Consider the following 49558-nt stretch of genomic DNA (forward strand, 5'->3'; position numbering starts at 1 on the left):
GCCGTTGGACACCGTCAAGGTGTCGCCAGCAACAGTGCCTGCAGGCAAGCCCACACGCACATCGACCACGCCGTTCAACTCGGCACGGCTGATGAAGCCGTTGTTGTTGGCGTCTTCGGAAATGGTGACGGTCGGAGCACCCGTGGCGGCCGTGTCCACCGAGTAAGCACGAGTAGCCGGGATGTCGGCCTGGTTGCCAGCGGGGTCGGTGATGCGGATGGAGACATCCAGCGTCTTGTCGCCATCGGCCACCAAGTCGGCGCCGGGCACGGCCACGGTGAAGGAACCATCAGCGCCCAGCGTGCCGGTGTAGGGCTTGCCATTGGCGGTGATGGTGACCACGTCACCGGGGGTGAATTCGCCCGTGGCGCGGCCTGTCACATTGACGGGGCCTGCGGCTTCAGCGGCATTGACGATGTTGTCCGCCGAGACCGGGTTGACGGTGATGCCGGTGGTGGCAGAGGACGGACCAGTGGTGTCGATACGCGCGGCATCCGTGCCTTGCGGCGATGCATTGCCTGCGATGTCGGTGAGGATGGCGGTGATGTCGACGGTCTGGCCATCTGCCGGAGCGGCAAAGCTGGTGTCCACAAAGCCTGCAGCCAAGTGCGCCGCAGTCACCGTGATCGGTGTGGTGGCCGTACCGTTGGACACCGTCAAGGTGTCGCCTGCCACCGTGCCTGCAGGCAAGCCCACACGCACATCGACCACGCCGTTCAACTCGGCGCGGCTGATGAAGCCATTGTTGTTGGCGTCTTCAGCAATGGTGACGGTCGGCGCACCCGTGGCGGCCGTGTCCACCGAATAAGCACGGGTGGCAGGGATGTCGGCTTGGTTGCCTGCGGGGTCGGTGATGCGGATGGAGACATCCAGCGTCTTGTCGCCATCGGCCACCAAGTCGGCGCCGGGCACGGCCACGGTGAAGGAACCATCAGCGCCCAGCGTGCCGGTGAACGGCTTGCCGTTGGCGGTGATGGTGACCACGTCACCCGGGGTGAACTCACCCGTGGCGCGGCCGGTCACATTGACGGGGCCTGCGGCTTCAGCGGCATTGACGATGTTGTCCGCCGAGACCGGGTTGACGGTGATGCCGGTGGTGGCGCTGCTCGGGCCGGTCGTGTCAATGCGCGCGGCATCGGTGCCTTGCGGCGAGGCATTGCCTGCGATGTCGGTGAGGATGGCGGTGACGTTGACCATCTGGCCGTCGGCCGGAGCGGCAAAGCTGGTGTCGATGTGGCCGGCGGCTAGTTGGGCGGCCGTCACCACAAAGCTGGCGGTGCTGCTGCCGTTGGAGACCGTCAGCGTGTCCCCCGCCACGGTGCCTGCGGGCAGGCCCACACGCACATCGACCACGCCATTCAACTCCGCACGGCTGATGAAGCCGTTGTTATTGGCGTCTTCGGCAATGGCCACGGTGGGCGCGCCGGTGGCGCTGATGTCCACGCCATAGGCACGGCTGGCCGGGATGTCGGTTTGGTTGCCAGTGGCGTCGGTCGCGCGCAGCGAGGCCTGCACGGTCTTGTCCGGGTCTACGGCCAGTTCGGCGCCGGGCACGGGGATGCTGAAGCTGCCATCGGCAGCGACTTGGCCGCTGAAGCTCTGGCCATTGATGTCCAGGGTGACGGTGTCGCCCGCCGTGAACTCGCCCGTGGCATGGCCGGTAACACGCACCGAGCCACCGGCTTCCGCCGCGTTGATCACGTTGTCGGCGCTCAGGCTGTCCAAGACCAAGCCGGTGGTGCCGCCAGGGCCGCCACTGGGGCCGGTGGTGTCAATGCGTGCTGCGTCAGAGCCTTGCGGCGAGGCGTTGCCTGCGATGTCGGTCAGGATGGCCGTGACCTGCACCAACTGCCCTTCTGCGGGGGCCGCAAAGCTGGTGTTGATGAAGCCTGCTGCTGCCTGCTCAGCGGTGATGGTGAAGGTCGAGGTGGTGCTGCCGTTGGAGACACTTAAGGTGTCGCCCGCGACGGTGCCTGCAGGCAGGTCCACGCGCACATCGATGACGCCATTCAACTCGGCGCGGCTGATGAAGCCGTTGTCGTTGGCGTCCTCGGCAATCGTCACCGTGGGGGTGCCGGTGGCCGTGGTGTCCACGCCATAGGGGCGGGTGGCGGTGATGTTGGCCTGGTTGCCTGCGGGGTCGGTGATGCGGATGGAGACATCCAGCGTCTTGTCGCCATCAGCGGCCAAATCCGCGCCGGGCACGGCCACGGTAAAGCTGCCGTCAGCGCCCAGTGTGCCGGTGAAGGTCTTGCCATTGGCGCTCAGGGTCACCACATCGCCGGGCTTGAACTCGCCCGTGGCTTGGCCGGTCACGTTGACGGTGCTACCGGCCTCTGCCGCGTTGATCACGTTGTCGGCGGTGAGCGGGTTGATGCTGATGCCGGTGGTGGCACTGCTAGGCCCGCTGGTGTCCACGCGCGCACTGTCGCTGCCCTGCGGCGAGGTGTTGCCCGCCACGTCGGTGAGCGTGGCCGTGATGGCCACGATACTGCCGGTCGGCGGCGCCACAAAGCCGGTCAACACATGGCCGGCGCTCAGGTCTTGGGCCGTCAGCACGATGCTGTTGGTGACCTCGCCGTTAGAGACATCAACGCGGTCACCCACGGCCGCGCCTTGCGGCAGATCGACCCGGGTAATGACCAAGCCATTCAACTCGGCACGGTTGATGAAGCCGTCGTTGTTGGCGTCTTCCACCAGGGTCACGGTGGGCGCGCCAGTGGCAGCGGTGTCCACGCTGAACACGCGCATCGCGCCGATGTCGGCTTGGTTGCCTGCTGGGTCGGTGGCGCGCAGCGAGCCCGCCACGCTGTGGTCGGGGTCAGCGGCCAGGTCGGCACCGGGCACGGCAATGCTGAAGCTGCCATCTTGGGCGACGATGCCCGAGAAGCTCTTGCCGTTGATGCTCAAGGTGACGGTGTCGCCGGTGCTGAACTCACCCAGGGCTTGACCGGTGACCTGCAAGGTCTGACCGGCCTCGGCGGCGTTGACGATGTTGTCTGCCGTGATGGGGTTGATCACCAAGGCGGTGGTGCTGGCGTCTGGGGTTTCGTAATCGAACTCGGCGGCATCGCCGGCCGATGCCGAGGTGTTGCCGGCTTCATCGGTCAGCGTGACGCGGGCGATCAAGGCCTCGCCCGAGGCTGGGGCGTCCACTTGGGCCAGCACCCGACCTGCGGCCAGTTGCTCGGCGCTGATGGTCAAGGTCTGGTTGCCGGTGGTGGTGCTGAGGTTCAGCACGTCGCCCACGCGGGCGCCTGCGGGCAGGCCGATGGTGATGTCCACCTTGCCTGAGAGCTCGGCCAGATTGACCACGCCGTTGTCGTTGGCGTCTTCGGCAATGGTGAGGGTGGGGGCGGCGGTGGCCGTCAGATCCACCACCAAGGACTGCACAGGGCTGGCTGGGCCAGTGTTGCCGGCTGGGTCTGTGGCGGTGGCGGTGAAGGTGTGCGGGCCTTCCGTCAGCGGGGTGGCTGGGGTCAGGGTCCAGCGGCCATCGGGATCGACCGTAGCGGTGCCAATCAGCTCTGCGCCGTCATACACCTTGATGGTCGAGCCGGGCTCACCGGTGCCGCTTAGGGTGGGCGTGGTGTCGTCGGTGCGGGCGCCGTCTGTCAGCGCGCCTTGCACGGTGCCCACGTCGTCGCCCAAGCCGGTGATGGCGGGCGCAGCGGGGCCTTGGGTGTCCACGGTCACCGCGTAGGGCGCGGTGGCCGGGCTCACCACGCCAGCCGCATTGGTGGCGGTGGCACTGAAGGCGTGCGGGCCGTCGGCCAGCGGTGTGCTGGGCGTGAAGCTCCAGCGCCCAGCGCTGTCGGCGGGCACGGTGCCCAGCAGGGTCGTGCCGTCATAGACATTGACGGTGGTGCCCGCAGGCGCCGTGCCTTGCAGGGTGGGGCGGGTGTCGTCGGTCACACCATCGGGCTGCACCGCGCCTTGCACCGTGCCCACGTCATCGCGCAGGGCGGTGATGGTGGGGGTGGTGACGTCCTTGGTGTCCAGGGTGAAGTTGGTCGGCGCCGAGGCTGGGCCAGTGTTGCCTGCCACATCGGTTTGCGTGGTGCTCAGGCTGTGCTCGCCATCCAGCAGCGGCGTGGTGGGGGTGAACTGCCAGGTGCCGTCAGGCTTGACCACGGTGGTGCCGATGGGCTCCTCATGGTCGTAAATGGTGACGGTGGCGCCGGGCTCGCCCGTGCCGCTGAGGCCGGGCGTGGCGTCGTCAGTGGTCTGGCCATTGCTGATGGCACCGACCACGGGGCCGACGTTGTCCAGCGCGATGACGGAGTTGGGCGCGTCGGGGTTTTGGGTGTCCACCACGAAGTCATAGATGCCGGTCGGCGCGCTGACATTGCCAGCGGCGTTGGTGGCGGTCACGGTGATGGCATGCGGACCATCGGCCAGCGGCGTGGCGGGCGTGAAGGCCCAGCGGCCGCTGCTGTCGGTGGTGGCCGTGCCCAGCACGTTGCTGCCGTCGCGCACGGTGATCACGGCGCCGGGCTCGGCCGTGCCGCGAATGCTGGGCTGGGTGTCGTCGGTGATGCCGGTGCTCTTGGCGACGTTGCCCTGCACCGTGCCCTGGTCGTCGATGACGTTGACGATGGCCGGTGCCGAGGGCGGTGCGTCGTCCATCAGGTTGAAGTCGCGCGGCGCACTGGGGGCACTGGTGTTGCCGGCCTCGTCCACGGCGCGGGCGCTGATCTCGTGCTCGCCCAGCAGCAGGGGCAGGGTGGGGGTGAAGGTCCAGTAGCCGTCCGGCCCGGTGGTGGCGCGGCCCAGCAGGGTGTCGCCGTCAAACACTTCGACCGTGGAGCCAGGTTCGGCCGAGCCCCAGATGGTGGGCTTGGCGTCGTCGGTGGTGGCACCGGGCGCGATCTCGCCGACGACGGCGCCGGTGTTGTCAAAGATGCCGCCAATTGTGGGCGCATCGGGCGGGGCAATGTCGATGGTCAGCGCGAAGGGCGCGCTGGGGGCCGAGGTGTTGCCCGCTGGGTCGGTGGCGGTGAGCGTGAACTCGTGCGCGCCGGGTGTCAGCGGCGTCAGCGGCGTCAGGCTCCAGGTGCCGTTGGGTTTGACCACGGCGGTGCCCACGGGCTGGCCGCCATCCAACACGGTGATGGTGTCGCCGGGGTTGGCGCCGCTGCCGCTGAAGGTGGGTGTGTTGTCGTCGGTGCTGTCGCCGCTCTGCAGGCTGCCTTGCACGCGGCCCACGTCATCGCTGATGAGCAAGCTGGGTGGCGCGTCGGGGGCCACCGTGTCGACCACGACTCGGAAAGTATTGGAGGGCTCGCTGGGCACACCGGCTGCGTTCAGGCTGACGGCCACAAAGTCATGCGGGCCATCGGGCAGCGGGGTGCTGGGGGTGAAGCTCCATTGGCCGCTGGCATTGGCTTGTGTTTCACCCAACAGGGTTTCGCCGTCATAGACCTGCACCACTTGGTTGGGCTTGCTGCTGCCGCTGAGCGTGGGCGTGGTGTCCTTGCTGGCCTGGTTGAAGGCCATGGGGACTTCGCCGGTGGCACCGGCCTCGGTGACGCTGTCGATGGTGGGACTCGACACTTGGCTGGTGTCGATGCTGAAGTTCAGCGGAGGCGTGGCCGGGCTGACATTGCCCACCGCATCGGTGGCGGTGATGGTCAGGCTGTGCGGGCCGTCGGGCAGGGCCACGGGCGGGGTGAAGCGCCAAGTGCCGTCTGGGCCTACGGTGGTGCTGCCCAGGGCCACGCCCTTGTCGTAGACGGTGATGGTGCTGCCGGGCTCGGCGCCTTGGCCTTGCCAGGTGGGCGTGGCGTCGTCGGTGGTGCTGCCTTCGGTGATCTCGCCGCGCACCGGGCCTGCGTTGTCGGTGACGGTGTCCACGGCCACTTGGCGCGGCGCTTGGGTGTCAATGGTCAGCGGCCACGCGCCGGTGACGGGGCTCTGCACGCCGTGGATGTTCACCGCCTCAGCCGTGAAGTTCCAGGTCTTGTCAGCCAAGGCGCCGGGCGTGATGCTCCATTCGCCCTTGGCATTGACCACCACGCTGCCGACGGCCTGGCCATCGGCAAACAGGGTCACGGTCTCGCCGGGGCGGCCGTAGCCGTTGAGGGTGGGTGTGTTGTCGTTGGTGCCGCTGCCCTTGGTCAGCAGGCCTTCGACGGGCGTGACGTTGTCGGTCGCGCTGATGATGCTGGGCACCTGGGGTGCGCCGACATCGACGGTGAGCGCGAAGGGTTGGCTGCTGGGGCCGGTGTTGCCGGCCGGGTCGGTGGCGGTGGTGGTGATGCTGTTGGGGCCTGCGGGCAGCGGCACTTCGGGCGTGAAGCTCCAGGTGCCATTGGGCGCCACCGGGGCGGTGCCAATGGGCACGCCGTTGGTGTAGATGGTGACGGTGCTGCCGGGCTCGGCCGTGCCGTTGAAAGTGGGGCGGCTGTCGTCGGTGGCACCACCGGGGTTCAACTTGCCTTGGATGGGGCCATGGTCATCGAGCACGCTGCCAATGCTGGGCGACAGCGGGGCAGTGCTGTCGACGGTGCCGGTGCTGGTGCTGGTGCTGGGGTTGCCTGCCGCATCGCGGCCGGTGACCTCCACCTTGAAGGGGCCGTCGGGCAGTGGGCTGCTCGGCTTCAGGCTGAAGCCGCCATCCGGACGCACGGTGGCTTGGGCGGTCTGGGTCTGGCCATTGGCGTCAGTGATCTTGACCTCAATGGGCGTGCCGCTGGGCAGGTCGGTGCGGCCCGAGACCGTAGGCTGGGTGCTGTTGGAGAGGTCGGGCGCGTCCACGCTCACGGCGGGCGCCTTGGTGTCCACCACCCCGGTGGTGGTGTTGGTTTGGGCATTGCCTGCAGCATCGGTGGCCACCACTTGTACGGTGTAGCGGCCATCGCTCAGGTTTTGGCCGGGGCTGACGCTGAAGCGGCCGTCGCTGCCAATGGTGGCGGTCAGCTCCTGGCTCTTGCCGGCGGCGTCCACCACCGTCACTTTGACGGTGCTGCCCGAGGGCAGATTGCTCTGGCCGCTGATGGCGGGCGTGTTGTCGCCGGTGATGGCGACCGGGTCCAGGCGCAGGGTGGGCGGTGTGGTGTCCACGGTGCCGCCGGTGGTGACGGTGGTGTTCTCGGCTTGCACATTGACAGAGAAGTTGCCGTCCGGCAGCGGGGCGGTGTCCACCGCAAAGCGGCCATCGCTGCCCACGGTGGCGGTGATGACTTGCACTTGCCCATTGGTATCGGTGACGGTGACTGTCACCAAAGACCCAGGCGCGAGGTCGGTGCTGCCAGAGATGCGCGGCGTGGCGTCGCCCGTCAGGCCGGGGTTGTCCAGCACGATGTTGGGTGGCGTGGTGGGGGTGGTGCCGTCGGGCGTGCCACCGGCCGTGCCTGCGGTGGGGAACTCGGCGCCCGTGCTGCCGGTGCCGCTGCCATTGGTGCCCAAACCGGCAGTGGTCGTGGCTTCGCTGATGCGGTCCACCCGCAGGCCGCCTTCGGCCGTGGTCTCGTCGCCGCCAGCCACACCGGCTGCGGTGGCGGTGTCGCCCACGCCCTTGTCAAAGTCCGCAATCAGTTTGTCGAGCCCGCCTTTGGCCGCTGCCTTGGCACCCACGCTCTGTGGGCGGCTCAGGCGCACCACGGCGTCCGCAGCGGCCAGCATCACGGCGCCGGGGGGCACGGCGGCCCCTGCACTCAAGGGCTGAGGCGCTTGCCCGGGCACTTGCAACCAGGCGGAGCCTTCCACCGCTAGAACCTGCCCACCTGGCAACACGGCGGCCGCCAATCCCGTCTGGCCCGCGACGGTGACGGCCGGGTTGGCGCTGGCGGCGGCTTCAGCAGCGGCGGCGGCGACTTGGGGCAATACACGCTGTGCGTTGGCTGGGGCTGCGGTCGTGGCGGGGGTGTTTTGAGCGCTCATGGTGTGACTTCAGGGCTGAGGTGGCAGGAATTAGTCGTCCAAGGGGCATGCATGTCCCCTTCGACGTCTCGACTTCAGCGTCATCGGCCGATCAACTAGGCTCTGAAGCGCAAGCAACCCAAAGTGTTCACATTGGCCTTGAGCGGCCAAGAAAGTCACATAAAAAGTCCTCCAGGGCGGCTCTTTGACACCGTGCTAACCGTCTCCAGTGGCGCACCGGGTTGGGCCTGATTGCCAAAAATTTGGCGTTCTTCCCTAATCTCTAGTTAACATGCAGGCGTTTGCATAGCGCTACGCAGGGCCAAACTGAAAAGGGACCCCACGATGAACGAATCCAAGAAGACGTCGACACTTTCCCGCCGTACGGTGTTCGGCGGGGTCGGAGCGGCCGGTGCATTGGCCGTGGTGGCGGCTGTGTTGCCCAAGGCTGAGTCCACCCCCGAGGTGGCTACGGCGCCTGTGGTGCCCGCCCAAGAGGCCGAGGGTTATCGCCTGACAGCCCATATCCAGCGCTACTACCAGACTGCCCGCGTCTGATGCTGCACGGGGCCTGTGAGGCTCCGTCTGTGGGTGAGCCGCCCAGTGCGGCGCCCTCCCGATCTCTTCGCTTGAATGACAGCGCAGCGCCTGCCTGCTGCGGCTCGACCCCCAAGGAGTAACTATGCTGCTGACCCGCAGATCCACGACGCCTCAAGCCACGGCTTCATCCTCGTTGGTGAACAGTTTGGCCCGAGGCATCACGCGTGCCATCCCGACCATGGATCGTCGATCCTTTCTGCGTCGCTCAGGGCTGGGGGTGGGCGCCGGTATCGCGGCGGGCCAGTTGACCCTGGTGAAAAAGGCGGAGGCCGCCAGCTCGGCCCGCGCGGCGGCAGACGGCTCCGGCAAGGTCGAAGTCAAGCGCACGGTGTGCGGCCACTGCTCGGTGGGCTGTGCCATTGACGCCGTGGTGGAAAACGGCGTCTGGGTGCGCCAAGAGCCGGTGTTTGACTCTCCCATCAACCTGGGTGCGCACTGCGCCAAGGGCGCGGCCGTGCGCGAGCATGGCCACGGTGAGTACCGCCTGCGCACGCCCATGAAGCTGGTGGACGGCAAGTACCAGCGCATCTCCTGGGACCAGGCTTACGAGGAAATCTCGGCCAAGATGCTGGAGCTGCGCAAAGAGAGCGGCCCCGACAGCCTGTTCTTTGTGGGCTCGTCTAAGCACAACAACGAGCAGGCCTACTTGATGCGCAAGTGGGTCAGCTTCTGGGGCACCAACAACACCGACCACCAGGCGCGGATTTGCCACTCCACCACCGTGGCGGGTGTGGCGAACACCTGGGGCTATGGTGCGATGACCAACTCGTACAACGACATGCAGAACGCCCGTGCGGCGCTCTACATCGGCTCGAATGCGGCCGAGGCCCACCCGGTGTCGATGCTGCACATGCTGCACGCCAAAGAAAACGGCTGCAAGATGATCGTGGTCGACCCACGCTTCACCCGCACGGCGGCTCGGGCTGATGACTATGTGCGCATTCGGTCCGGCTCCGACATTCCCTTCTTGTTTGGGGTGATGCACCACATCTTCAAGAACGGCTGGGAAGACAAAAAGTACCTTGAGGACCGTGTCTATGGCATGGACAAGGTGCGCGAAGAAGCCCTGAACTTCTGGACGCCTGAGAAGGTGCAAGAGGCCTGTGGCGTCGACGAAGCCACTTGCTACAAAGTAGCCAAGACCATGGCGGAGAACCGCCCCAGCACCATCGTGTGGTGCATGGGTCAAACCCAGCACACCATCGGTAACGCCATCGTGCGCGCGTCCTGCTTGCTGCAGTTGGCTTTGGGCAATGTGGGCAAGAGCGGTGGCGGCACCAACATCTTCCGCGGCCACGACAACGTGCAAGGCGCCACCGACGTCGGCCCCAACCCCGACTCCCTGCCCGGCTACTACGGCCTGGCTGAAGGCTCCTGGAAGCACTTTGCCAAAGCTTGGGGCGTGGACTACGAGTGGATCAAGAAACAGTACGCCTCGCCGGCCATGATGACCAAGTCCGGCATGACCGTCTCGCGCTGGATCGACGGTGTGCTCGAAAAGAATGAACTGATCGACCAAGACAGCAATCTGCGCGGCATGTTCTTCTGGGGCCATGCGCCCAACTCCCAGACCCGGGGTCTGGAAATGAAGAAGGCCATGGACAAGCTGGACTTGCTGGTGGTGATCGACCCCTTCCCCAGCGCCACGGCCGCCATGGCTGCCATGCCGGGCAAGGCCGAAGACCTCAACCCCAAGCGGGCGGTCTACCTGCTGCCCACCACCACGCAGTTCGAAACCAGCGGCTCATGCACCGCGTCCAATCGCTCCATCCAATGGCGCGAGAAGGTCATCGAGCCGCTGTGGGAGAGCCGCACCGACCACATGATCATGTATCAGTTGGGCGAAAAGCTGGGCTTTGGCAAAGAGCTGGTCAAGAACTACAAGATGGTGCAAGGCAAGGGCGGTATGGAGCCCGAGACCGAGTCCATCCTGCGTGAGATCAACACCTGCGTGTGGACCATTGGCTACACCGGCCAGAGCCCCGAGCGCCTCAAGGCCCACATGCGCAATATGAACGTCTTCGACGTGAAGACGCTCAAGGCCAAGGGTGGTATCGACAAAGAAACCGGTTACAGCTTTGACGGTGATTACTTCGGCCTGCCTTGGCCTTGCTATGGCACGCCTGGGCTCAAGCACCCGGGCAGCCCCAACCTCTACGACACCTCCAAGCATGTGATGGATGGCGGCGGTAACTTCCGCGCCAATTTCGGCGTGGAGCGTGAAGGCGTCTCGCTGTTGGCGGAAGATGGCTCGCACTCTGTGGGCGCAGACATCACCACTGGCTACCCCGAGTTCGACCACATCTTGCTCAAGAGGCTGGGTTGGTGGGGCGAGCTGACCGAGGCCGAGCAAAAGGCGGCTGAAGGCAAGAACTGGAAGACCGACAGCTCCGGCGGCATCATCCGCGTGGCCATGAAGAACCATGGCTGCCACCCCTTCGGCAATGCCAAGGCCCGCGCGATTGTCTGGAACTTCCCCGACCCGATCCCCAAGCATCGCGAGCCGCTGTACAGCACCCGGCCCGACATGGTTGCCAAGTACCCGACGCACGACGACCGCAAGGCCTTCTGGCGCCTGCCCACCCTCTACAAGACGGTGCAGGAGAAAAACAAGGACATTGGCAAGACCTTCCCGCTGATCATGACCAGCGGCCGTTTGGTCGAGTACGAGGGCGGCGGCGAGGAAACCCGCTCCAACCCGTGGCTGGCCGAGTTGCAGCAAGACATGTTTGTCGAGATCAACCCCAAGGCCGCCAACGACCGGGGCATTCGCAACGGTGAATATGTGTGGGTCAAGACCCCGCCCATGGCTGCGGTGCCTGAGTTCAAGGGCCTGCGCGTCAAGGCGCTGGTCACCGAGCGGGTCGGCGCGGACACCGTTTTCCTGCCCTTCCACTTCTCGGGTCGCTGGGGCGGCATGGACATGGCGCCCTTCTACCCGGCTGGCGCCCTGCCTATCGTGCGCGGTGAAGCTGTCAACACGGCCACGACTTATGGCTATGACAGTGTGACCATGATGCAAGAAACCAAAACCACGCTCTGCCAGATCGAGCGCGACGTTGCCTAATCCAGGAGATATTTCAATGGCCAGAATGAAATTCATCTGCGACTCGGAGCGCTGCATCGAGTGCAACGGTTGCGTCACTGCCTGCAAGGCCGAACATGACGTGCCTTGGGGTGTGAACCGCCGCCGTGTGGTCACGCTGAACGACGGTGTACCCGGCGAGAAGAGCATCTCGGTGGCCTGCATGCACTGCAGCGACGCGCCTTGCATGGCGGTCTGCCCGGTCGACTGCTTCTACCGCACCGACGAAGGGGTGGTGCTGCACGACAAAGATGTGTGCATCGGCTGCGGCTACTGCTCGTATGCCTGCCCCTTTGGCGCACCGCAGTTCCCCACCAATGGCACCTTCGGCTTGCGCGGCAAGATGGACAAGTGCACCTTCTGCGCCGGTGGCCCAGAAGCCAATGGCTCCACCGCTGAGAACGAAAAGTACGGCCGCAACCGCTTGGCTGAAGGCAAGCTGCCGGCTTGCGCTGAAATGTGCTCGACCAAAGCCTTGTTGGGTGGCGACGGCGACGTGGTGGCAGACATCTTCCGCACTCGCGTGCTGACCCGCGGCAAGGGCAGCGAAGTCTGGGGTTGGGGCACGGCTTACGGCAAGCCCACCTCTGGCGCCAAGACCGAGGAGGCCAAGTCATGAGCATGCGCACCGTCACCCTCTGCGCCGCCCTGTCGCTGTTTGCGCTGACGGCCTGCAGCGAAAAGGCTCAGACCGCGGGTACCGCCCGCAAGACCGATGCCGCCGCCCACACCGGTGCCAGCGCCGCCTACACGGCAGCGGGCTTCAAAGCGGGCGACAAGGCGGCCTGGGAAAACCAGATTCGCCAGCGCAACCAGGGCCAAAACGAGTATTCGCGGGCGCCTGCGGCGTCCTTGAAGCCCTGAGCCCCGGAGGTGCCTGTATGCATCCCATGATCACCCGAGGCCTGACGACACTGACACTGGCTTGGGCCGTGTCGCTGTCGGCCCAGGCTCAAACCGCGGCCCCTGCAGACCCTGCGGCAGCGGCGTCTGCGGCGCGCACTGGCCCACCTGCGGGCTTTGTCGCCCCGGCCGAGCCCAAGCCTGACGAGTCCCAGGCCCAGCGCGCCAAGAGCCAGCCCGGCAATAACGCGCCCACTTGGCGTGCCGTGCGCGAGAGCGGCACCACGCCCGGCTACAGCTCTCTGCCCGGGGCTGAGCAAGGTGTCTTGATTCAACCCTTTGTGCAGTACCCCGGCTCGGCCAAAACCACGGCCGGTGAAGCCTGGCGGCAGGTGCGCAACCAATGGATCATTCCCTACGGTGGCGCACTGGTGTTCTTGGCGGTATTGGCCTTGGCCATCTTCTACTGGAAGCGCGGCCCCTTGGGGCATGACCACCCAGAGACTGGGCGCAAGATCGAGCGCTTCACGCCTTTTGAGCGCGCAGCGCACTGGACCAATGCCTCGGCATTTGTGGTGCTGGCGGTGTCGGGTTTGGTGATGGCCTTTGGCAAGTTCATCTTGTTGCCCGTGATGGGCAGCACTTTGTTTGGTTGGCTCACCTATGCCTTAAAGACGGCCCACAACTTCGTCGGTCCGCTGTTTGCGGTGTCGCTGATCGTGGTGGTGGTGACCTTCATCAAGGACAACTTTGCCAACGCATCCGATTGGGTGTGGCTCAGCAAACTGGGCGGCATGTTCAGCGACAAAGAAGTACCCTCGCACCGCTTCAATGCCGGTGAAAAAGGCATGTTCTGGTGGGGCGTGCTGATCCCCGGCTTGGTGGTGATCGGCTCGGGCCTGGTGCTCGACAAGCTGATTCCCGGCTTGGCCTACTTGCGGGGTGATATGCAAGTGGCCCACATGATCCATGCCGTGGCGGCCTTGATCATGACCACCATGCTCATTGGCCACATCTACATGGGCACCATTGGTGTGAAGGGCGCGCTGGGCGCCATGAAGACCGGCTATGTGGACGAAGCCTGGGCCAAGGAACACCACGAGCTTTGGTACAACGATGTCAAGGCGGGCAAGATCCCTGCCCAGCGCAGCACACCGCCGGCTCCTAACCCCACACTGCAGCCTGGCGCCTGACTGAGGAAACCGTATGAAGCACATTCTGATGACCCTGGCACTGGCCCTGTCTGCTGTCGCTGTTCAGGCCAAATTGCCCCCGCTCAGCGACGAGGCCAAAGCCAAAGCCGCTGAAGCGGCTGCCAAGACGGCGCACGGCAACAAAGTGGCCGCCTATCAGCTTTGCAAGTCCAATGAGCGCGTGGCTGATCACTATCGGGCCAGTGCGAAGAAGGCGGGCAAAGAGCCAGGAGCCCAGGTCGAGACACCAGCCTGTGCCGACCCTGGCCCTTATGTCCCAGCGCCTGTAGTCGCTGGCGCTGTACCTGCTGCACCTGCTGCCCCCGCTGCGCCTGCACCAGCCACCGCCACAGCGGCCAAGAAGCCTTAAGCGAACGAAACTCGCGAAGGCTTGCCACTCATTCGGCGCTATGACCGCACCTGCACCCCTTGCTGCGCCTGAGAAGTTGTCTGACGTCGCTGCCCCTCCTGCGACCGTCGACAACGGCCCGACGCTGACTCAAGCTCAGGTCGGAATGCTGCGCGAGATCGAGGTGCAAGACGAGTACGGCCAGCGCCGCAACATCCATATCCCCGCCGAGCGCCCGCTCACGGTCTTTGTCGACAAGCGCGAGCTGGTCACCCTGATGACCTTGGGCGCTGCGCCTGAGCTGCTGGTGCTGGGCTATCTGCGCAACCAGCGTTTGATTGCGGATGTGACCGAGGTCGCCTCCATCACCGTTGATTGGGAGGTCAACGCGGCCGCCGTGCGCACCCACCACGGCATTGCAGACCTGGAGTCGCTCACCGCGCAACGCGTGGTCACCACCGGCTGCGGCCAGGGCACGGTGTATGGCAGCGTGATGAGCCAGGTCGGCGCGGTGAAGCTGCCCACCGCCGCCGAAGCACGCATCCGCCAAAGCACCTTGCAGACCTTGCTGGAGACCATGCGCCAGCAAGACAGCATCCACCGCAAAGCGGGCTCGGTGCATGGCTGCGCCCTGTTCCAAGGCGGCGAGATGCTCTACTTTGTCGAAGACGTGGGCCGCCACAACGCCATCGACACCATTGCCGGCTGGATGGGCCTGCACGGCGTGCAGGGCGGCGACAAGATCTTCTACACCACGGGCCGACTCACCAGCGAGATGGTGATGAAGGCCGCCTTGATGGGCGTGCCCATCATCGTCTCGCGCAACGGTGTCACCCACATGGGCCACGAGCTGGCGTCTCAACTCGGCCTGACGCTGTTTGGCCGCGCCGCCAACAAGCACTTCCTCTGCTACTGCGGCTTTGAGCGCTTCGACGCCGAACCCCTGCCGCCGTCACCCACCATGCGGGTGGTGGCCGGATAGAGCGTGGCTCCAACCAGACCCTAGTGAGGCCGGGCTGGCGGATAGGCGCCACAGCAAGACCTTTTTGGCATCGCCGCTGGAAGTGAGCTGCGCATAGGCTATGGTGCTGGCCTTCCGAAGCTTGATGCCCACCATGCTCACTGATCTGATCGTGGCGTCCCTGGACGACGCCCCTGCCATCCTCACCGCCCAAGGCCATGCCAATATTTGGCCCACCCTTGAATCTCGCGGCCTGACTCCTGCTCTCTTGGCCAGCCTGCGCCGGCTGATGCGCGGCGAGCCCGCCACGCTGGCCCAGGCCCAAGCCGATGTGGAGCAGTTTGAGGTGCTGTCGCAGGGGGAAGACGGCGACCCCTGGCTGGCCGCGCTGCCACCAGACTTGGTGCAGCACCTGGCGCTGATGGCCGAGGCCCAGTGCGAGCCCGTGGCCGCCGCCTGGGCCCTCAGCGATGTAGCCCGCCGAGACCGCTGGCAAGCCACAGAGTTGACGCCGTTGCTGGCCGAGATGTCGGCCTTGGCGGCTGGCGCGGTGGCGCAGGGCAAGGGCATGCTGTTGTGGATGTGCCCCTGACCAAGCCTGAGGGCGGTGAACCCGCTGTCGCCCATGCGGCTAAGTCTGATCACGCGGCCCACGGTGCCTGAACACCCAACCCTCGCCCCCGCGAAACGGAATCGTGGCCTCCAGACTAGCGCCCAAGCGCCGCGCCACCGCCGCTGAAGCCTCATTGCCCACCGCCACCACGCTGACGGCGGTGCGCCAGCCAAAGTGCTCATAGGCGGCCTGCAAGGCCCGCTGAGCGCCTTCGGTGGCATAGCCGTGGCCGTGGTGGCCGGGCAGCAAGGCCCAGGTGATCTCCGGCTCCACCCAGCCCTCCGGGAACCACAGGCCACTCAAGCCCACCAGCTCGCCGGTGGCCTTCAACTCCAAGGCCCACGGCCCGTAGCCGCGCAAAGCCCAGTGGCCTGAAAACACAGCGAACTTGCGCCAAGCCTCGTCGCGCCCGCAAGGGCCGCCATAGGTGGCCGATACCGCGCTGGCGTAAAAACCCACCCAGGGCTCGAAGTCGGCAGGCGTAAAGCCTCGCAGCCGCAAGCGCGGCGTCTCCAACACAGGAATGTCCAAGGGCATGGGTGTCACAGCGTTTGGCGATAGCGCGCCAGCATCTCGGCCTGGGTCTCGGCGGTCACTGCTTCGCCCCGGTACTGGGCGATCTGGTCGCGCAGCATCTCGCCCATGCTGGGCAGGCGGCTACGCTCGATGTGGCGGCTGGCGTCCCACAGGGCCGAGCGCATCAGCGCTTTGGCGCAATGCAGATAGGCACCTTGCACACTGAGCCGGATCACCAGCTTGGGCACGCGGCGCTCATCCTCGCAGGCGGCCAACTCAGCGGGCGCCGTGCTGAGCACGGCCAGGCCATGGACGCGCAGGGTCTCGTCCACGCCGGGCACCAAGAACAGCAGGCCGACCTCGGCTTGGCCGGCCACGCCCTGGGCCTGCCCCGAAGCGATGTTCTCCAGCGTGTCCAGCCGGTTGTTGCCCGGCGCATCAGGGATGAGCAGGGTCTGGGCGTCCCACACTTTGACAAAGCCAGGGGCGCCGCCGCGCGGAGAGGCGTCGGCCCCTGGGCTGCTGGCCTGCGCCGAATGCGTGCTGACCACCACTAAGGGCGACAGCGCGATGAACTGCTGGCAGTGGGCGTCCAGCTCAGGCAACTCTTTCTTGGCCGAACGCTCGCGGGTGGGCTCATAGAAGCGCCTCAGCGCCTCCACCGAGGTGATGTGATGGCTGCTCATGGGTGCCAGTGTGCCTTGCGCCGCGCTTCCACCTGAGGGCAAGGCTGAAAAAGTCCCTCGCAGCGTTTGTGCGCCTAGCTTCTTCAACCTTGCCTTAGGGATGGGGTGTTGCAAATCGGCATCGCCGCGCTGGGCTACCATGCTGACTCTATGAAGGGGTCGAATAAAGGCCCCGGTACATCAACAAGGCGGAGGATCGACGATGAACAAGACCTTGTGGGTCGTGGGCTGGTGTGGGTGCTTGTCGGGCCGTGGAGCCTGTCCATGAGCGCGCGCCACCTGATGTTGCAGTCCGACAGCCGGGGCAGCGCCTGGGGCTTGGCGTCGGTGCTCGTGACGCTGGCGGCGTTTCCGCTGGCCTATCACTTTTTGCCGGCCGCCGCATTGCCGCTGCTGGCTTTTGCGCTGGGCTACCAGGCCTATCGCCTGTACAGACGCCAATTGCGCCGTCCGGACGATGCCACCGCCTGGGCGCCCCTGATGCCCATGCTCTTGGCCGTGGTGGCCGAGGTGGCCTTGCTGGTCTTGGTGTCTAAATTCTGGGCCTGAGCCCCCGCGCCTACCAAGCCTGGAGCTCGCCCGCCTCATCGGCTTGATAGCCGGGCAGGGCATTGAGCTGCGCGCGCAGCGTGGTGTCTTGGAGCGCTTGCCGCAGGGCTTGCAGGGTCGGGTGCGGCAGGGTGGAGGGGCGGCACACCAAAAAGTAGCGCTCGCGAGCCAAAGGGATGAAGTCCAGCTTGAACTGCCGTGCGGCAGTTTCCAAGCCAAAGCCCGCATCGGCCATGCCGCTGGCCACAAAGGCCGCCACCGCTGCATGGGTGAACTCACTTTGCTCAAAGCCCTTGATCTGGGCGCCGCTGAGGCCTTGTTGGGCCAGCAGGCCTTCGAGCAGCAGCCGTGTGCCGGAGTCGGCCTGACGGTTGATGAAGCGCAGTTCGGGTCGCGCCAAATCGCTCAGTTGAGACAGCCCCTGTGAGTTGCCCGGCGGCAGCATCAAGCCCTGACGCCGGTGAGCGATGTGGATCATCAGCCAGCCAGGCTGCGCTGCTTGAGACGCGCCCAACCACGGGGCGTAACGCGCGCGAGCCATGGCTTCTAAGGGGCCTTCGGGCAGATGCAGGCCGGCGATGTCGGCATGCCCCTCTTGCAGCGCGGCTGCAGCGGCCACGGTGCTCGCATAGCGGTGCTCCAAGGCCACGCCTTGTGCACTGAGGCTGGCCAGCAAGGCCTCGATGGCGAAACCATGGCTGGCATCCAGCCGCAGTGCGGGGGCGGGCAGGTGCAGGCTGGGGGCTAACTCTGCACTCAGCTCTGCACTCAATTCGTTGGCCAGGGTCTCCAGCAGCGGGCCTAGGCGTGCGTCAATGCGGCGCTGGGCCCACACCAGCTTGGCGCCCAGCGGGGTCAGCGTCGAGCCCTTGCCGCGCGCCATGCTCAGCAGCGGGCCGCCCAGCAGGCTCTCGCCCTGGCGCAATAAATCCCAAGCATGGCGGTATGAGAGGCCCAGCGCGGTGCTGGCCGCTTGCAAGCTGCCGCAGGCCTGCACCTGGACCAACAGCTCTAGCAGCCGCGCAGGCAGCGGGCTGCCGCTGGCCGTGTTGATGGCCCAGACCGGGCGAATGCGGATGGCGTTGCTCACTGGAGATCGGCCTCATATTGCGGCCCACCGCTGCAGCGGCGAACATGCAGGCTGTGACTCATCCGCGCCCACCATCACCCTCAACGCGCGTTAGGCGGCCGACCTGCGGCCTTGCTTTGGGTTTCGGCGGCCAGGGCTTCACGCAGTTTGTCTTTTTTGCTTTTGCGATGGCCCTTGATGCCGCCATTCGGGTCCAGCCCCGTGCCGCGCGCCGTGCTGGTGTCAGGCGCGTCTGGCGCCTCGCCGGGTGCGGCAAGCGGTTCACGCGGCTCAAAGCCCGCCACGGTCTCGCGCGGCACGCGCTGACCTTGGCGCTTTTCAATCAGGCGGAAATGGGTTTCTGCGGCCGGGGGCACAAAGCTGATGGCCTCGCCCTGGCCGCCCGCACGGCCGGTGCGGCCAATGCGGTGGATGTAGTCCTCGGGCGAGCGCGGCAGGTCCATGTTCACCACAATGGGCAAGGCCTCGATGTGCAGGCCGCGCGCCGCCATGTCGGTGGCCACCAGCACCTGCACCTGTCCGCGCTTGAAGGCCAGCAGCGCATCCGTGCGCGCGCCTTGGCTCATATCGCCATGAAAGGGCGCGGCGCGGATGCCATCGCGCCCCAGCTTGGCGGCCACATGCTCGGTGCGGTAGCGGCTGGCCACAAACACCAGGGCCCGGTCTTGCGGTGCTTGGGCCAGCAAGTGGCGCAACAGCGGGCCGCGGCGCTCTTCCTCGACCACGATGGCGCGCTGCAAGATGTCCGGACGCGCGGCCACGGCACTGGCCAAATCCACTTCCACGGGATCGCGCAGCAGGGCATCGGCCAGGGCTTTGACGCCCGTCGCAAAGGTGGCCGAGCACAGCACGCATTGGCGCTGGCTAGGCAACAAGGCCAGCACCTCGTTCAGCTCATCGGCAAAGCCCAGGTCCAGCAGGCGGTCGGCTTCGTCCAGCACCAGCGTGGCTACTTGGTCCAGGTGCAGGGCGTTATGCCGCACCAGGTCCAGCAAGCGGCCCGGCGTGGCCACCATGATGTCGGCCCCGCCACGCAAGCCCATCATCTGCGGGTTGATGGAGACGCCGCCAAAGGCCACGTTGATCTTGATGAGCCCGGGCAGCTCATGCGCCAGGTCGCGCAGGGTCTCAGCCACTTGCAGGGCCAGCTCGCGCGTGGGCACCAGCACCAGGCCGCGCACGGGCCGGGGGCTTTGGGGCTTGCCGGTCAGCCATTGCTGCAAGAGCGGCAAGGCAAAGGCGGCGGTCTTGCCCGAGCCGGTGCGCGCCTGCACCCGCACGTCGCGCCCAGCCAGCAGGGCCGGAATGGCCGAGGCCTGCACCGGCGTGGGTTGCAGAAAATGCGCGCGTGCGCAGGCTTGGGCCAAGGCGGGCAGCAAGCCCAGTTCAGAAAAAGACATCAGCAACCTATTCAGCGAAGCCTGCATGTTCGCACGGTATAACAAAGACATGACTCAAGCCAACGATCCAGCCGCTGCGGTGCACACCGTGGCCATTCCCGTCGAGGCCATCGGCAAAGGCGGCCGAGGTGGCCGAACCGGCCGCAAAAGCGGCCAACTCAAAGGCCGTCAGGTCAACGATGCCGCGCTGGCGCTGGTGCGAAACCTCATCGGCGAGGGGCCGCATGCGCGGGACGAACTGATCGAGCACCTGCACCGGCTCAATGACAGCCAAGGCGCGTTGGTCAAAGCCCATCTGGCGGCCCTGGCCGCCGAGATGCGGCTCTCCATGGCCGAGGTCATCGAGGTCGCGAGTTTCTATCACCACTTCCAAGTGCGCGAAGACGATGAAACCGCCCCGGCGCTGACAGTGCGGGTGTGCGACAGCCTGGGCTGTGCCATGGCTGGCGGTGCGGAGCTGCTGGCGCGTTTGGGCGCGGCGCTGTCGCCGCAAGTGCAGGTGCTGGCCAGCCCTTGCGTGGGCCGCTGCGAACACGCCCCGGTGGCCGTGGTGGGCCAGCGCCCGCTGCTGCGCGCCACACTGCCCACTGTGTTGCAGCATGTGGCCCAAGGCGATGGCACCCAGCACCCGCCCGCCGAGCAGGCCCAGCAGGCCTATGACCCCGCCGCTCACGCCCCTTGTGCCTTGACGCATGGTGATGAGCCCGTGTCACCGCCCTGGACGGGCTTGGCGGCCTATCAAGCGCAAGGCGGCTATGCGCTGTGGCAGGCCTTGGTGGAGGGCCGCCACAGCGCCGACGCGGTGCTGGCCGAGATGGAGGCCTCGGGCCTGCGGGGCTTGGGCGGCGCGGGCTTTCCGGCGGGGCGCAAATGGCGCATCGTGCGCGAGCAACCCGCGCCCCGGCTGATGGCCGTCAACATCGACGAGGGCGAGCCCGGCACTTTTAAAGACCGCACCTATCTGGAGCGCGACCCGCATCGCTTTTTGGAAGGCGCACTGGTGGCCGCCCAGGTGGTGGGCATCAGCGCCATCTACATCTATCTGCGCGACGAGTACCACGGCGCTCGCGCCGTGCTGCAGCAGGCGGTGGCTGAGCTGCAGGCCTTTGCCGACAAGCACGCACCCGGCGCGCTGCCGCCCATCACCTTGCGCCGAGGCGCCGGGGCTTATGTGTGCGGCGAAGAGTCCGCGATGATCGAAAGCATTGAGGGCAAGCGTGGTGAGCCCCGCCTGCGCCCGCCCTACATCGCCCAGCGCGGCCTGTTTGGCCGGCCCACGCTAGAGCACAACTTTGAGACGCTGTACTGGGTGCGCGACATTGCCCAGCGCGGTGCTGCTTGGTTCACCGGCTTTGGCCGCCACGGCCGGGTGGGCTTGCGCTCTTTCTCGGTCAGCGGGCGGGTGCGGCAGCCGGGCGTCAAGCTGGCGCCCGCCGGCATCACCTTGCGCGAGTTGGTCGATGAATACTGCGGCGGCATGGCCGAGGGCCATGAGCTTTACGGCTATTTCCCAGGCGGTGCTTCGGGCGGCATGCTGCCGGCCCGCCTGGCCGATGTGCCGCTGGACTTTGACACCTTGCAGCCCCATGGCTGCTTCATTGGCTCGGCCGCCGTGGTCGTCTTCAGCCAGGCCGACAGCGCGCGCGCCCTGGCTCATAACGCCATGCAGTTCTTTGCGCATGAGAGCTGCGGCCAGTGCACCCCCTGCCGCGTGGGCACCGACAAAGCGGCGCACCTGATGGGCCTGCCCGGCACTTGGGACCACCCCACCTTGAATGACCTGAGCACCGTGATGATCGACGCTTCGATCTGCGGCCTGGGGCAAGCCGCCCCGAATGTGATCCGCTGCGTGCAGCGCTACTTCCCCGAGGAAGTTGGGGCCCAAGGAGACGCGTCATGAGCACCACGCTGTTGTTGAACGACCAGGCGCACACGCCGCATCCTGGCGAAAGCATTTTGCAAATGGCCCAGCGCGTGGGCGTGAGCATTCCGCATCTCTGCGCCAAAGAGGGTTTGCGCCCCGATGGCAACTGCCGCGCCTGCGTGGTGGAGATTGACGGCGAGCGCACCCTGGCGGCGTCTTGCTGCCGCGCCGCTGAGCCCGGCCTGGTGGTGCGCAGCGCGAGCCCCCGTGCGCTGGCCTCTCAGCGCATGGTGCTGGAGTTGCTCTTGGCCGACAGGCCCGCCCAAGGCCACGCCTGGGTGGCGGGTCAGGCCGAGCAGCCGCATGGTGAGCTGAGCCAGTGGAGTGATGCATTGGGCGTGCGCGTGCGCCCCGCCTTAGCCTCTCTGGTCCATGCAGGCCCTGCAGCAGACTTGAGCCACCCTGCCATGGCCGTCAACCTGGACGCCTGCATTCAATGCACCCGCTGCGTGCGCGCCTGCCGTGAAGAGCAGGTCAATGACGTGATTGCCGTCACCGGACGGGGCGCCCACACCCGCATCAGCTTCGACCTGGGCGTGGACATGGGCGAGAGCACCTGCGTGGCCTGTGGCGAGTGCGTGCAAGCCTGCCCCACCGGCGCGCTCTCGCTCAAGAGCTTGAGCGGTGACCTGCGCGTGGACCGCGAGGTGCACTCGGTGTGCCCCTACTGCGGCGTGGGCTGCCAGATGACCTACCAGATCAAGGACGAGCGCATCGTGGCCGTGCAAGGCCGCGACGGCCCTGCCAACCAAAGCCGCTTGTGCGTGAAGGGCCGCTTTGGCTTTGACTATGTGCACCATGCGGGGCGCCTGACCACACCGCTGGTCCGCAAGACCGGCGTACCCAAGCAAGCCAGCGATGCCCAGCGCCAAGGCGACTGGCGCGAGGTCTTCCGCGAAGCCACTTGGGAAGAGGCGCTGGACCTTGCTGCAGGTGGCCTGAAGCGCCTGCGGGACCAGCATGGCCTGAAAGCGCTGGCGGGTTTTGGCTCGGCCAAGGGCAGCAATGAAGAGGCTTATCTGTTCCAAAAGCTGGTGCGCACCGGCTTTGGCAGCAATAACGTGGACCACTGCACCCGGCTCTGCCATGCCTCCAGCGTGGCGGCTTTGCTGGAAGGCGTGGGCTCGGGCGCGGTGAGCAACCCGGCGCTGGATGTGACCCAGGCCGAGCTGATCTTGGTGATCGGCTCCAACCCCACGTCCAATCACCCGGTGGCTGCCACCTGGATGAAGAACGCGGCGCAGCGTGGCGCCAAGATTGTGCTGGCCGACCCGCGCCGCACCGACATCGCCCGACACGCTTGGCGCACCTTGCAGTTCCGCCCCGACACCGATGTGGCCATGGTCAATGCCCTGCTGCACACCATCATCGAAGAAGGCTTGGTCGATCAGGCGTTTGTGAGGGAGCGCACCACCCACTTTGAGGAGCTGAAGGCCACCGTGGCCGCCTACTCGCCCGAGCGCATGGCGCCGATCTGCGGGATCCCGGCCGAGACCCTGCGCGAGGTGGCGCGGGCCTTTGCCACCGCCAAGAGCGCCATGGTGCTGTGGGGCATGGGCGTGAGCCAGCATGTGCACGGCACCGACAACGCCCGCTGCCTGATCGCCCTGGTGGCCATCACCGGCCAGATCGGCAAGCCGGGCTCTGGTTTGCACCCGTTGCGCGGCCAAAACAATGTGCAGGGCGCCAGCGACGCGGGGCTGATCCCGATGATGTTCCCCAACTACCAGCGGGTGAGCACGCCCGAGGCCCACGCTTGGTTTGAGCAGTTTTGGGGCCAGCCGCTGGATGCCACACCGGGCTACACGGTGACTGAGATTTTGAAAAAGGCCTTGGCCCCCGCGAGCGACCCGCACAAGGTGTGGGGCATGTATGTGGAGGGCGAAAACCCAGCCATGAGCGACCCCGACCTGAACCACGCCCGCGCGGCCTTGGCCGCGCTGGAACACCTGGTGGTGCAGGACATTTTCATGACGGAAACCGCTTGGCTGGCCGACGTCATCCTGCCCGCCTCGGCCTGGCCCGAGAAGACCGGCACGGTGACCAACACCGACCGCACGGTGCAAATGGGCCGCCGGGCGCTGAGCGCGCCGGGCCAAGCCCGGCAAGACTTGTGGATCATCCAGCAGATCGCCCAGCGCATGGGCCTGAATTGGCACTATCCCGGCCCTGAGAGTGGGGTGGCGGCGGTCTATGAAGAAATGCGCCAAGCCATGCACGGCGTGATTGCCGGGGTGAGCTGGCAGCGCCTAGAGCGCGACAGCGCCGTGACCTACCCTTGCCTGAGCGAGGACGACCCGGGCCACCCCATCGTCTTCATCGACCACTTCCCCACCCCTGACGGCAAGCTGCGCTTGGTGCCTGCCGACATCATCCCCGCGGCTGAGAAGCCCGACGATGAGTACCCCTTTGTGCTGATCACCGGCCGCCAGTTGGAGCACTGGCACACCGGCAGCATGAGCCGCCGCACCGAGGTGCTGGACGCCATCGAGCCCCAGCCCACGGCCAGCTTGAATGGGGCCGACTTGCAGCGTTTGGGCGTGCAGCCAGGCCAAGCCTTGACCGTGGCCTCTCGGCGCGGCCAGATCACCCTGACGGCGCGTCGCGACGACGGCACGCCCCCCGGCGCGGTCTTCATCCCTTTTGCCTACACCGAGGCCGCAGCCAACCTGCTGACCCACGCCGCGCTGGACCCATTCGGAAAGATCCCGGAGTTCAAGTACTGCGCGGTCAAGGTGCTTGCTGCCCAGGCCGCACCGGTGCCTGCATCTTGGGCGGGGCGGGCGCAGGCGGTGTGATTGCTTGGCAAGCCTCACCGCATGGAAATGGAAGCTTAGGTCGGTAGGCCCGCGGGCGTCGCGCTTGCCTTGAGGGACGGGGGGACTGCCGCCGCTCATGTCCTCCGCCGTCGGCCGCGCCGCCGTCTCCCCCTTTACTTCGCTTTGGCAATCCCCCCATCCCTCACGGCCGGTCACCGTGGTTGGCTGATGGGAGCAAGCACCCCGACTCTGAGGTTGATGGTGAAGGGCTCGCTCAGCAAGCGGCACCGCATGGAAATGGCAGCCTAGGCCGGGAGGCCAGGGGGACTGCCAGAGCGAAGTAAAGAAGGAGGCCGAAGGCCGGGTGACATGAGCGGCGGCAGTCCCCCTGGCCTCCTGGTCGACCGTGACCCAGCGGCCGACCGTGACCCAGCAGACGAGGAAAGTCAACGACCCCTACTCAGCCACACGCACACGCCGCCAAAAACCTCGACCATCACATCGACGGTCGCGTCGAAATCTCAGCCACACGCACACGCCGCCAAAAACTCCCGCCATCGGTGCCTGTGTAGCCCCAGCAGTTTGATCGGGCTCAAGGTCGGGGTCAGCCAGGACGACTAAGGTTTAACCCTTAACAGGGTGCGCGAGCCTGCGGCTTGCGCGCAGCGCCGGGTGATGTTGATCAATGCCATCCATCATATCCACACTTCAGATCAGCATTCAAAAGGTGCTTCTGAAGAGTGTGCGCTAACACCCTCACCATATTCCTGGCCTTTTAGATCGACCTGACATGTATCAACCTCAACCGGCTGGCTTGCCCTCCGGCACCATTGGTGGCCGCAGGCAGCGTTCTTCTGTGTTTTTTGCGCCACTTTGGCGGGCGTCTGCGGCGCAGGCCGCTTGGGCCTTTGCGGCCTGGGCGGTGGCGCTTTTGGTGCCCTGGTGGGCGGCTACCACCCTGGCCCAAGCTTATGGGGTGGAGTTGCGCTGGGCCGTGTCCCCAGGCCTGAGTTGGGCGCTGATGGCGGTGTTCGGTTTGCTGCCCTTGGTGGTGTCTGCGGTGGCCCTGGCCGTGCTGCCGCGCTGGCTGCAGCCCTCGGTGGACTTGGTGCGCACCACCGGCCTGCCGGCACGTGCGCTGGCCACGCCGCTTTACCTGATGTTCGCGGGCTTGCCGCTGGCGCTGGTGGGCTTGCATCTGCACACGGCCTTGGCTGCTTTGGGCTTGGCCTTGGGTGCGGCTGGGTTGGCCTTGGTGGCGGGGCGCAGCATGGTCTTGATGCTGGAGAGCTCCGGCCGCGACCGTGACCATGCCCGCCTGGCGGTTCTGGGCTTGGCCGTGCTGGCCGCGGCCCAGTGGGTGGCTGCGTTGGCCTTGGTGCTGCATGTGCCGCTGGTGGCGCAAGCCGCGGCGGCCCTGGCCTTGTGGGGCGGTGCGGCGCTGGTGTTGACTACGGTTGCCCTGCGCCAAATGCCCCGGTTTGCGGCCGACGTGCTGCCCGCACAAGCGGCTTGGCACTCGCGCGCTTTGCTGGCTGCGCTGAGCCTGGTGCTGATGTTGGAGGCGGTGTTGAGCGCCGCGCAAACTTTGTCCGGCGGCACGCTGGGTGCTGCCCCAGCCATGGTGGCTGCGGCTGTTGAGGGTGCGGCCAGTTTGATGCTCTGCTGGCTGGCGCTGCGCTGGGGCCTGCGGGCCTCTTTGGCACGCCGTACCGAAGCCCGCAACGACGCCGGTGAGCCCGTCTGGGCCCGCGCCGGTAGCCAGCGCCTGCTGGCCATGGGCCACGCTGGTTTTGCCTGGGCCGCTGCGGCCTTGGGCCTGCAGGCCGTTTCTCACCTGACCCTGGCCCTGAGCGAAGGCCAACTCTCCTTGGGCGCCGCCCCGGCCCTGGCACTGGGCCTGGGCACCGTGGCCAGCTTGAGCTTGGCCCTGTGCACCCGCGAAGCCGCTCGTAGCGCGGGCCAGCCGCTGTGCTCATCCCGCTGGGACGGCCTCTTGGCCTGCGTGTTGCAAGCCGGTGCCTTGTTTGGGGTGCTGGCGGCCTTGTTCCCCGCTCAGGCCACGGCCTTGGGCTTGCTGGCCCTGCAGTTCTGCGGCTTGGCCGCGTTGACTTGGGCGCTGCGCCAGCGTCGTCGCTGAAGTAGTCTGCTTTCTTTTCGGTGGGCGTGCATGGCAGACTCAGCCATGCGCGCCCATTTGCTTTTTGACCTCGACGGCACCTTGTCCGACCCCAGTGTTGGTATTGCCCGCTGCATCAACCACGGCTTGCAAGCGCTGGGCTATGAGCCCCGGCCCGAGCCCAGCCTGCACCGCTACATCGGCCCGCCGCTGGACGAAACCTTTCGTGCACTGACAGGTCGCGACGAGGTGACGCATTTGGCTGACTTGGTGGCCGCTTACCGCGTGCGTTACGCCGAGAGCGGCTATGCCGAAAACACGCTCTATGCGGGCGTGCCCGAGGCGCTGCAGGCGCTGCGCCAAGCAGGTGCCGTGCTGGGCGTGGTGACCAGCAAGCGGGTGGACTTCGCCGAGCAGATTCTTGAGCTTTTTGGCCTGCGCCAGCACTTTGCCTGGGTCAGCGGCGGCGAGATCGGCACGCCCAAGTGGCAGCAGTTGCGCCAATTGTGTGAGCAAGGGCAGGTGGCCTCCAGCGCAGTGATGATCGGCGACCGCGATGTCGATCTGCAAGCGGCCCACCGCAACAGCCTGCGCAGCGCGGCGGTCTATTGGGGCTTTGGCAGCGCCGAAGAACTGCAGGCCGAGCAGCCCCACCACCATTGCCATGCGCCCGCCGATTGGCTGAGGCTTTGGCCCGCGTCAGCGTCAGGTCTGTGATCGAGTGGAAGTGGGCTGCTGCCTGGCCCGCGCCCCAAGGCGCCAAGGCTTTGCCGCCGAAACTGCTCGCTAAGCCTTGCTGCACATTGGCTTTGACGAGCAACGCTGACTTTCGCTGTAGAGCTTGCGTCCTATTGAGCAGGGGCCGCACGACCCACGCCACACACCTCAGTCGCAAATGCAGACCGATTCACGCTAGCTGATCTGCTGCCGCATGCAGCTTCGCAGTAGCGCTCAAAGGCGTCCGTGCTGAAACCCGGCGCTTCGGATGCAGCAGCTACATCAGCCCTCGCTGCCGATGGCAGAAACATGGACATCTCAGAGCTGCAATTGCTTTCGTAGGCGCAAGAACTGAGAGCAGCTACCGCACGCTCACATGCAGGCGTCAGACCGACGGTAGGCGATGGTGTCTGGCCTGCGGCGGAGGCTGATGTGGCACTGGCGTGTTCGAGCGGCGCAGGCGAGGCCGTGGTCTGGCTGGATGGGGCGCAGGCTGATAAGAGGGCGCAGGACATGGTGAACAGCGAAACCCTCGACACCGTTTGGGCCAGGATAAAGGTCAAACGCAAAGACAATGGATTCATGGGGTGGTCTGCTGGCATGGTCTCGATAGGCATTGACTACACTCTCAGTGACTCGAAAGAAAACGAAAGACCTGCGAATGCCATTTCTCGACTGGGTGAACAAGAACCAGGCCAAGGAGGCCACCCGGGAGGTGCCTTATCACCTGCTCAAGCACGAGGCCAGCTTTGGTGAGCCTTCAGATAACCTGCTGATTCAGGGTGACAACCTGCTGGCGCTGAAGGCTTTGGTGCCTTTTTATGCCGGGCGGGTGAAGTGTATTTTCATTGACCCGCCGTACAACACGCAGAGCGCCTTTGAGCACTACGACGACAAGCTGGAGCACAGCCAATGGTTGTCGATGATGTATCCCAGGTTGGCTCTTTTACGCCAATTGCTTAGTGAGGACGGCAGCATCTGGGTGACCATTGATGACAACGAAGCTCACTACTTGAAGGTCTTGTTGGACGAAGTTTTTGGTAGAACGAACTTTGTGGCGAATGTCATTTGGCAGAAAAAATATGCAGTAGCTAACGACCACAAAACCATCGCCCCCATGCATGATCACGTGCTTGTTTTTCGGAAGTCACCGGCTTGGACGCGCAATCTTTTGGCTAGGGATGCAAGTAAGGACGTCCTATATAGATTCAGTGACGGGCGAGGGGATTGGCGACCGGACAACTACACATGCAGCAAGACTGCTGACGAGAGGCCGAATCTCTACTATCCGATTACTCATCCCGTTACCGGAGAGCAGATTTTTCCCAAACGAACAAGGGTGTGGGCCTACTCGAAGGAACAGCATTTGGATCATGTTCAGAACGACATGATCTACTGGGGCAAGGATGGGTTGTCCAAGATCCCATCAATAAAGCGGTACAAGCATCTTTTGCGGCAGTCGGGAATTGTTCCTCAGTCTCTCTGGCTGCACGAGTTTGCGGGGCATACGGATCAGTCGCGTAAAGAGACCCGAGCTGTCCTTGGAACTGAATCTTTGGCGGATGACTTCCTCACCCCTAAGCCCGAGTTACTGCTGTCCCGAGTTTGGTCTTTGGCGTCCGATCCCGGCGACTTGGTTTTGGACTCATTCCTCGGTTCGGGGACAAGCGCCGCAGTCGCCCACAAGATGGGCCGCCGCTACATCGGCATCGAGATGGGCGAGCATGCTCGAACGCACTGCCTGCCGCGCCTGCAAAAAGTCGTTGAAGGCGAGCAAGGCGGCATCAGTGAGTCTGTGGGCTGGAAGGGCGGTGGCGGCTTTCGCTTCATGACCCTGGGCGAACCGGCGTTTGATGCCGATGGCCGCATCAACCCCAGCGTGCGCTTTGCCACGCTGGCGGCTTTTGTGTGGCATGTGGAAGCCGGTGTGCCGGGGCGGCAGACCTTTGACTCCCCCCTGCTGGGCGTGCATGAAGGCACGGCTTTTTACCTGCTCTACAACGGCATCTTGGGGGACCGCAAACCCGAGGGCGGCAATGTGCTGACGCATGCGGTGCTGCAGGCGCTCAAAGAGGTGTTCCCGCATGAGGGGCCGCGTGTGGTGTACGGCGAGACCTGCCGCTTGGGCCCGGCCCGGCTGGCGGCAGAGCAGATCACTTTCAAGCAAATCCCCTACGACGTGAAGATGCGTTGAGCAACGGCACGCCCAAACCCACACGCACGCACCCGTACACACGCAAGCACGATGCTTCAACTCAAAAACTATCAGCAACAAGCCCTGGACGCGCTGGAGGGCTTTTTGCAAGCCACCCGTTCCAAGCCTGTGGCCCAGGCCTTTGCGCAGGCCATGGCCCGCCAGAACAGGGCCGACACCTACCAGGCCTTGTTTGGGGAGGTGCCCGCCGTTTGCTTGCGCGTGCCCACGGGCGGCGGCAAGACCTTGCTGGCGGCGCACAGCGTGGCCTTGGCAGGCCGTGCGGTTTTGGACACCCAGGCCCCGGTGGCTTTGTGGCTGACGCCTTCAGACACCATCCGCAGCCAAACCCTGGAGGCGCTCTCCAACGCCCGCCACCCCTACCGCTTGGCCTTGCAAAAGCACTTTGGCGACAGGGTGCGGGTGTGCGACCTGGACAGCCTGCAAACCGTGTCGCCCCAAGACGTGGGGCAGTTCTGCATTGTGGTGGTGGCCACCATCCAAGCCTTTAATGTGACGGACACGGCGCAGCGCAATGTCTATTCCTTTTTTGAGGAGCTGGCACCGCATTTTGAGGGGCTGCCCGCCAAGGTGTCAGACGGGTTAGAGCGGGTGAAGGCGCAAGACTTGGAGCGCCAGCGCTATTTGACGGCGGCTGACGTGGGGCGGGTGAAGTTTTCGCTGGCCAATTGGCTGTACTTGCGCCGCCCAATCATCATCGTGGATGAGGCGCACAACAACCGCACACGGCGCTTCTTTGAAACGCTTGGGCGCTTCAACCCCAGTTGCATCATTGAGCTGACGGCGACACCCGTGGCTGGCAACAACGTGTTGCACCATGTCTCGGCGCAAGAGCTGAAGGCCGAAGACATGATCAAGCTGCCGATTGTGCTGGCCGAACACCCCGATGGTTGGCAAGCCTGCGTGCGCGACGCCATCTTGACCCGCCAGCGCTTGGCCCTGGAAGCCCAGAAGGAGCACGAGTACATCCGCCCCATGGTGTTGATCCAGGCCATGCCCAAGGGGGGCGAGGCCACGGTGGAAGTGGTCAAGCAGTATTTGGTGGAGCAAGAGGGGGTGGCCGACGACGAGATCAAGATTGCCACGGGTACGCAAAAGGAGCTGGACGGGCTCAACCTGTTTGACCCGGCTTGCAAGGTGAACTACGTCATCACCATCGAAGCGCTGAAGGAGGGTTGGGACTGCTCTTTTGCCTATGTGTTGGCGTCTTTGCAGTCGGTCAATTCAGCCAAGGATGTTGAGCAACTGCTGGGCCGTGTGTTGCGCATGCCTTATGCCAAGGCGCGCCGCCAAGAGGCCTTGAACAAAGCCTATGCCCACATCGTGGCCGAGAACTTTGCGCAGGCCGCCGCCACCCTGAAGGACAGGATGGTGCAGAACATGGGCTTTGACCGGCTGGACTTGGCCGGCTTGGTGCTGCCACCACAGCAAGCACTGCCCCTGCTGGGCGGCAGTGGTGCTGCGCCCAAGGCGGCGCCGGTGCCTGACTGCGTGATTGAGCTGCCGCAGGTGCCCGACACCCAACACTGGACGCCTGAAGTACTGCAAGCTGTGCAGGTGAAGGAGACCTCGCAAGGGGCGACCTTGGTTATTCAAGGGGACTTGCCTGCGGCCACGCTCAAAGAAGTGGAGGCCTTCGTCACCCACACCGTGCCCGCCAAGGCGCGGGAGGCGGTGAAGCAGCAGTTTGATGCCCACCGCGCCGTGCGGCAGGCTCTGCGCGCACCGGCGCAGTTGGGCACCAGCTTTGCCACCATTCCGCAGTTGTGCCTGAGCTTTGACGGCCATCTGGAGTTGGTGGAGCGGGACACGCTGGCCAACTTGGGCGGCTGGAGCCTGCTGGACCAGCCTGTGCAGTTGCAGGGTTTCACCATCCAAGAAACCATGCATGCCTTTGAGATTGATGTGAATGGTGAGCGGGTCAGCTACCGCTTGGTGGCGTCAGAGCAGATTCCGCTGTACGAAATGAGCGACGAGGCCAGCCAACAAGGCTTGGTGCGCTGGCTGGATGTGGAGTTGCGCAGACCTTTTGTGTCGCAACTGGACTTACAAGCCTATCTGGTGAAGATGGTTCATTACCTGGTACATGAGCGGGGCATCAGCCTCACCGCCTTGGTGCGGGCCAAGTTCCAGTTGGCCCAGGCCTTAGACCGTGAGATTGAGCGACTCAGGCAGCTTGCAGCTTCACAGGGTTTTCAGGCGCGTTTGTTTGAGATGACGGTGACCAGCGGTGACGACTTGGCCCATCGAGGCTTTAGGTTCGAGCCGGGGCGCTACCCTGCGCGCCATTGCTACCAAGGCAGCTACGAGTTTCAGAAGCACTTCTACCCGCAGATTCACGACCTGCGAGAGAAAACGCCTGCAGGCAAGACGACCGAGGAGTTCCGCTGTGCCCAAGTGTTGGACGCCCACCCCAGCGTGAAACACTGGGTGCGCAACATTGAGCAAAGCCCTCAGTTTTCCTTTTGGCTACCCACGGCGACAGACTACTTTTACCCCGACTTCGTGGCAGAGTTGATTGACGGTCGCATCTTGGCTGTGGAGTACAAAGGCGAGCCCTACAAGTCCAACGACGACTCACGCGAGAAGCGGCAGGTGGGCGACCAGTGGGAGCGGGCCAGTAACGGCCGATGCCTGTTCTTGATGGCGGTGGACACAGACGATCTGGGTCGCGATGTGGCCCGGCAGATTGCGCAGAAGTTGGGTTAAGGTCAAAAGATCAGGTGAGCGAGCAAACAAACATGAACAGTTCTCAAACACATGCCCCAGGCCAGCGAAACAGCCTGTTTCCCCTTGTGTTGGTGGCGCTAGGTACAGCCATGTCGAGTGGCTGTGATGCGCAGCAAAAGGCCAGCGAGTCCCAGGTAAAGGCGGCTGAATCAACGGATGAGGTCAAGGCCCTGCTGGAGCGGGTGAAAAAGAACCTTAGGTTTGTGGAGGGCGGCACCTTTCAGATGGGTGACTTCGGCCCACTGCACAGTCCGGAGAAACTTTACTACTCGTCAAGAACTGACAACAAGCCCCTGCACAAGGTGACGCTGGACTCGTTTTATATGAGTGCCTACAAGACCACTTATGAAGACCATGACGTCTACAGCCGGGCGACGGGGAAGCCTTTGGTGGCGCAAGATGAGTTGACCAAGGATCTCTACCGCCAACCCTTGGCTGGCGCAGGGCTCAATTGGTTCCAAGCACGAGCATATTGTCAATGGCTAGGTCAGCAATTGAAATTGCCCATGGACTTGCCTACCGAGGCGCAGTGGGAGTATGCGGCGCGTAACAGAGGCCAATTCTTCTTGTATGCGACGGACAACGGCAAAGTCGATGATGGCCGCAATGTCTGGAATTATGACCAGCGCGTCGCCTACGAAGGGAAAGTTGGCACTGCTGTGAGCCACCCATCACTGCCACCATTGGGCCAATTTCCACCGACTCCGCTTGGGCTTTACGACATGATGACGGATGGTTATGAGTGGACGCTGGATTGGTACGACGAGAACTACTACAAGGTGTCGCCGGTGTTGAATCCCACAGGCCCCAACAAGGGTGAAATGAAAGTGTTGCGCAGTTTCAGGGGGGCAAGTGGGCTTGGCATTTCATACGGCGACGGTATGGCCATCACTCGGCATAAGCGACTCCCAGATCCTCCTGGTTACGATCGCCTCAAGGGTAGGCCAGACCCGAGCAAGAACATGGTCAACGACACCATGGCTCGTTGTGTGGCCAACGTCAAGACCTCACCGCTGCCTTGACTGCGTCTCGGGGCTACGCCAGCGAGCTGCCGGGGTCGCCAGCAAAGGCCTCGCCCAAACCGGCCGTTTTGACGTCGGCAAAGTCTAAACTCGGTGTGCCCTGGGCTGAAGCTAGGAGGTCAAATGCCGGGTTGTCCATGGCGGCCACCTTGTAGCCCTTGGGGAACTCGCCTAAGCATTTGCTGCGGTACTTGAGGTACTCGTCCAAATAGGTGTTGCCGCTAGAGCCGGGGTCAGCGGCGGTCTTTCCAGTCGCAGGCGGTTTGACTGGTAGCGGCAGCGCGGCGTTGAGTCTTTCGAATACGCTGGGTAAGTCGGCTAGCAAATGGCCGTTGTTTAAAAAGCGCAAGACATTACCTTCCATCTTGCCAAGAGGCTCGTTGGACTTCTCGCCTCGGGCGGTCATGTGTTGCATCACATTGGCCCACTCTGGCGCGGTTTGCACAGTCTTCATGATGGTGCAAACGGCCTTTTTGTGGGTCTCGAGGTAGTGAATCTCCGGGCTGAAAACAGAGCCCCCCATGCTCGGGGTGTCGTGCAGGTGGCTGGGCATGCCATGGCGAGTGATCTGAAACAGCAACATGCCCCGAGCCTCAGGCGTGGCGTAGACCAACCAGGGCGGGCAGCGGTTGATGTTGTTGACCATCGTCTGCCGCTCTTCTGCGATGGTCAACGATCTCAAAAGTTCTTCGAAGACGGCGTCAACTTCATCGGCCAACTTTTGTGTCGCCTTGCCAACAGCTGTGTCCTGGCCTATGCAAAGCACCAGGAGTCGGGATTGGAGGGCAAACGCCTGCTGTTCGAAATAGACCAACTTCTTGAATCCCGCGTAGAGCAGTTGGTAGTGAACCCAACGGACAAACTCGAAGAGTTTTGATGCATCTACCGTGAACTCCACCGCGCCTTTGCAACCCACGCCCCAGCACAAGCGTGCTGCAACCTTGACCTTGAACTTGCCGCTATCAAAGTAGATGGACACTGATGCCTGTGCACCCGCACCCGCATTGACCGCCACCGTGGCAGAAGCCTCCGCAAAGCTCACAAAGTCTTTTTCTTTAGGTGGCAGCCATTGAATCTTGCCTGCGGGTGTGAGGCCCGCTTCAGCGCCTGCGAAAGCGTCGATCTCAACCTTGACGCCATTCAAATCTTCGGGTGTTTTCGCGAAGGTCTCGGCGGCTTGGAATCGTGGCAACCCACGCTTCTGCGCCGAGATGGCATCGGCCAACTTGTCTTTGGGGTCGCGCTTGATGGCTTTGGCGACTTGCTTGCCGCCTTCAAGGCTGATGCCAACGGCACCACTGGCAACTACTTTCGCGCCCACAAAGCCATAGGCAGATAGCTCCATCACGAAACGAATGGCTCCCAGGTCAATGTTCCCGAATTGCATCATCCACCCCTTCAATGAAGGGGCCGCCCAAGTGCCCGTGATCTTGCCCTCACAAAGAATGGCTTTGCCTTGCAGATTGCCTTGGATTTGGGCCTTCTTTTTGAGCCAATCCACTTCGGCATTGGCACCCGCACAGCCTACAAGTCGTAGCCACTGCGCATGGGCCTCTACTTCGTAGGTGTCGCTCTTCAGGATGGCTTGGCTGTATTGGTTGCCTGCGACATCAAGCAGGTTTAGGACGGCTGGGTCTGACTTCCATTCCTTAGATGACTTGAGGCTTTCCTTGATCTTTGCAAATGAAGCCTTGACGGCGGCGACATCCAATGTCTTGGGCTTTACTTCTTGGGAGCCTTTGGTTCCTGCTGGCCCACTGAACTTAATGTTCAGCTTGTATTCAGACTTATTGATTCGCTTGTTGCGAAGCTCCATGTATTTGTCGGTCTTGAGGTAGCGTCGACGAAGCCCAATGCCGCCAGATCCGTTGTTGTAGCTTTCGAGGGTGACCACCTCTTTGAGGTCGGTGGTCTTCTTGAAGTTGGCGTTCAGCTCCTTCTTTACTTTGTCTTCGGCCAGCCCGAGAGCCTTCTCTTTGGCTGCGACATCGTCTTTGCTTCCAGCCTCCAATGCTCGGCTAAGGTCGAGTTTGGCTTCATGCTCTGCCGCCATGACGCGCTCAAGGTGCCCGCTGAACTCTTCGAACTCCTCGAACTCCGTTTGAGGAATCATCAGCAGTTCGTTGTCAGACGGTGAAATCATTACCGGTAGGTTCTGTTTTCCCGCTAGGTTGGTTTTGGCGGAAGGGTCTGGTTTAGTGACCACAGGTGTTGTCTTGAAGATCACCTGATAGCTGCAGGGGTTCTGGCCCTTCACCATGGGGTTTAGGCGACTGCTTCTGCCTTTGACGCTGGAGCCGGGAATCTCAAACTCAAAACTGACGGGGGTTGAGCAAAAGAAGATGTTGGTTTTGCCGTCAGCCGACGCTGTACCGCTGACTTGCCCGCCAGTCAGCGCAGAGGCAATGGCTTCCTTGCCTTGGGGGCTTTTTGCATAGGCGGTGAACTTGGTTTTCTTGAGCGGCGTGTTGCCAGGGCTCAGCAGGAACTGAGCTAAGAAGTATGGCCTGACACGGACGTTGCCGCTGAGGAAGCGGCGGTCATTCTGATTGCCCAGCTTCAGTGAGGCGGGGTTCTCGCTTGCAGAGTCCAGGTCCGGGGTCTCGTACGCTCCAGTCAGATAGTTTTTGACCTGCAAGACGTAGGTGCCATCGTCATAAATGGCTTCGACAACTGCTGTCGCGCCGCTGGCATCTGTCGCTCCAGACTTTGCCACACGACCTCGAGGGTCCAGGATGCGGTAGTGCACATCCGGACAGGCATGTTCAGACGTACCGTTTTTGTAGAAGAGCTTGAATTGGCCGCGTGCCATGGGCGGACCCTCCCGATTTCTTGATTACTTGGATCAGTCTGCCGTGACGTAGAAGCCGTCGTGATCTGCATCCTCAACATACACGTTGATGCGCTCGGGCTTGTCGGTCGTCACTTGCTTCGTGTTGCCGTCTTCGTCGGTGGTGCCTTCTTGGATGCTGCCATCAGGCATAAAGATGGCGTACTTGCGGTTGGCCAGTGGTTCACCGGCGGCATTTGTGGCGCGGAAGGTCATGAAGTGTTGCTTCGACTCAAAGGCACCTCCGTTGAGGCGCAGCGAGCTGGGTCCCGCACTTCCCGGCCCCGTAAAGTTCTTCATCCCCGCCTTCAGCTCAATGCTGCCGGGTCCGGTGAGGCTGATCTTGCCGCCTTGGATGGTCAGTGCCGCACCGCCCGCAGCCAGCAGCACTTTTTGGGGTGAACCCACGCTGACTTGGGCACTGGTGCTGGTGACGTTGACATTGGCGTCGGCGGTGAGGTGGGTGGCGCCGCTTTGGGTTTGGGTTTGCACGCTGCCGCTGGCAGCGTGCAGGGCCATGCCGGTCTCGGTGTTGGGCTTGGCGGTGTTGGTGGCTTTGCCGTGGGTGTAGAGCACGATGCCGTCTTTGGCTGCGCTGCTGTGGTGGCCTTGGGCCAGGTGTTGCAGGTCTTGCCCGGCGACCCAGGAGCTGGTGGCGCCAGCGCTGATGAGGTGGTGGGCGGGCGTGACGCTGGCGATGCCGCCTTGGCCTGCGACCAGCAAGTCTGGGCGGTTCAAGATGTCGATGCTGCCCAGGCCGCCGCCGATGGAGGGAGCGTCTGTGGCTTCGTGCATTTCAACGTCTATCACTTCAGCCTGGCTGTCCTGGCCGCGCCATGCGGCCATGCTTGCGTGTAGGCCCCGCTCGGCGGGGAGTTGTTTGTCCGCTTGCTCAGGTGTGGCCCCTTTAACCTCAGGCTCAGTGGCCAGTTTGGCGTGGTGGGCTTGGGCGCTTTCAGCCAGGGTGTGGACGAGGGCGTGGCTTTGTTCCAGCCGGTCAGCCAGGGGGCGGCTGATGAGCTGCATGTGGGCCGCTTGGCTGCCACCGGGCGCATAGCCCGCGCTGAGCACCATGCCCTGGCCTGCTCGCACGGCGCCCCAGGCGCTGGTGGCCAGGTCCAGCCCGTGGCCGCGGGCTTGCAGGCGTTGGTTGTCGGTTTGCTGCAGCAGGTGGCCCAGTTGCAACTTGGTGGCGGCGCTGCTGCTGGAGAGCTGGATGCGGTTGCTGCCGGGGCTGTCGTCCAGCACCAGTTGGTTGCAGCCGCCTTGGCCTGTTTGGCTGTGGCTCAGCTCTTGGCTCTTGAAGCCGCTGTGCACTTGGGGGTGGGCATGGGCTTGTAGTTCACCCTGCTTGGCCTGGCCCGGGAACCAGGCATTGGCGCTGCCCACGGCACCCGCCGCCCCGGCCGAGACGGCATTGCCCTGGGCATCGGGCTGACCCTGGCCGTTGTAGAGACTGCCCAGCACCACGGGGCGGTCGATGTCGCCCCCGGTGAAGCCCACCAAAACCTCTTGCCCCACGCGCGGTGTGAAGACGCTGCCCCAGTTGGCCCCGCTCTGGCGCTCGGCCACGCGCACCCAGCTCCAGGCGGCGTCGCTGGCGGGGGCGTTTGAACCGGCAGGGTGATCGAGGCGATGGCTGCCTTGGCTGCCGCGCTGCCAATGGAACTGCACCTTGACGCGGTGGTCACGGTCGGTATGCACCGGGTCGCCCAAGCCCACCACTAACGCCGTTTGTACGCCAGTGATGCGCGGGCGGGGGCGCAGGCGCACCTCGGGGGTGTGCAGCGTGCCGCCGGTGTCGGGCAGCGTGGCCCAGGCATAAGGGGCCACGGGCACGGCCAAGGGCTGAACCACCAAGGTGCAATGGTGGATGGGTTCGGGGCTTTGGTTAGGAAGGGTGTGGGTGTCGGCTTCGTCGCCCTCGTCTTCATCGCGGTCGACTAAGCTGATGCTGGAGGCCCCTGCGCCCAGCAGGTCCGCCCCCGCACCGAGCACGGCCTCAAAGGTCACCGGGCCCAGCAAGTTGGCCAGCCCCGCCTTGATGTCGGCGCGCAGGTTGTTGCGCGCCACATGCGTGGTGGCCAGGGTCACAAACTGGTCATCGACAGGGTTGAGCCCGCTGTGCAGCGCGTGCTCGGTCAGCAGCCAGTGCGTGCCGGGTGCCGCTTGGCGCAGGCTGCTGTGCAGGCTCAGGCGGCTGCGCAGGGCGTCAAGCGCTTGCACTTGGCGCAGGGCCAGGCGCTCGCCGTGGGCGGCATCCACGTAGTTGTAGGCACCGGGCACATCGGCTTGCAGCAAGGCGGGCAGCAGGGCGGGGCCCTGGCCGGTTTGGCCCTGGCCCGCATGGCCAGTTTGACTGACTGGGCGGTCGCCCAGCGTGCGGTAGTCCTCGCTGGCCAAGTGCACGCTGCTGGTGTGCACCTGTGCCATGCGGGCCAGCCCATGCACGCTGTCTTCGGGCAGCACGGCGCTGCTCTGTGTGAAGCGGGCCAGGGGCTGGGCATTGGGCTTGAAGGCCGGGTTGTGATCGGCAATCACCAGGGTGTGCTGGCCCAGGGCGGCACCGCCAAGGCTGGCGCTGTGCTCCCACCACGCGAACAGGCCCTCTTCGGCCAGCAGGCGCTGCACAAAGGCCAGGTCTGTCTCTTGGTATTGGGTGCACAGGCTGCGCTCGGGGTAGACGCTGGCATCGGCCAGCTCCCAGCGCCAAGCGGGGGCAAGTTGGCCTTGGCTCTGATAGTCAGAGAAGACCTCATCGATGATCTGCATCACCGTTTGGTTTTGGAAGACCCAAGCGTCCTGGCGTTGGCCCAAAAAGGCCAGCCAGGGCTCTAGGGTAAGGCGGTAGCGGGCCAAGCCGCCGTCGCTGCCCAGCAGGGCCACTTGGGTGATGTGGGCGTGCCAGGGGCGCAAGCTGCCGTCGGCCTGCAGCAGTTCCAGCACGGCAGGCTGGCCCATCAAGCTTTTGAGCTGCAAGTGCGTGTTGGTGCACAGCGCGTCCAGCTCTATGCGCAGGCCCGCATCACCTGCTTGGGCGGTGGGGGCTTCGTGCAGCAGGGCTTCTTTGAGGGTGGCCCGCTCGGCCAACAGCACGTCGGGGCCCAAAGGGGTGTGCAGGCGCAGCAGGCGCTGGGCTTGGGTGGGCGCCCCGCTGAGATCGCCACTGAGGGCGGCCACCACCTGGCTGACCAGGGCAGCGGTGGAGGCAGGGAAGAGGGTGGCGATGGACATAGGGGAAGGCTTAGCGGGCGGTCTCAGCAGGGGTCAGAGAAGATCCAGGCGGATCAAACCGCCCGGCTGTGCGGGATGGAGTTTCAGGCGCCAACGGGCGGGCGGGGCGCTGCTGTGCAGGCGCACACTCAGCCGTCCGTCATGGGGCACGTGCTCGACTTCCCAGGGGCCACAGCGCATGGCCCGCAAGGCGGCTTGGGCTTGCGCACGGCAGTGGGCGGGGGCCTGGGCCAGCCAGTGGATCAGCAGATCGGGCTCGTGCTCGTCGTCGGCCAAGGCCGCCCCCAGCCAGGGGCGCAGGGCCTCCCAGCTGTGCGTCATGCAAAAGCTGGCTGCGGCGCTGTGTGGGCCACAGGCCGCGCGTTGCGCAGAGGCCAAGGGCATCGCGGAATTCAGCGAGTCGTCCATGACGGTATCTCCTTCTCTCCATGCGTGGCACCACAAGAGCGTGGATCATCCGCTCAACTGACCGTGTAGCGGAAGTCTCCATTCTTGGCCGCGCTGACCTTGATTTTTTCAATCTGGGCGCCTTCGGCCATGCGCGAGAGCACTTCTGCGGCAATTTCTGGCAATAAAGTGCCATTGAGGATGTGGTCCACATTGCGCGCACCACTGTCCACCTCGGTGCAGCGGGCCAGCACAGCCTCCACCAGCTTGGTGTCGAACTCGAACACCGCTTTGTGGTTGGCCGCCACGCGGGCCGCGATATGGCCGAGTTTGAGGCGGATGATCTGCTCCAGCACATCGTCGCTGATGGGGTAGTAGGGCACCACCTTCATGCGGCCCAGGAAGGCCGGTTTGAAGGTTTTCATCAGGATGGGGCGCAGGGCCTCGGCCAGGGCGTCTGCGGGTGGCAACTCGTCTGGGGCCTTGTTCAGGCAGGCCTGCATGATCTGGCTGGAGCCGATGTTGCTGGTCAGGATGATGAGGGTGTTGCGGAAGTCGATCTCGCGGCCCTCGGCATCGTCCATCTGGCCTTTGTCAAAGACCTGGAAGAACATCTCCAGCACGTCGGGGTGAGCCTTCTCGACTTCGTCGAGCAGCACCACGCTGTAGGGGTTGCGGCGCACGGCTTCGGTCAGCACGCCGCCCTCGCCATAGCCCACATAGCCCGGCGGGCTGCCCTTGAGGCCGCTCACACTATGGGCTTCTTGGTACTCGCTCATATTGATGGTGATGAGCTTCTTCTCGCCACCATAGAGGATGTCGGCCAGGGCCAAGGCGGTTTCGGTTTTACCCACGCCCGAAGGCCCCACGAACATGAACACGCCCTTGGGCTTGTTCGGGTCTTCTAGGTTGGCGCGGGCGGTGCGCACGCGCTGGGCCACGGCCTCCATGGCGTGGTCTTGGCCGATCACGCGTTCTTGCAGCAGAGGCTTCAAGCTCATGACGGTCTTGATCTCGTCCTTGACCATCTTGCCCAGCGGAATGCCCGTCCAGGCGGCCACGATCTCGGCCACCACATGGCCGTCCACCTGCATGGGGATCATGGGGTTCTCGCCTTGCAGGGCGGCTAAAGCATCAAGCTTGGATTGCAGCTCCGCTTGGGCGGGCGAGAGCACAGGCGCTTCAGGCTTGGCGGCCTTCTTGCTGGCTTTCTTCTTGGGCTCTTCGGCGGCGCTGCTCTCCGCCTGCGGTGCGGCCGCAGCCTGGGCCTGCGCGGCTTGGATGGCCTGGGCGGCTTCTTTCTCGGCCTCCAGCGTGGCGCGCAGTTGTTGGATCTCGGTGACCAGCGCCTTCTCGGCCTCGTAGCGGTTGTTCAGCGCATCCAGCTCTTGCTGCACGGTGTCGCGCAGGGTTTTGAGCTCGGCCAGCTTGGCGTGGTGCGGCGCGCCTGCGGCGGCCTCACGGTTCAGGGCGGCTTCTTCAGCGGCCAGGCGCTCTAGGTGCTTCACGCGGTCTTCAATGGCGGCCGGCACCGCACTTTGGCCCAGCGCCACTTTGGCGCAGGCGGTGTCCAGCACGCTGATGGCTTTGTCGGGCAGTTGGCGGCCGCTGATGTAGCGGGCCGAGAGGCGCACGGCCTCGGTGATGGCTTCATCGAACACGCGCACGGTGAAGTGCTTTTCCATCAGCGGGGCCATGCCGCGCAGCATGGCGGCGGCAATAGGCTCGCTGGGCTCTTCGACCTTGACCACCTGAAAGCGGCGGGCAAGGGCGGCGTCCTTTTCAAAGTACTTTGTGTACTCGGCCCAGGTGGTGGCGGCCACGGTGCGCAGCTCGCCGCGCGCGAGTGCGGGCTTGAGCAGGTTGGCCGCATCGTTTTGGCCGGCTTGGCCACCGGCCCCAATCATGGTGTGGGCTTCGTCAATGAAGAGGATGATGGGGTGCGGGCTCTTTTTGACCTCGTCGATCACGTTTTTGAGGCGGTTCTCAAACTCGCCCTTCACGCTGGCGCCGGCTTGCAGCAGGCCCATGTCCAGGGTGTGCAGGGCCACACCTTGCAGCGGCGGCGGCACGTCGCCCACGGCAATGCGCAGGGCCAGGCCTTCGACCACCGCCGTCTTGCCCACCCCCGCCTCACCGGTCAGGATGGGGTTGTTTTGGCGGCGACGCATCAGGATGTCGATGGTCTGGCGGATCTCGGTGTCGCGGCCAATCACCGGGTCGAGCTTGCCGCTCTTGGCGCGCTCGGTGAGGTTGGTGGTGAACTGGTCCAGCGCCGGCGTGGCGCCTGCTGCTGCGGCATGGCCGTCGGCGGGGTGCTCGTCAGCCGCAGGGGCGTCGGCGCTCCGCACCGCTTGCACGGCTTCCGCCGAGCCTTGGGTGGCTTCGTCGAGCTTGTGCTTCAGCTCATCGAGCTTGAACTTGACGAACAGCTTGCTGCCCCTAAAGGCCAATTGCTTGAGCTTGTCATCGGTGAGCAAGGCCAGCAGCAAGTGGGCGCTGCGGATGCGCGGGTTGTGGGTGTCTAGCGAGGCGATGAGCCAAGCGTGCTCGAACAGCGCGGGCAGGTTCTCGCTGAGCACCGGGGTGCGGGTGTTGCCGGCCTTGAAGCGGCTGATCTCGGCTTCCAAGTCGCGTTGCAGCTCGGCCGTGGAGACCTCATGGCGGCGGCACAGCAGCGCGAAGTCGCTCTGCGGCTGCTCTAACAGGGCCAAGAAGAGATGTTCCAGGTCCACCTCATAGTGGCCGCGCGCCATGCACAGGCTGGCGGCGCGCTCAGCCGCTTTGCGGCTGTTGTCATTGAGTTTGGAGATCAGCGTTTTGAGGTGTGACGACATGAGATTCCCTTTGTTTTGATTCGTGTGTGGCGTGCCGCGTTAGGCGACCGCCAGGAGTTGATAGCCCGCATCCAGGCGGTCGTTGGCTGCCGGTTTGGTGAGCAAAAAGCTGTCCCAGCCCAAGCGGGTGGCGGTGCTGCCGCCCAGGGTGGTGCCCTGCACGGCCTCGGCCTTCAGGGCCAGCTTCACCTCAAACTCCAAGGTGGTGCCGCAAAGCAAGGTCAACATTTCTTCTAAGGCCACGGCGCCAGGCCCGCCGGGCAAAAAGCGGCGGAAGCGCTCGGCCGACATGGGGCCAATGGTCAGGCGCATGCGCAGGTCGCGCTGCCACACGCGCTCGCCCATCACCGCGCCTTGGCCCAGGCCTGCGCCGCCCAGGCCAAGCTGGGTTTGGTTCTCGCGCGGCAGAGTGAACCACCGGCCTACAAACTGTTCGACGTGAACGGGGGCGTCAAAGTAGCTGGCGAGCACATGGCCCAAGGTGGTGGCCGACACCGGCCGCTGCTGCAGCAAACCGGCAAAGTGAGCCAGTGCGAAATCAGAGACACCGCCCTCGCGGGCGCGCAGGCGGTCACGCAGTGCCGGGTGGCCCAAGCCCGCGAGAGACATCACCAGCGGCAAGAACTGATGACGCGGGTCGTCTTCAAAGCGAATCGCCAAGCGGTGCTTGCGCCAGGCTTGGTAGAACAGGACGACGGCCCGGTGCAAAAAGATGTCGAGAAAGGCGCGCCCGGCCAAGTCCTTCTCGTACATTTCGCGCCGCGCAAACAGCTCGGTGTAGAACAAGGGCAGCGCACCACCTGCGCCCAGCAAGCCCATGAAGGCGGGCGTCATCTCCAGGCGGGCGATGTCTTTGGCGGCGGGGGCTACGCCTGAGTTGGGGGCGGCGTCTTCGGCATGGGGCTGGAGCTTGATGTCAAACCCCGCCACCTCGCTGGCCGGAAAGCTCATGGACAGTGCATTGCGGAACTTGAGTTTGTGCTCAAACACGGCAGCACCATGCAGGCGCTCTTGTTGGCTGAACCAGCGCTGCAGCAGGCGCACGGCTTGGAAGAAGCTGTAGCGCTCGGGCCTGCTGAACAGGCGCTGGATCACGCTTTGGTTCACAGCAGGCTCCCGTCGCCGCTGCGCCGTGGAAAGCTCATCAGCTCTTCTTGCGTGCGCTCGGAAAAAAGCTTGAGCTGGATGAAGCTGTTGGCATGCACATAGAGGCCAAAGAAGTGGTCGAGCACCTGGCCAAACAGGCGCAGGCCGGTGCCCACAAAATGCTGCTCGTTGACCTTAACGCGCACTTCGGTGCCGCGCACAAAGGTGACAAAGGGCTGGCCCGGCATGCAGGCGGTGACGGCGTGGTGGCTGATGCCGACGATGCCGTCGAGCTGGCGCTGGTTGGCGTCGCTGTGGGGCAGGTCATAGAGTCGCAGCATCTCGCGTAGCGCCTCCAAACCGCCTGCCGACAAGGTGAGGTGGTTGAGCGAGAGGTGCGAGATCAGCCGCCACAGCGCGCCGCGGCCGCGGTCTAGCCGGTGGCTCAGGCTGGGCTTGCGCAGCAGGCGCACTTCGCGCGCATTGCGCAGGCCTTCCAAGAACAAATCGCCGCCGGCTTGGCCCACGGTGAGTTGCGAGGGCAGGTCGCGGTTGGTGGCTTTGACCTCGATGGACAGGGTGTCGGTCTGGATCTCGGCTGGGTCGAAGTTGATGTCGACGATGGAGATCTCGGTCTCATAGCCAGGGCTGCGGGCGGCCAGGGTGTCGTCGCGATGGGCCACCCAGTAGCGCGCTGCAGACTCACCGCTGGCCAGCAGGGCGTCATGCTGAAGAGCAAAGAAGGGCCGGAACTCTTGGATGTCGTCGCCCTGCGGGGTTTGGTGCACCCGAAACACTTTGTCGATTGAGTAGACCTCGTGGCCGTGGGCGCGTCGGCCATCGGGCAGCACGGGGTAGCGGTCACTGGTGTGGGTGATGCGGATCGGGTCGGCCCGCTGGCCAAACAGGTTGACCACCGGCGTGCAGCCCGTCAGCAGGTTGCGTGCGGAGATGGTTTCCAAGAGCCGGGCTTCATCGGACTCGCCGCGAATCCCGGCCATCGCAAAGTGCAGCGTGACCTGTCGCGCTTTGCTTTGCGCCAAAGCCTTGGGCCAGGGCAGGTCGATGAAGTTGAACTTCTCGGGGAAGGCGAAGTACTCGGTCAGTAGGCGGTAGGCGGCGTGGGAGCGGGCGTCGAAGTCGATCAGGGATTCTTCTTCCGCAAAGCCCACGGTGCGGGGCAGGGCTTCGGGTGCTGCTTGCCAAGGGCCGGTGGCCTGGGTTTGCAGCAGGCTGCCGACCACGCGGCCACACAAGGCCTCGCGCAGCACGGTGACTTGCGAGGTGTCGCCCGAGAGGTGCAGGCGCAGGGTGTCGGTGCCTAACTGATCCCACTGCGCTTGCGGGGACACTAACTCCAGGGTGAGGGACAGCACCGAAGTGGCCTGGCGCGGCAGCGGTGTGCCGTCTGGCGCATTGAGCACCGAGCGGAAGCTGGCGCTGCTCAGGCGCAGCGGCAGCAGGTGCACGTCATAAGCCGTACGGAACTTGCAGGTCACACCGCGCACGGGGCGGGTGTTGAGCACGGTGCCGCGCTCCACCACACTGCCTTGGGTCATCTGGGTGGCCCCTGCGCCGATGTCGAACTGGGCGACAGAACAAGACGGAAAGGGCCGCAGATAGTGCGGGTAGAGGACCTCGATCAGCGACTCGGTGAAGAGCGGGAAGTCATCATCCAGCCGCTTTTGAATGCGCGCCGAGAGCAGGGCGAAGCTCTGGATCAGCCGCTCCACATGCGGGTCAGAGGAGTCACCCGCCATGTGCAATTGGCCTGCCACCCGCGGGTACATGGCCGAGAAGTCTTTGGCGGCCGCGTGCAAAAACGCGAGTTCACGCTCGTAGTGCGGAAGTAGTTTTTCCATGACTCAAGCGTAGGCAGATGTTGAGGGCTTAAAGGCGGGCCACATCCACATGCTGGGTCACCGGATGCAAGGTGGCATTGAAGTTGATGGGCTCACGCAACTCTTCCACCGCCAGCACAGCGTGGATGCGAAAGCACAGCTTCTTGCTGCCAAAAGATTCGGGTGTCAATTCCACGCGGACTTGCCGCAGGCGCGGCTCGTGGTGGTTGACGGTGCGCTCTAGAGAGCGGCAGATGTCGGCGCGGTCTTCGGGTTTGACCAAGCTCATGGACGAAAAGTCGGTGAGCCCAAACCCCAAGACCGAGTCTCGGCTGCGCGGGAAATCGGCCAAAACCTCGTTACTCAGCCCACGGCGGGTGTTGAGCAAGGCTTCCAGATCGCGTGCGACATGCTCACGCACGGCCTCCAGGCTGAGCCCGTGGTCGCTGGTGCGCTGGCCGGACGTGTCCGTCAGCCTGTCGAGAAAGCTGGCTGAAAATCGTTTCATTCATGAAAAAAGCGGCGGCTGTGACACCGCCGCTTTTCAATCCAGACTGGGTGATCAGCCGAAGGTGGCGGTGTTGGTCGCCAGGTTCCAGGCGCCGGTGCCGGTGACTGCTGCTTGGCTGCCGTCCAGCTTGGAAGCCATGTAGCTCCACTCAACGGCCGAGTACTTCAGGCCGAAGGCTTCCTTGGGCAGGCCTTCTTCGGTGACCGAAGGTGCCACGTGCGAGACCAGCACGTTCTTCAGCTTGATTTCCAGGTACTTCACGCGGGCGTTGGCGGTGCCGTTGTTGAAGGAGCCGGTCTGGCCGCTGGCGCGATAGAAGGTGATCACAACTTCAGGGGTAATCAGGCCTTGCGAGGCAGCTTGCCACAGCTTGGGGCTGGCGGAGTCGATGTCCTTGACGAACACCATTTCGCCATGTTCGGTGCGCTCTGCGGTGTGGCCACCCGAGGTCGACGACGACGCCGACTTGGGCTGGCGGATCACATGGGCCCACGAATCGACTTCGATGGTGGGCTTGGAGTTCTGGCCCGTTGCGTTCGCGCTGCCGTGCACGCTGTCACGAACGTCGCCCTTGATGGCGGAGTTCTTAAACTCGACGTAGATGTCTTTCATTCCTAGCTTTCCCTTTAGATTAGTACTGCACGGTCAAATTAGCCTGCTGACCCTGGCAACTCAGCGACCAAGCGCAGAGACACCGAGAGTTCATCAAGCTGGAAATGCGGTCGCACAAAGGCCACCGCGCGATAGGCCCCCGGTTTCCCAGGAACCTCTTTCACTTCCACCGAGGCCTCGCGCAACGGATACTTGGCCTTGGCTTCCTGCGAAGCGCTGTCGTCTGCCAGCACATACTGTCCGATCCAACTGTTGAGATAAGTCTCAACGTTAGACGCTGCCGCAAAGCTGCCGATCTTGTCGCGCATCATCGCCTTCAGGTAGTGGGCGATGCGGCAGACCGAGAAGATGTACTGCAGCTGTGCCGACAGCGCCGAGTTGGCATTGGCGGCGTCAGAGTCGTACTTCAGCGGCTTTTGAGCAGACTGCGTGGCAAAGAATGCCGCGTAGTCGGTGTTCTTGCAATGCACCAGCGGAATGAAACCCAAGTCGCTGAGTTCTTTTTCACGCCGATCGGTGATGGCGATTTCAGTGGGGCACTTCAGGGCCACTTCACCGTCATCGGTGCGGAAGGTGTGGGTGGGTAGGTCTTCGACCAAACCGCCGCCCTCAACGCCGCGAATGGCGGCGCACCAGCCGTAGCTTTCAAAAGCGGCTGTCAGGCGAGCCCCCAGCGCAAACGCCGAGTTGACCCACAGATAGCGAGAGTGGTCGGTGCCGTCCACATCTTCCACGAAGTTGAAGCCTTCGGTGGTGATGCCGTCTTTGGGGTTGTAGGGCAAGCGGCCCAAGAAGCGCGGCAGGGCCATGCCCACATAACGCGCGTCTTCGGACTCGCGGAAGGACTTCCACTTGGCGTACTCCACCGTGTCGAAGACCTTGGACAGGTCGCGCGGCTTGCCCAGGTCAGAGAAGCTCTCCAGGCCGAACAACTCGGGCGACGCGGCTGTCAGGAAGGGCGCGTGCGCGGCGGCTGCCACATGCGACATCTGCTCGACAAAGTACATGTCTTCGGGCTGACGGGTCAGCTCGAAGTCACCGATCATGGCGCCGAAGGGCGCGCCACCAAAGGTGCCGAACTCTTCTTCGTAGACCTTCTTGAACAAGGCGCTCTGATCGAAGTCGATCGAGGTCTTGAAGTCGCGGATCAGGTCTTTTTTGTTGGCGTTGAAGACCTGGATCTTCATCATGGCGCCGGTCGAGGTGTGCTTGCACAAATAGTGCAGGCCGCGCCAGGTGGACTCCAGTTGTTGGAACTGAGGCGCGTGCATGACCTCCGACAGCTGTGCGGAGATCAGGCGGTCCAGCTCGGCCACGCGGGCGTCGAGGGTGGCGCTGAGGTTGTCAGACACCACCACGGTGCCCTGCAACACCTCTTGCACCAACTCAGAGATGATGTCTTTGGCGCGGTGGTGCTCAGTGTCAGAGCGGGCCACCCGGCTTTGCGTGACGATGCTGTCCAGCAAGCTGCCTTCGGTGGTGGTGGTTTGCGCTTGCGCGGATGCGGCGGTTTGGGACATGCGCATTACTCCTTGGTGCCGCGGGTTTCAGCCTCAAGCTTCTTGAGCTGCTCGGTGCTGCTGAGGACTTCACCGAGGATGTCCTCAAGTTTGTCGTTGCCTGCCAGTTTGTTCCGCAGATCGGCCAGCTTGGTGCGGGCCTCCAGAAGCTTGCGCAGGGGCTCCACCTGTTGCACCACGGCTTCAGGCTGGAAGTCTTCCATGCTGTTGAAACCGAGGTTGACGGCGAATTCACCGCCGTCAGCGCTCAGGGTGTTCTTGACGCGGAAGGAGGCCTTGGGCGCCATTCCGGCCATGACCTCATCGAAGTTGTCGAGATCGACATTGACGAACTTGCGGTCCTTCAGCTTGGGCAGGGGCTTGTCAGGGTCCGGCTGGCCAGTGAAATCGCCCAGCACGCCCACCACAAAGGGCAGTTCGCGCTGCTCGACCGCGTCGCCAATTTCGACGTCATAGGTGAGTTGAACGCGGGGAGGGCGCACTTTCTCAAGCCGCTTTTGAACGCTGTCTTTCTTAGCCATGGTGTTCTCGATGAGGGGGTTGAGTTGGCGAGGGGATCACTTCAGCTTGTCAAACGGGTTGGCAGGCTTGGCAGGGGGTTTGGCTGGAGCGGCCGGTGCGGGCGCAGCAGCAGGCGTGGCTGCTGGCGCCTCAGCGGCCGGGGCGGCAGCGTTGGCGGGACGACGGGCCGGCGGGGCGGGGCGGCGCACAGGCGCCGGTGCCGGGTTGGCGTTGTCGTTCTTCGGCACCAGCACAGGTTCGCCAAGCACTTCACGCAGTTGCTTGGCCACGCCCTCGGCTTGGCTGCGGGTGTCTGCACCCAAGCTGTTTTGCTTGCGCAAAGCGGTCAGTGCTGTATTGGCCACGCGCAAGCCGCTAACGGCCAACATGCTGGTGGCGACTTGGTCTGCGGCATCTCGATGCAGCACTTCTTGCGCCGCCAGGATGGTGTTGCCGTAGTCAGCGTCTTCAAAATAACCCTCAGCCAACTTCAGCCAGGGCTGCTTGCTGGTGGGGTAGGCTGCTGCCGCAGCACGGTAGGCGTCGCGCTCTTTGTTGCGGGTGCCTTCTTTGCGGGCCTTGGCGCCCGCATCCAAGAAGGACTGCAGCGTCGGCGTAGCAGGCACCGAGGCGGGTGTGCTGGGTGACGTCTCGGGAGTGGCGCAGCCTGTCAATGCGGCAGCGAGCAGTGCCACTGGCAGCAGCTTGGTGCCCGATGGGAAAGGCGTATGCAGGCCGTTAGAGGCTTCGCAACGACGAATCAAGGGGAAGATTTCTCGAATTTTCATTATTTGTGATGACCGAGCGATAACCATCAGTGATGGCCTTGCCCGCATCCCTTAACAGGCTGCTGAAAAACCGCCTTGATCATGCAGCTTTGGCGCCCGACTTAAAGTCTGAGTTGAGTGCGTTTCGTGATGCGGGAAATCGAGCCCGAATTTCATCGATTTAGTGCGGTTTTCATG

32 protein-coding genes are annotated in these 49558 nt (G+C 64.2%); 16 read left to right on the forward strand and 16 right to left on the reverse strand.

Annotated features, from left to right (window positions below; all coding sequences use genetic code 11):
• A partial coding sequence (locus ACIQ3Q_RS14000) for an Ig-like domain-containing protein (protein ID WP_396269736.1) occupies positions 1–7884 on the reverse strand: 7884 nt, incomplete at its 3' end.
• A 324-nt stretch (positions 7885–8208) separates the two neighbouring features.
• Between ACIQ3Q_RS14000 and ACIQ3Q_RS14005 the strand changes: the two genes are divergently transcribed.
• From ACIQ3Q_RS14005 to ACIQ3Q_RS14040, 8 genes are all read left to right on the forward strand, one after another.
• Positions 8209–8421: a formate dehydrogenase gene (locus ACIQ3Q_RS14005; RefSeq protein ID WP_396269737.1), complete on the forward strand. Its 213-nt coding sequence runs from the start codon at positions 8209–8211 to the stop codon at positions 8419–8421.
• A 124-nt stretch (positions 8422–8545) separates the two neighbouring features.
• On the forward strand, positions 8546–11530 hold the full coding sequence (locus tag ACIQ3Q_RS14010) for a formate dehydrogenase subunit alpha (protein WP_396269738.1): 2985 nt from the start codon (positions 8546–8548) through the stop codon (positions 11528–11530).
• 16 nt (positions 11531–11546) lie between these two features.
• On the forward strand, positions 11547–12167 hold the full coding sequence (gene fdh3B / locus ACIQ3Q_RS14015; protein WP_210810916.1) for a formate dehydrogenase FDH3 subunit beta: 621 nt from the start codon (positions 11547–11549) through the stop codon (positions 12165–12167).
• Positions 12164–12412, forward strand: coding sequence for a hypothetical protein (locus tag ACIQ3Q_RS14020; protein WP_396269740.1), 249 nt, complete (start codon positions 12164–12166; stop codon positions 12410–12412). The genes fdh3B and ACIQ3Q_RS14020 overlap by 4 nt, the downstream gene beginning before the upstream one ends.
• 17 nt (positions 12413–12429) lie before the next feature.
• On the forward strand, positions 12430–13584 hold the full coding sequence (locus tag ACIQ3Q_RS14025; protein ID WP_396269741.1) for a formate dehydrogenase subunit gamma: 1155 nt from the start codon (positions 12430–12432) through the stop codon (positions 13582–13584).
• Between the two features lie 13 nt (positions 13585–13597).
• Positions 13598–13954 carry a hypothetical protein gene (locus ACIQ3Q_RS14030; protein ID WP_396269742.1) on the forward strand — a complete coding sequence of 119 codons (357 nt, stop codon included), beginning with the start codon at positions 13598–13600 and terminating at the stop codon, positions 13952–13954.
• 145 nt (positions 13955–14099) lie between these two features.
• Positions 14100–14915 carry a formate dehydrogenase accessory sulfurtransferase FdhD gene (locus tag ACIQ3Q_RS14035; RefSeq protein WP_396269769.1) on the forward strand — a complete coding sequence of 272 codons (816 nt, stop codon included), beginning with the start codon at positions 14100–14102 and terminating at the stop codon, positions 14913–14915.
• Between the two features lie 133 nt (positions 14916–15048).
• On the forward strand, positions 15049–15486 hold the full coding sequence (locus ACIQ3Q_RS14040) for a hypothetical protein (protein WP_396269743.1): 438 nt from the start codon (positions 15049–15051) through the stop codon (positions 15484–15486).
• Positions 15487–15525: 39 nt separating this feature from the next.
• Here ACIQ3Q_RS14040 and ACIQ3Q_RS14045 read toward each other — a convergent pair whose 3' ends face one another.
• Positions 15526–16044: a GNAT family N-acetyltransferase gene (locus ACIQ3Q_RS14045; RefSeq protein ID WP_396269744.1), complete on the reverse strand. Its 519-nt coding sequence runs from the start codon at positions 16042–16044 to the stop codon at positions 15526–15528.
• Between the two features lie 5 nt (positions 16045–16049).
• A complete protein-coding gene (locus ACIQ3Q_RS14050; protein WP_396269745.1) occupies positions 16050–16709 on the reverse strand; it encodes an MSMEG_1061 family FMN-dependent PPOX-type flavoprotein in 660 nt (219 codons plus the stop codon).
• Between the two features lie 264 nt (positions 16710–16973).
• On the opposite strand from ACIQ3Q_RS14050, the gene ACIQ3Q_RS14055 reads away from it, so the two are divergent.
• Positions 16974–17258 (forward strand): hypothetical protein, encoded by a 285-nt coding sequence (locus ACIQ3Q_RS14055; protein ID WP_396269746.1) that lies wholly within the window; start codon positions 16974–16976, stop codon positions 17256–17258.
• Positions 17259–17268: 10 nt separating this feature from the next.
• Here ACIQ3Q_RS14055 and ACIQ3Q_RS14060 read toward each other — a convergent pair whose 3' ends face one another.
• Entirely contained in the window at positions 17269–18348 is a 1080-nt protein-coding gene (locus tag ACIQ3Q_RS14060) for a substrate-binding domain-containing protein (RefSeq protein ID WP_396269747.1), read from the reverse strand.
• A gap of 80 nt (positions 18349–18428) precedes the next feature.
• The gene (locus ACIQ3Q_RS14065) at positions 18429–19748 is read right to left on the reverse strand and encodes a DEAD/DEAH box helicase (RefSeq protein ID WP_396269748.1); all 1320 of its coding nucleotides are present in this window, start codon (positions 19746–19748) and stop codon (positions 18429–18431) included.
• A gap of 49 nt (positions 19749–19797) precedes the next feature.
• Between ACIQ3Q_RS14065 and ACIQ3Q_RS14070 the strand changes: the two genes are divergently transcribed.
• The 7 genes from ACIQ3Q_RS14070 to ACIQ3Q_RS14100 all read left to right on the forward strand — a co-directional run bounded on the left by ACIQ3Q_RS14070 (position 19798) and on the right by ACIQ3Q_RS14100 (position 33234).
• Positions 19798–21648 (forward strand): NADH-ubiquinone oxidoreductase-F iron-sulfur binding region domain-containing protein, encoded by a 1851-nt coding sequence (locus tag ACIQ3Q_RS14070; protein WP_396269749.1) that lies wholly within the window; start codon positions 19798–19800, stop codon positions 21646–21648.
• Positions 21645–24470, forward strand: coding sequence for a formate dehydrogenase subunit alpha (fdhF, locus tag ACIQ3Q_RS14075; protein WP_396269750.1), 2826 nt, complete (start codon positions 21645–21647; stop codon positions 24468–24470). The genes ACIQ3Q_RS14070 and fdhF overlap by 4 nt, the downstream gene beginning before the upstream one ends.
• Before the next feature lie 751 nt (positions 24471–25221).
• Complete coding sequence (locus ACIQ3Q_RS14080; RefSeq protein WP_396269751.1) at positions 25222–26571, forward strand: NnrS family protein; 1350 nt, start codon at positions 25222–25224, stop codon at positions 26569–26571.
• Between the two features lie 30 nt (positions 26572–26601).
• Entirely contained in the window at positions 26602–27267 is a 666-nt protein-coding gene (locus tag ACIQ3Q_RS14085) for an HAD family hydrolase (protein ID WP_396269752.1), read from the forward strand.
• Between the two features lie 661 nt (positions 27268–27928).
• Positions 27929–29461 carry a site-specific DNA-methyltransferase gene (locus ACIQ3Q_RS14090; RefSeq protein WP_396269753.1) on the forward strand — a complete coding sequence of 511 codons (1533 nt, stop codon included), beginning with the start codon at positions 27929–27931 and terminating at the stop codon, positions 29459–29461.
• Between the two features lie 51 nt (positions 29462–29512).
• Positions 29513–32191, forward strand: coding sequence for a DEAD/DEAH box helicase (locus ACIQ3Q_RS14095; protein WP_396269755.1), 2679 nt, complete (start codon positions 29513–29515; stop codon positions 32189–32191).
• 32 nt (positions 32192–32223) lie between these two features.
• A complete protein-coding gene (locus ACIQ3Q_RS14100) occupies positions 32224–33234 on the forward strand; it encodes a formylglycine-generating enzyme family protein (RefSeq protein WP_396269756.1) in 1011 nt (336 codons plus the stop codon).
• 13 nt (positions 33235–33247) lie between these two features.
• Here the strand turns inward: ACIQ3Q_RS14100 and ACIQ3Q_RS14105 are convergent, their stop codons facing one another.
• The 11 genes from ACIQ3Q_RS14105 to ACIQ3Q_RS14155 are packed head-to-tail and all read right to left on the reverse strand — an operon-like array spanning position 33248 to position 49357.
• Positions 33248–36046 carry a hypothetical protein gene (locus ACIQ3Q_RS14105; RefSeq protein ID WP_396269757.1) on the reverse strand — a complete coding sequence of 933 codons (2799 nt, stop codon included), beginning with the start codon at positions 36044–36046 and terminating at the stop codon, positions 33248–33250.
• A 33-nt stretch (positions 36047–36079) separates the two neighbouring features.
• Entirely contained in the window at positions 36080–39298 is a 3219-nt protein-coding gene (locus ACIQ3Q_RS14110; RefSeq protein WP_396269758.1) for a type VI secretion system Vgr family protein, read from the reverse strand.
• Between the two features lie 33 nt (positions 39299–39331).
• Positions 39332–39706 (reverse strand): hypothetical protein, encoded by a 375-nt coding sequence (locus tag ACIQ3Q_RS14115; protein WP_396269759.1) that lies wholly within the window; start codon positions 39704–39706, stop codon positions 39332–39334.
• 53 nt (positions 39707–39759) lie between these two features.
• Positions 39760–42522 carry a type VI secretion system ATPase TssH gene (tssH, locus tag ACIQ3Q_RS14120; RefSeq protein WP_396269760.1) on the reverse strand — a complete coding sequence of 921 codons (2763 nt, stop codon included), beginning with the start codon at positions 42520–42522 and terminating at the stop codon, positions 39760–39762.
• A gap of 39 nt (positions 42523–42561) precedes the next feature.
• Positions 42562–43629, reverse strand: coding sequence for a type VI secretion system baseplate subunit TssG (tssG, locus tag ACIQ3Q_RS14125; RefSeq protein WP_396269761.1), 1068 nt, complete (start codon positions 43627–43629; stop codon positions 42562–42564).
• Positions 43626–45470, reverse strand: a complete 1845-nt coding sequence (gene tssF, locus ACIQ3Q_RS14130) for a type VI secretion system baseplate subunit TssF (protein WP_396269762.1) — start codon at positions 45468–45470, stop codon at positions 43626–43628. Before tssF ends, tssG begins: the two co-directional genes overlap by 4 nt.
• A 28-nt stretch (positions 45471–45498) precedes the next feature.
• Positions 45499–45957 (reverse strand): type VI secretion system baseplate subunit TssE, encoded by a 459-nt coding sequence (gene tssE / locus ACIQ3Q_RS14135; RefSeq protein ID WP_396269763.1) that lies wholly within the window; start codon positions 45955–45957, stop codon positions 45499–45501.
• A gap of 54 nt (positions 45958–46011) precedes the next feature.
• Entirely contained in the window at positions 46012–46572 is a 561-nt protein-coding gene (locus ACIQ3Q_RS14140; RefSeq protein ID WP_396269764.1) for an Hcp family type VI secretion system effector, read from the reverse strand.
• A gap of 38 nt (positions 46573–46610) precedes the next feature.
• Positions 46611–48092, reverse strand: a complete 1482-nt coding sequence (gene tssC, locus ACIQ3Q_RS14145; RefSeq protein WP_396269765.1) for a type VI secretion system contractile sheath large subunit — start codon at positions 48090–48092, stop codon at positions 46611–46613.
• A 5-nt stretch (positions 48093–48097) separates the two neighbouring features.
• Positions 48098–48613 carry a type VI secretion system contractile sheath small subunit gene (gene tssB, locus ACIQ3Q_RS14150; RefSeq protein ID WP_396269766.1) on the reverse strand — a complete coding sequence of 172 codons (516 nt, stop codon included), beginning with the start codon at positions 48611–48613 and terminating at the stop codon, positions 48098–48100.
• Between the two features lie 36 nt (positions 48614–48649).
• On the reverse strand, positions 48650–49357 hold the full coding sequence (locus ACIQ3Q_RS14155) for a hypothetical protein (protein ID WP_396269767.1): 708 nt from the start codon (positions 49355–49357) through the stop codon (positions 48650–48652).
• Between the last annotated feature and the right edge of the window lie 201 nt (positions 49358–49558).

The sequence above is a fragment of the Ideonella sp. genome (genome assembly GCF_044358605.1).
Lineage (GTDB): Bacteria > Pseudomonadota > Gammaproteobacteria > Burkholderiales > Burkholderiaceae_C > Ideonella.

What these genes read in the sequence shown, in the direction of transcription:
- ACIQ3Q_RS14080 (WP_396269751.1), top strand. Translation starts at nt 25,222, where the DNA reads ATGTATCAACCTCAACCGGCTGGCTTGCCCTCCGGCACCATTGGTGGC.
- ACIQ3Q_RS14055 (WP_396269746.1), top strand. Translation starts at nt 16,974, where the DNA reads ATGAGCGCGCGCCACCTGATGTTGCAGTCCGACAGCCGGGGCAGCGCC.
- ACIQ3Q_RS14105 (WP_396269757.1), bottom strand. Translation starts at nt 36,046, where the DNA reads ATGGCACGCGGCCAATTCAAGCTCTTCTACAAAAACGGTACGTCTGAA.
- tssF (WP_396269762.1), bottom strand. Translation starts at nt 45,470, where the DNA reads ATGGAAAAACTACTTCCGCACTACGAGCGTGAACTCGCGTTTTTGCAC.
- ACIQ3Q_RS14070 (WP_396269749.1), top strand. Translation starts at nt 19,798, where the DNA reads ATGACTCAAGCCAACGATCCAGCCGCTGCGGTGCACACCGTGGCCATT.
- ACIQ3Q_RS14115 (WP_396269759.1), bottom strand. Translation starts at nt 39,706, where the DNA reads ATGGACGACTCGCTGAATTCCGCGATGCCCTTGGCCTCTGCGCAACGC.
- ACIQ3Q_RS14005 (WP_396269737.1), top strand. Translation starts at nt 8,209, where the DNA reads ATGAACGAATCCAAGAAGACGTCGACACTTTCCCGCCGTACGGTGTTC.
- ACIQ3Q_RS14085 (WP_396269752.1), top strand. Translation starts at nt 26,602, where the DNA reads ATGGCAGACTCAGCCATGCGCGCCCATTTGCTTTTTGACCTCGACGGC.
- ACIQ3Q_RS14100 (WP_396269756.1), top strand. Translation starts at nt 32,224, where the DNA reads ATGAACAGTTCTCAAACACATGCCCCAGGCCAGCGAAACAGCCTGTTT.
- ACIQ3Q_RS14010 (WP_396269738.1), top strand. Translation starts at nt 8,546, where the DNA reads ATGCTGCTGACCCGCAGATCCACGACGCCTCAAGCCACGGCTTCATCC.
- ACIQ3Q_RS14095 (WP_396269755.1), top strand. Translation starts at nt 29,513, where the DNA reads ATGCTTCAACTCAAAAACTATCAGCAACAAGCCCTGGACGCGCTGGAG.
- ACIQ3Q_RS14090 (WP_396269753.1), top strand. Translation starts at nt 27,929, where the DNA reads ATGCCATTTCTCGACTGGGTGAACAAGAACCAGGCCAAGGAGGCCACC.
- ACIQ3Q_RS14040 (WP_396269743.1), top strand. Translation starts at nt 15,049, where the DNA reads ATGCTCACTGATCTGATCGTGGCGTCCCTGGACGACGCCCCTGCCATC.
- ACIQ3Q_RS14045 (WP_396269744.1), bottom strand. Translation starts at nt 16,044, where the DNA reads ATGCCCTTGGACATTCCTGTGTTGGAGACGCCGCGCTTGCGGCTGCGA.
- ACIQ3Q_RS14035 (WP_396269769.1), top strand. Translation starts at nt 14,100, where the DNA reads ATGCTGCGCGAGATCGAGGTGCAAGACGAGTACGGCCAGCGCCGCAAC.
- tssC (WP_396269765.1), bottom strand. Translation starts at nt 48,092, where the DNA reads ATGTCCCAAACCGCCGCATCCGCGCAAGCGCAAACCACCACCACCGAA.
- fdhF (WP_396269750.1), top strand. Translation starts at nt 21,645, where the DNA reads ATGAGCACCACGCTGTTGTTGAACGACCAGGCGCACACGCCGCATCCT.
- tssE (WP_396269763.1), bottom strand. Translation starts at nt 45,957, where the DNA reads ATGAAACGATTTTCAGCCAGCTTTCTCGACAGGCTGACGGACACGTCC.
- tssB (WP_396269766.1), bottom strand. Translation starts at nt 48,613, where the DNA reads ATGGCTAAGAAAGACAGCGTTCAAAAGCGGCTTGAGAAAGTGCGCCCT.
- ACIQ3Q_RS14140 (WP_396269764.1), bottom strand. Translation starts at nt 46,572, where the DNA reads ATGAAAGACATCTACGTCGAGTTTAAGAACTCCGCCATCAAGGGCGAC.
- ACIQ3Q_RS14020 (WP_396269740.1), top strand. Translation starts at nt 12,164, where the DNA reads ATGAGCATGCGCACCGTCACCCTCTGCGCCGCCCTGTCGCTGTTTGCG.
- ACIQ3Q_RS14030 (WP_396269742.1), top strand. Translation starts at nt 13,598, where the DNA reads ATGAAGCACATTCTGATGACCCTGGCACTGGCCCTGTCTGCTGTCGCT.
- ACIQ3Q_RS14050 (WP_396269745.1), bottom strand. Translation starts at nt 16,709, where the DNA reads ATGAGCAGCCATCACATCACCTCGGTGGAGGCGCTGAGGCGCTTCTAT.
- tssH (WP_396269760.1), bottom strand. Translation starts at nt 42,522, where the DNA reads ATGTCGTCACACCTCAAAACGCTGATCTCCAAACTCAATGACAACAGC.
- ACIQ3Q_RS14110 (WP_396269758.1), bottom strand. Translation starts at nt 39,298, where the DNA reads ATGTCCATCGCCACCCTCTTCCCTGCCTCCACCGCTGCCCTGGTCAGC.
- ACIQ3Q_RS14065 (WP_396269748.1), bottom strand. Translation starts at nt 19,748, where the DNA reads ATGTCTTTTTCTGAACTGGGCTTGCTGCCCGCCTTGGCCCAAGCCTGC.
- fdh3B (WP_210810916.1), top strand. Translation starts at nt 11,547, where the DNA reads ATGGCCAGAATGAAATTCATCTGCGACTCGGAGCGCTGCATCGAGTGC.
- ACIQ3Q_RS14025 (WP_396269741.1), top strand. Translation starts at nt 12,430, where the DNA reads ATGCATCCCATGATCACCCGAGGCCTGACGACACTGACACTGGCTTGG.